Annotated in this window: 44 protein-coding genes and 1 tRNA gene (2 of these 45 running past the window's edge); 12 read left to right on the forward strand and 33 right to left on the reverse strand. The window is 44.2% G+C overall.

Going from position 1 to position 57671, the window contains the following annotated elements; all coding sequences use genetic code 11:
* The 4 genes in view from EJ419_RS04005 to EJ419_RS04020 are tightly spaced (at most 11 nt apart) and all read right to left on the reverse strand, a layout consistent with a single transcriptional unit that may run on beyond the window.
* Nucleotides 1-1084 carry the 5' portion of a lipase family protein gene (locus EJ419_RS04005; protein ID WP_131283843.1) on the reverse strand. 263 nt of this gene lie to the left of the window's left edge, so only the first 1084 of its 1347 coding nucleotides appear in the window; the start codon lies at nt 1082-1084; its stop codon lies off the left edge, out of view.
* Between the two features lie 5 nt (nt 1085-1089).
* The gene (locus tag EJ419_RS04010; RefSeq protein WP_131283845.1) at nt 1090-1530 is read right to left on the reverse strand and encodes a DUF1310 family protein; all 441 of its coding nucleotides are present in this window, start codon (nt 1528-1530) and stop codon (nt 1090-1092) included.
* Between the two features lie 9 nt (nt 1531-1539).
* Nucleotides 1540-1836, reverse strand: coding sequence for a hypothetical protein (locus EJ419_RS04015; RefSeq protein ID WP_165496227.1), 297 nt, complete (start codon nt 1834-1836; stop codon nt 1540-1542).
* A gap of 11 nt (nt 1837-1847) precedes the next feature.
* Nucleotides 1848-2156 (reverse strand): hypothetical protein, encoded by a 309-nt coding sequence (locus EJ419_RS04020; protein WP_131283848.1) that lies wholly within the window; start codon nt 2154-2156, stop codon nt 1848-1850.
* A gap of 373 nt (nt 2157-2529) precedes the next feature.
* Between EJ419_RS04020 and EJ419_RS04025 the strand changes: the two genes are divergently transcribed.
* On the forward strand, nt 2530-2991 hold the full coding sequence (locus EJ419_RS04025) for a hypothetical protein (protein ID WP_131283850.1): 462 nt from the start codon (nt 2530-2532) through the stop codon (nt 2989-2991).
* A 142-nt stretch (nt 2992-3133) separates the two neighbouring features.
* Here the strand turns inward: EJ419_RS04025 and gndA are convergent, their stop codons facing one another.
* The 6 genes from gndA to metG form a co-directional block, all read right to left on the reverse strand.
* Entirely contained in the window at nt 3134-4576 is a 1443-nt protein-coding gene (gene gndA / locus EJ419_RS04030) for an NADP-dependent phosphogluconate dehydrogenase (protein WP_131283852.1), read from the reverse strand.
* Between the two features lie 137 nt (nt 4577-4713).
* Nucleotides 4714-5970, reverse strand: coding sequence for a glutamate-cysteine ligase family protein (locus EJ419_RS04035; RefSeq protein ID WP_131283854.1), 1257 nt, complete (start codon nt 5968-5970; stop codon nt 4714-4716).
* Between the two features lie 134 nt (nt 5971-6104).
* Nucleotides 6105-6959 (reverse strand): class II glutamine amidotransferase, encoded by an 855-nt coding sequence (locus EJ419_RS04040; protein ID WP_131283856.1) that lies wholly within the window; start codon nt 6957-6959, stop codon nt 6105-6107.
* A 113-nt stretch (nt 6960-7072) separates the two neighbouring features.
* Nucleotides 7073-9760: a KUP/HAK/KT family potassium transporter gene (locus EJ419_RS04045; protein ID WP_240680330.1), complete on the reverse strand. Its 2688-nt coding sequence runs from the start codon at nt 9758-9760 to the stop codon at nt 7073-7075.
* A gap of 234 nt (nt 9761-9994) precedes the next feature.
* A complete protein-coding gene (locus tag EJ419_RS04050) occupies nt 9995-10957 on the reverse strand; it encodes a TatD family hydrolase (protein WP_131283858.1) in 963 nt (320 codons plus the stop codon).
* 303 nt (nt 10958-11260) lie between these two features.
* On the reverse strand, nt 11261-13126 hold the full coding sequence (gene metG, locus EJ419_RS04055) for a methionine--tRNA ligase (RefSeq protein ID WP_131283860.1): 1866 nt from the start codon (nt 13124-13126) through the stop codon (nt 11261-11263).
* 219 nt (nt 13127-13345) lie between these two features.
* On the opposite strand from metG, the gene EJ419_RS04060 reads away from it, so the two are divergent.
* Both EJ419_RS04060 and EJ419_RS04065 read left to right on the forward strand, forming a co-directional pair.
* A complete protein-coding gene (locus EJ419_RS04060) occupies nt 13346-14248 on the forward strand; it encodes a hypothetical protein (RefSeq protein ID WP_131283862.1) in 903 nt (300 codons plus the stop codon).
* On the forward strand, nt 14248-14577 hold the full coding sequence (locus EJ419_RS04065; protein ID WP_165496228.1) for a variant leucine-rich repeat-containing protein: 330 nt from the start codon (nt 14248-14250) through the stop codon (nt 14575-14577). The genes EJ419_RS04060 and EJ419_RS04065 overlap by 1 nt, the downstream gene beginning before the upstream one ends.
* Nucleotides 14578-14753: 176 nt before the next feature.
* On the opposite strand, the gene rsmI is transcribed toward EJ419_RS04065, so the two are convergent.
* Nucleotides 14754-15638, reverse strand: coding sequence for a 16S rRNA (cytidine(1402)-2'-O)-methyltransferase (gene rsmI, locus EJ419_RS04070; RefSeq protein ID WP_240680341.1), 885 nt, complete (start codon nt 15636-15638; stop codon nt 14754-14756).
* A 411-nt stretch (nt 15639-16049) separates the two neighbouring features.
* Here rsmI and EJ419_RS04075 point away from each other — a divergent pair, with 411 nt between their 5' ends.
* Together EJ419_RS04075 and EJ419_RS04080 are read left to right on the forward strand one after the other, a co-directional pair.
* Nucleotides 16050-16748, forward strand: coding sequence for a VTT domain-containing protein (locus EJ419_RS04075; protein ID WP_131283864.1), 699 nt, complete (start codon nt 16050-16052; stop codon nt 16746-16748).
* Nucleotides 16749-16914: 166 nt separating this feature from the next.
* Nucleotides 16915-16987, forward strand: a tRNA-Ala gene (locus EJ419_RS04080).
* Between the two features lie 257 nt (nt 16988-17244).
* On the opposite strand, the gene EJ419_RS04085 is transcribed toward EJ419_RS04080, so the two are convergent.
* The 9 genes from EJ419_RS04085 to EJ419_RS04125 all read right to left on the reverse strand — a co-directional run bounded on the left by EJ419_RS04085 (nt 17245) and on the right by EJ419_RS04125 (nt 32030).
* The gene (locus EJ419_RS04085) at nt 17245-18486 is read right to left on the reverse strand and encodes a zinc ribbon domain-containing protein (protein WP_131283866.1); all 1242 of its coding nucleotides are present in this window, start codon (nt 18484-18486) and stop codon (nt 17245-17247) included.
* 512 nt (nt 18487-18998) lie between these two features.
* On the reverse strand, nt 18999-20279 hold the full coding sequence (locus EJ419_RS04090; RefSeq protein ID WP_131283868.1) for an MFS transporter: 1281 nt from the start codon (nt 20277-20279) through the stop codon (nt 18999-19001).
* A gap of 347 nt (nt 20280-20626) precedes the next feature.
* Nucleotides 20627-21076 carry a hypothetical protein gene (locus EJ419_RS04095; RefSeq protein WP_131283870.1) on the reverse strand — a complete coding sequence of 150 codons (450 nt, stop codon included), beginning with the start codon at nt 21074-21076 and terminating at the stop codon, nt 20627-20629.
* Between the two features lies 1 nt (nt 21077).
* On the reverse strand, nt 21078-24302 hold the full coding sequence (locus EJ419_RS04100; protein WP_131283872.1) for a glycoside hydrolase family 3 C-terminal domain-containing protein: 3225 nt from the start codon (nt 24300-24302) through the stop codon (nt 21078-21080).
* 84 nt (nt 24303-24386) lie between these two features.
* A complete protein-coding gene (locus EJ419_RS04105; RefSeq protein WP_131283874.1) occupies nt 24387-26108 on the reverse strand; it encodes an MFS transporter in 1722 nt (573 codons plus the stop codon).
* A 16-nt stretch (nt 26109-26124) separates the two neighbouring features.
* Nucleotides 26125-28758, reverse strand: a complete 2634-nt coding sequence (locus EJ419_RS04110; RefSeq protein ID WP_131283876.1) for an alpha-L-rhamnosidase — start codon at nt 28756-28758, stop codon at nt 26125-26127.
* A gap of 157 nt (nt 28759-28915) precedes the next feature.
* A complete protein-coding gene (locus tag EJ419_RS04115) occupies nt 28916-30232 on the reverse strand; it encodes a sensor histidine kinase (RefSeq protein WP_131283878.1) in 1317 nt (438 codons plus the stop codon).
* Nucleotides 30233-30312: 80 nt separating this feature from the next.
* A complete protein-coding gene (locus EJ419_RS04120; protein ID WP_131283880.1) occupies nt 30313-31026 on the reverse strand; it encodes a LytR/AlgR family response regulator transcription factor in 714 nt (237 codons plus the stop codon).
* Between the two features lie 326 nt (nt 31027-31352).
* Complete coding sequence (locus EJ419_RS04125; protein WP_131283882.1) at nt 31353-32030, reverse strand: HAD family hydrolase; 678 nt, start codon at nt 32028-32030, stop codon at nt 31353-31355.
* A gap of 238 nt (nt 32031-32268) precedes the next feature.
* Here EJ419_RS04125 and EJ419_RS04130 point away from each other — a divergent pair, with 238 nt between their 5' ends.
* Nucleotides 32269-32820: an NADPH-dependent FMN reductase gene (locus EJ419_RS04130; protein ID WP_131283884.1), complete on the forward strand. Its 552-nt coding sequence runs from the start codon at nt 32269-32271 to the stop codon at nt 32818-32820.
* 140 nt (nt 32821-32960) lie between these two features.
* Here EJ419_RS04130 and EJ419_RS04135 read toward each other — a convergent pair whose 3' ends face one another.
* Nucleotides 32961-33989, reverse strand: a complete 1029-nt coding sequence (locus EJ419_RS04135) for a zinc-dependent alcohol dehydrogenase family protein (protein WP_240680331.1) — start codon at nt 33987-33989, stop codon at nt 32961-32963.
* A gap of 757 nt (nt 33990-34746) precedes the next feature.
* On the opposite strand from EJ419_RS04135, the gene EJ419_RS04140 reads away from it, so the two are divergent.
* Together EJ419_RS04140 and EJ419_RS04145 are read left to right on the forward strand one after the other, a co-directional pair.
* Entirely contained in the window at nt 34747-36645 is a 1899-nt protein-coding gene (locus EJ419_RS04140; RefSeq protein ID WP_131283886.1) for an ABC transporter ATP-binding protein, read from the forward strand.
* Nucleotides 36638-38830 carry an ABC transporter ATP-binding protein gene (locus EJ419_RS04145; RefSeq protein ID WP_420836911.1) on the forward strand — a complete coding sequence of 731 codons (2193 nt, stop codon included), beginning with the start codon at nt 36638-36640 and terminating at the stop codon, nt 38828-38830. Before EJ419_RS04140 ends, EJ419_RS04145 begins: the two co-directional genes overlap by 8 nt.
* A 531-nt stretch (nt 38831-39361) precedes the next feature.
* Here the strand turns inward: EJ419_RS04145 and EJ419_RS04150 are convergent.
* From EJ419_RS04150 to dnaB, 6 genes are all read right to left on the reverse strand, one after another.
* Entirely contained in the window at nt 39362-39844 is a 483-nt protein-coding gene (locus tag EJ419_RS04150; RefSeq protein WP_131283888.1) for a mucin-binding protein, read from the reverse strand.
* A gap of 16 nt (nt 39845-39860) precedes the next feature.
* Nucleotides 39861-41564 (reverse strand): mucin-binding protein, encoded by a 1704-nt coding sequence (locus EJ419_RS04155; protein WP_131283890.1) that lies wholly within the window; start codon nt 41562-41564, stop codon nt 39861-39863.
* Nucleotides 41565-41833: 269 nt separating this feature from the next.
* Nucleotides 41834-43078 carry an MFS transporter gene (locus EJ419_RS04160; RefSeq protein ID WP_131283892.1) on the reverse strand — a complete coding sequence of 415 codons (1245 nt, stop codon included), beginning with the start codon at nt 43076-43078 and terminating at the stop codon, nt 41834-41836.
* Nucleotides 43079-43390: 312 nt separating this feature from the next.
* On the reverse strand, nt 43391-44152 hold the full coding sequence (locus EJ419_RS04165; protein WP_131283894.1) for a type 1 glutamine amidotransferase: 762 nt from the start codon (nt 44150-44152) through the stop codon (nt 43391-43393).
* The gene (locus EJ419_RS04170) at nt 44152-45513 is read right to left on the reverse strand and encodes a Mur ligase family protein (RefSeq protein ID WP_131283896.1); all 1362 of its coding nucleotides are present in this window, start codon (nt 45511-45513) and stop codon (nt 44152-44154) included. The genes EJ419_RS04165 and EJ419_RS04170 overlap by 1 nt, the downstream gene beginning before the upstream one ends.
* A 33-nt stretch (nt 45514-45546) precedes the next feature.
* A complete protein-coding gene (gene dnaB / locus EJ419_RS04175) occupies nt 45547-46986 on the reverse strand; it encodes a replicative DNA helicase (protein ID WP_131283898.1) in 1440 nt (479 codons plus the stop codon).
* Between the two features lie 249 nt (nt 46987-47235).
* On the opposite strand from dnaB, the gene EJ419_RS04180 reads away from it, so the two are divergent.
* Nucleotides 47236-48621 (forward strand): MATE family efflux transporter, encoded by a 1386-nt coding sequence (locus EJ419_RS04180; protein ID WP_131283900.1) that lies wholly within the window; start codon nt 47236-47238, stop codon nt 48619-48621.
* Nucleotides 48622-48640: 19 nt separating this feature from the next.
* On the opposite strand, the gene EJ419_RS04185 is transcribed toward EJ419_RS04180, so the two are convergent.
* The 5 genes from EJ419_RS04185 to EJ419_RS04205 all read right to left on the reverse strand — a co-directional run bounded on the left by EJ419_RS04185 (nt 48641) and on the right by EJ419_RS04205 (nt 52793).
* Nucleotides 48641-48979: a P-II family nitrogen regulator gene (locus EJ419_RS04185; RefSeq protein WP_131283902.1), complete on the reverse strand. Its 339-nt coding sequence runs from the start codon at nt 48977-48979 to the stop codon at nt 48641-48643.
* On the reverse strand, nt 48979-50265 hold the full coding sequence (locus EJ419_RS04190; protein ID WP_131284217.1) for an ammonium transporter: 1287 nt from the start codon (nt 50263-50265) through the stop codon (nt 48979-48981). Before EJ419_RS04190 ends, EJ419_RS04185 begins: the two co-directional genes overlap by 1 nt.
* Nucleotides 50266-50404: 139 nt before the next feature.
* A complete protein-coding gene (gene ftsY / locus EJ419_RS04195; RefSeq protein ID WP_131283904.1) occupies nt 50405-51631 on the reverse strand; it encodes a signal recognition particle-docking protein FtsY in 1227 nt (408 codons plus the stop codon).
* Nucleotides 51632-51674: 43 nt separating this feature from the next.
* Nucleotides 51675-51998 carry a hypothetical protein gene (locus tag EJ419_RS04200; protein WP_131283906.1) on the reverse strand — a complete coding sequence of 108 codons (324 nt, stop codon included), beginning with the start codon at nt 51996-51998 and terminating at the stop codon, nt 51675-51677.
* Nucleotides 51999-52007: 9 nt separating this feature from the next.
* Nucleotides 52008-52793 (reverse strand): alpha/beta hydrolase, encoded by a 786-nt coding sequence (locus tag EJ419_RS04205; protein ID WP_131283908.1) that lies wholly within the window; start codon nt 52791-52793, stop codon nt 52008-52010.
* Nucleotides 52794-53066: 273 nt separating this feature from the next.
* Between EJ419_RS04205 and dcd the strand changes: the two genes are divergently transcribed.
* Genes dcd through EJ419_RS04220 form a run of 3 tightly spaced genes read left to right on the forward strand, consistent with a single transcriptional unit; the run spans nt 53067 to nt 55482 of the window.
* Nucleotides 53067-53666, forward strand: coding sequence for a dCTP deaminase (gene dcd / locus EJ419_RS04210; RefSeq protein ID WP_131283910.1), 600 nt, complete (start codon nt 53067-53069; stop codon nt 53664-53666).
* Between the two features lie 4 nt (nt 53667-53670).
* A complete protein-coding gene (locus EJ419_RS04215; RefSeq protein WP_165496229.1) occupies nt 53671-54423 on the forward strand; it encodes a phosphatase PAP2 family protein in 753 nt (250 codons plus the stop codon).
* Between the two features lie 24 nt (nt 54424-54447).
* Complete coding sequence (locus EJ419_RS04220) at nt 54448-55482, forward strand: alpha/beta hydrolase fold domain-containing protein (protein WP_131283914.1); 1035 nt, start codon at nt 54448-54450, stop codon at nt 55480-55482.
* Nucleotides 55483-55892: 410 nt separating this feature from the next.
* Here the strand turns inward: EJ419_RS04220 and EJ419_RS04225 are convergent, their stop codons facing one another.
* Nucleotides 55893-57671, reverse strand: partial view of a cation-translocating P-type ATPase gene (locus EJ419_RS04225; RefSeq protein ID WP_131283916.1) — the 3' portion only. It continues 1218 nt past the right edge of the window; the window shows 1779 of its 2997 coding nt (coding positions 1219-2997); its start codon lies beyond the right edge, outside the window; it ends in the stop codon at nt 55893-55895.

Raw genomic sequence — 57671 nt, forward strand, 5'->3', positions numbered from 1 at the left:
CTGTTGTAGCCGATTTAAATACCTCGTATGCGTGATCTAACCGAGCTAAAGCTTGCTTATTGGTAAGTCCACGTTGATAAAGCTCATGGTTAATACTATCGGGATTCAGTACATTCAGGTTTGTTGTCATCGTTGTAATGGCTAACGCAAGTTTACTTTGAAGAAGCTGAACAGCGTCATCATGAATCGTATTAATATCATTTTCTAGCGTGCTAGTATCAGAAACGAAAGCGTCCATGCAATACTGCGATTGAATATAATCTAAGACGAATCGACCTGCCCGAGTATTAGCCATTGAAGGATATGTCTTACGATAATACGCTAATACGTTTTTCATCTCATTCATATCAGGTGGGGCGAGAGGAAGACTTCCGTCCTTTTGCCATTGATATCCTCCCCACAAATGCTGCGACACTTTATCGAGACCCAAGTCTTTAGAATACACATCACGAACGTGACCGACAGCAGCCATACGGTTGGCATATCCCAAAGATACGATATCTTTGCGATCAATATAGTTATGAATCTTATTCTTCATCTTTAACGCTTGAGATCGCTCACTCTGGCTAAGCAACGAGTAGATATTTGGACCCTCATATGCGTACACACTTTTAATCTGATTCGAATGAGTCGAGGTAACAGCGGCATACTGGGCACACATCGATCCTAACGAATGCCCATACACATCAAAACTCGCATTCGGGTATTTCGCCATGGTAGTGTTCAAAGCTTTTGATGCAGCCTCCAACTGAGGAGTAGGGCCAGTACCACCAAAAATAATCTTGCTGGCTAACGATGCATCATTGCCACCCCAATCCTTCCACGCATCTGGGAGATGATTCACACTATCAGGAGCTTGAGAACCCTGAAACAGTACCGAATAATGATTCTCATCCGTCTTGACCACATACATCTTCAAGCCAGTAGACTTATCATCCACCACATCAACAAGAGTGCCTAAAACCTTATTTCTATGCGGTCCATACTTAACTACATGATTGCGTTTAGCATCGTAGACTGTATAGTCGTCATATTCAACATTTGCTATATTCATTCGATCATACTCGGTTATATTAGTACTCATATTTACTAATCTCCTAAGGCACCCAGCTCACGATACATTTCAGCGGCTTTCCCAGATATCCCTTGCTCGAAAGCGATAAGATTATCGTTACCTGGTTCTTGCTCGATAATGACATGTAATTCCATTTCTGGATCATTATTAAGCACAATTCGCACCATGATTCCGCCCATGGGATTATGCTCAATCGTATCCGACTTAATACGATATGATTTGATTCTTCCTTTATCCGTTAAAGCATTAGGATCCGCACGATGTAGCATATCCTCGATGAGTTTTCTGCCCTCGCTACCCATAACAACCGAATACATGTACTGCTTCTCAACCATCTGAGGAACCATAACAACCCCTACAACCGACACCACAACCGCAATAATAATAAAAACTATTCGATACTTTCGTATAAAAGCACCAACACGCATAAACGGCTCAAGATTAATCGTTCGCATATTCAACCCCTAACCATTGATAACCGAATCCAACTGTTTAACCCACGCATCCACATCATCGCGAATAACCTCAGAAGCCTCACCTTCTATAGCGGCATCAATACTACGTTCATGTGAACGAAGACTAGTAACTGCATCTTGCATGCGCTTTGACAAATCTTTATTCAACTGATTCACTACGCTATCAATCATTTGTTCAATATCAGTTAAATAAACCTGTTCAAGGAGCTGATGCTGCTGCTCAAAGAATTCAGCAGACTCGCCTTTATCATCCATTAAACTCGCATCAAGCACTGACCTGTTCATACGGATCATCATCAATCCTCCTGAGTATTCAAAAATTTACGATACTCGTACGAAAGCCGATCTCCTTCATCATCAAGAGATTTCAATAACTCCCGCGCATGAGCATGAACCCGATAATTAGCCTCATCAGTAATCAACGATATGGTACGTAACCCGTCACTATCCGCAGATCCAAACTGTTGGTGAAAACTCACAGCCGCCTGACCTGCCTCTAACAACAAAACCTCCACGCGCTTTTGTTCCACCATCACCCTGTCACGGGCATCATCTAACGCAGCGCACTGCCTATGAAACTCATCCGTCACCTCATCAGAAAGCATACTTATCACCCTACTCCTGTTCCGTGCAAGCATCAAATTACCATATAAGCAATAAGCCTATTAGGACATATTCTGAGCATTTCTCTCTATTTGCCACTAGGACTTATCTTTCACAAATCATGCGAATGGCCATATCAGAATTATTATTAAACTCAATTTCAAACAGCATCTCGAAACTCTTCATCTGATTCGCCCCATCTCGCATATTTATATCAGCACTATATGTGTGATTTTATTGAAAAGAAATCTCCCCCCCTATCTTTCATTGCTTTTAGGGCTAAAATTTTTAATAATCTGATTTTCCTTATTCTGATTACTTCGATGACGAAACTTATTTTTACTGATTAAGGACAATGAACAGGAGGTTTCACCCGTGTCCCGTAAAACAACATACCAGCGTGCGCTCATCGTCTTCTGCGCACTTTTCGTTCTACTTGCCATATTAGGGCTAATGCTCGCGGGCTTGGCAACAATTGAAGACGAATTTGCAAAGGAACCACGATACATGTGGATTCATACTCCTATCATGTGTCTTCTCGCCCTTTTCCCTATACCAGTCACAGTATGGACGGTTCTGACAACATACCATTTTTCATTTGGATATACCAAGCTCAGCACAGAAAGGCTACTTACGTATCTGCGAGTGAGTTTCTGGCTTGCTATAGCTCAAGCGATTATTGGTTTCTCGATTCCGTTCACCGTATCCACATTCCTTGGGGAAGGCAATCCTCCTATGCTTATCGCATGGGTTACAGTAACTATGGTTCCGTTCTTTATCGCATGCTTCATTGCATTGCTTAAACAGAAAATTATTGATGTAATGAAAGAAAGCTGACCGATATAAGAAGATTCCTACATTCCTACTGCAATGACTCTGTTAGTCATATAAACCATGATGGCTTGTAACGTATATATCGTTACAAGCCATCATCTATATTCATGCGCTTAAACTACGCAAACGAAATTTTTCGTTTTATTTACTCTTCGATCTCGCTGCGGTCACCACTCCACAAAGTGTGGAAAGTGCCTGGCATATCAACGCGACCGTAGGTATGCGCACCGAAGAAGTCACGCTGTCCTTGGATGAGAGCAGCTGGCAAGCGGTCAGAGCGCAAACCATCATAGTATGACAATGAGCTAGAGAATGCAGGAACTGGAATACCTACACGAGCAGCAGTAGATACAACTTCACGCCATGCATCCTGAGCATTTTCTACAGCAGCCTTGAAGTAAGCATCTTGGAGCAATGATTCAAACTTTTCACCGGAATCGAATGCATCAGAAATACGGTTCAAGAACTTTGCACGAATAATGCAGCCACCACGCCAAATGCGAGCCACAGCGCCGAGATCAATATTCCAATCGTACTTCGCTGCACCTGCACGAATCTCATCGAAGCCTTGTGCATAAGCGACAATCTTAGAAGCGTACAATGCTTGGCGTACAGCTTCTACAAAAGCTGCCTTATCTTCGACATTAATCTTTCCATCAGGACCTGCAAGAGGCTTAGACTTTACTTCTTCACGCTGAGCTTCCATGGAAGAAAGTCCACGAGCAAATACTGCTTCTGCGATGCCTGTTACTGGTACAGCAAGGTCAAGAGCAGTCTGAACTGTCCATGTGCCTGTGCCCTTCATGCCCGCATGATCGACGACTACGTCCACGAATGGCTTTCCTGTCTTTGCATCAACGTGGTGAAGAACTTCGGCAGTAATTTCCACGAGATAAGAGTCAAGATCGCCCTTATTCCACTCATCAAAGGTATTAGCGATTTCTTCAGCGCTCATACCAAGACCGCGACGGAGCAAATCATAAGATTCGCCAATAAGTTGCATATCTGCGTACTCGATACCATTGTGAACCATCTTCACAAAGTGACCTGCGCCATCATGACCGATATGGGTTACGCATGGTTCGCCTTCTGCTACTGCAGCAATAGATTCAAGGATAGGCCCAAGAGTCTTCCATGATTCATCAGTACCACCAGGCATCATAGAAGGACCATTCAAAGCGCCTTCTTCGCCACCGGAGATACCGCAGCCTACATAGTGCAGACCGCGAGCACGAATTTCCTTTTCACGACGAATAGTGTCTGGGAAGTAGGAGTTTCCACCGTCAACGATGATATCTCCTGGTTCCATTGCATCTGCAAGAGCTTCAATCATCGCATCTGTTGGAGCGCCAGCCTTCACCATAATAATTGCGGTACGAGGCTTTGCGAGACTGGATACAAATTCTTCAATAGTCTTAGCTGGAATGAATTTGCCTTCATCACCGTGCTCGTTCATCAAAGTTTCTGTACGACCGTAAGAGCGGTTATATACTGCTACAGTATTTCCATGGTGTGCAAGATTACGAGCCAAATTTGAGCCCATAACTGCAAGACCTACTACGCCAATATTTGCTTGTGCTTCTGCCATTTTTCTACGCTTTCTGTTTCTAAATGGGACTAATACCAAGTCTATCTATGCCACTAGATTGTTCGCTTCACGAAAAGCGCAATAATTTACGAGGAACAAAACTACTCAAAGAAATAGCAGTTCCTTTTCTCATGTCATTAGTCTTGGAAAATACTAGAATTCTCACTATCTCCTGGAATATCCTCGCCAGTATAGTCAGCATGTAGAAATTCTCGCCAAAACTCAAGCGATTTTCCATAAGGGAGAGCTTGAGCGCCACGTGATTGAATCTGCACTTTCGTTTCTTGAACGTCCAGTGCCCTTATTCCGCTGAGCTCATTAGTTAACCGACTCAGTTCATCAGGATTAGTAAAGAGATTAACTACGATATCGGTTAATAATCGCGCTCGGTCAATTGGCAAAGAATCCCAATGCCGCATTTCAATAAAGTTTTTTAAACGTACATCAGTGAAATGAGTAGAAATAATATGGTTAATTTCATACTCATTCAATTCACGATCAGGATACACATCTGCGGCATTTTCAAAGCTTGCTGTCCATACTCCTTGGCGCTGTGCATCTGGTGTATGGGTTGTATCAGCAGCCATCAGGGGAGTTGCGAGAGCATCTATAGCCGCTCTTTCAAAGCTATAATCCTCATCGTATAGTCCTGTATTAATTCCCGTACGCCCTGTGCCAATGGATTCCCACATATGCTGACGAAGAAGAGGCAATTCGTTTAGTTTTCCCTCAAAGAATGGCGTATTTCTAAAGAAATAACCTAATATCGGACCAACTGCTACTGCTAAACGCATTTTGTTAATGGCATCAGCTTCACTTGAGAAGTCGAAACTCACCTGCGTGGATGCTGATCCGCGCATCATATTCCATCCATACCCAGACAGTCGTCCAAAGAATTCATTCATTGCAGCGTATCGATGCTTTGGAATAATACGAATATCGCGCGCCGAGCTGACAGGCGTATAGCCATAATTAATTAAACGAATTGAATGCTTTGCAAGTATTGGATCTATATCAGCGCGAAATTGGGCATATAAATCATTAAGTTCTTCTGGACTTTTCATAATTCCCAAAGAACATTCCACTTGCCCACCCGGCTCAAGCGAAATCGCAATTTTTCCTCGTCCAAGGCCAAGAAGTGCGGTACCATCACGATATTCCATTGAAGAATCATATAAAGGCGCTAAATCGTTAAGAACATCGCGGATTCCATGCGGCTCATCATATGTCACAGATGCATTCGTTCCATAACGAACAGGGATGTGCTCAATTTCTACGCCTATTCCATACTTCTCACGTGGCACACAGCCGGATTCATAAAAACGAACAAGTGACTGCACATGCTTATCGTTCACGTGCTGATCTTGATGAAAGTATGAGAAATCATTATGCATGTGACTGCACCAATCTGTATAGCAACGCGCGTTTACACAATACAGTAGGTTACACGCGTTTTCCTATATATCTTTATGTATTTTATAACTAGCTAGGGAATCTCACAGCACATTATTCTCACAAACTACACGTGCTATGCAAGTGGGCGGATTTCATACTCGCCAGTCGCGCTATCTGCGATGAGTATATGATTCTTAGGAAGTTCCTTCCAGCCATCTTCAATTTTTTGATCAAACCCAGAAGAAGCTACTACAACACCACCAGAAATTTTCTTATACCGAATAACACGATAATCTTTCGCCTTATCTGCCTGACCATACTTGTCATATACAGCAGTCACACGATCAGATAAATAATCATGCCCAGTAGCATTAACGCACACGAGCTTTTCTTGAGTTTGAACGAGGCAATTATAGGATGAATCCTTATATTGTTCACGCAAAGTTGCAATAGCATTTTCAGCAGCTTGTGCGATATCCAAACCTTTATCTACGAAATGCAAGATATGCGCGAAGAAAATTGCAGAATCGGATTTTCCGCCAGTTTTAGCGACTTCATAATCTGATACAAGCACGTCGTCATCGTGAACGAGATTGACGCCATCTTGAGAAGAAATATCACCATTATGAGCAAAGCTGATGCCATCTGCGGTAAATGGCTGCTGATTTTCTGGAATTAATGGCAGATTTGATGATGCAAGACGTAAATGGAAAATCGCACTTCGTGCAGGAGTTGAAGCCAGAGATTCAAAATTGTGATCAAGAAAAGCGGGCTCAGTTGTGCGATAAATATTTTCGAATACTTCAGGGCTAGGTGCGCCACCATCATCCACATGTGCTTCACGATGGGTCGTGTTAATTCCATCAACTCCCCACCCATCGTTATGTATACGTGAGATTTCTTTAAACTCATCAAGCTGCTGTGAGCCAATTGCATCACGAAGAGTGATGTCGTTATTTGTTGAAAGGTATCCCAGTAATCTGCACATACGTATAAGTTAACCGCATAAGCATTTTTACACGCCTATGCGGTTATTACGATTACTTATAGCTCCTTATAGTGCCATAACTGAGTAGGAAATTTTGCTATAAAGTCAAATGCTTATTCGGCTTTAGCTTCAGATTCCTTTTCAGTTTTTGAATTTTCGCTGTCCGAATTTTCACTGCCCGAATTCTCATGGTCAGAATTATCATGGTCAGAATTGTCATGGTCAGAATTGTCATCTGACGTCGAACTCTTATGCACCTTTTCTAGTTTTTCGCGGTTCTCAGCATCTACAGACTGTGCTGCACTTATATCTACAGGAATGCCCGCTTGAGCTGCCTTCTTTGCGAGAACTGCTTCCAAAGTAATTGGCTTTTTCGTCTTACGCAGATTGACGCGACGAAGAGGAGCAATTGGCGATGTCGTTACGAACAATGGCTGAACTTCAATGAGCGGATTATACGTCGATAATCCAAACCATTTAATTGGTGACCCCGCAGCCTTACGAATCGCATATTTCATACGCAACGCTAAAGCACCTGAGGTCGTAATCTTCGACTCTGGCATGAGCTCCTTATGGATAAGCACATAACGAATCGAGCCGATTTCTGGATCTTCATCCACCTTAGGATAAATGCTTGTCTGAGGCTGAAGAGTGCCATCATCAATTAATTCATGCATAATTTGATGAAGATACGTAGCCACATTCTGGCTGACTTTGAATCCTAAACGAATTCGTACACGGAAGAGGAACTGTGTACCAAAATTCTCAACCGAGTATTCACGCGTATACGGATCATCTGTAACGAATACAGATACAGCCCACCATGCACGAGCACGTTTTTGATGATCGCCGAAAATTGAGTAAAAGATATCTGTATCGAGTCGGCGAAGCTCTGTATCCGATGTCAAATACACTACGTTATCGGCATATAGAGGGATATTTTTATCGTTGTGCAAAACGTTTAATGCTGGCAAGAAGTCTTCAGGAGCCATGTGGCGGCGCTGGCTACGCTCCACTTTAGTACCTGTATCCCATGTGTACATAATTGCAAAAATAGCAATCGTAATCAGCGTAGTAAACCAACCACCAGTCATAAACTTTGACATCGATGAGATGAAGAACATGATTTGGATGGCTAAGAAGATAATTGTGAAGATGACGGCAAGGAAACGCCTCTTTTTGCCCCACCAGATATAGGCAGCAAGCAGTATCGTCGTCGTAATCATCGTTACGGTAAGAGCGAGACCATAGGCTGCAGTGATGCGTTCCGAATCTTGGAAGATAAACAGTACGGCAAGTGTAGCGACCATCAATACCCAGTTCACAACTGGAATATAAAGCTGACCTCGAGTACGACTTGGATAGCGTACTTGCAGATGAGGCATCCAATTTAGACCAGTTGCTTCCGAAACCATGGTATAAGCACCAGTAATCAGAGCTTGCGATGCGATCACACCTGCAACTACGGATAGGAGAACAGCTACATAACGTACGGTTTCCGGCATCATTTGGAAGAATGGATTAAGATTTTCCACTTTTTCCATCACCGGATTGAGCTGATTTTGGATAATCCATTGTCCCTGGCCAAAATAATTCAGCATCAAGCACACTTTAATATATGGCCAAGTAGCGTAAATATTTCCACGTCCCACATGACCCATATCCGAGTACAACGCTTCCGCACCGGTAGTTGCCAAGAATACTGTACCCATGATGGCGATGCTGGCACGATTATGAGGTGAGAAAAGAAACTCAATTCCATACACTGGATTAAGTGCTTCAAAAATTGTCCAATCAGTTCCGATAGCCATCACACCTGTAACTGCAAGGAATGTAAACCAGATAAAGACTACAAGACCAAAGACTTTACCGATGCTTTCTGTACCGCGCGATTGGATAAGGAATAAAATGACAATAATAATTGTCGTAATGACAAGTGTTAATGATTGATTTTCGGTAAACAGACCTTTCAAAGGAGCGAGGGTACGCAAACCTTCTACTGCAGAAGAAATGGAGACAGCAGGAGTAAGAACAGAATCGGCCAGGAATGCAGCCCCGCCGACCATAGCTGGAATCCACAACCATTTTGCATAGCGCTTAACCAAGGAATAAAGCGCGAAGATACCACCTTCACCTTTATTATCAATGCGCATAGCAATAAATACGTATTTGACAGTTGTGATGAGCGTAACTGACCAGAACAACAAACTGAGCATACCTAGTACTGCATTGCGATCTGCATACTGGATGCCTCCTTGACCAGCCACAAATGACTGTGCCAAGTACAGTGGGGACGTACCGATATCACCGTAAACCACGCCGAGCGCGACGACCATCATCGCGATAGAAATTTTATCTTGCGATGTCTGTAGTTTTCTCCACCAGCGTCCAAGAGGCGTATGACTCTTCTTGTTCTGAAGCTCAGCGGTACGCTTAGCCTCCTCTTGGGCAAGTCGCTTCGCCTCTATTTCTTCTTCTGATACTGCTCTCTTATCAATCTTCGGAGCTTTCGTGATACCTTCAGGAGGAAGAATCGCACCTGTCTGCGCAAGGTCAAGAGCAAGCAGGTCAGTAGCTGTTGTAACCCGCTTATCGGTCTTTTGACCATCATCAGCAGTATCTTCATGCAAAGATTCAGTACTACGTCCTGCCTCGTGTTCTTGAGAATCAGCAGCATTCTCCTCGGCGCGAGCATTGTCCTCGTGCTCTTTATGCTGAGGCTCGGTTTGTGCAGCAGTATCTTGTGCGAGTGAAGCAAGACCTGAGTCTTGACCGTTTTCGCCGTTAATTTCAGACACCATATAAATCTCCACCTGTTTCCAGGATTTCTTTCTTCTCAATCTCATGTGCCATTTTAGTGGCATACCCTAACTAGTCTTAATAGCTAAGCGCATTGGCTGATCGTTTAAATCTAGATATTCATATAAAGCCCAGTAGATTATTCGGTAATCGATTATTCTACTCTTTGACCTGCTCTTTGCATACTTTCGAACGCTTAATACACATTACGAGTGCCAATAGGTTTACTCTTATCGTTAGCGTTTATACGGCAAATCATATGCAGTAACGGTGTTATCGTATGTGATTTCAGTCATCTGCTCTGTCGGCATCTCAAGAACCTCAGCCATGACTTGAAGCGTGTATGGAGTTAAGTACGATGCATTTGTTCGCCCTCGATATGGTTCAGGGGTCAAGTATGGAGCATCAGTTTCGATAAGAATATGTTGCGGGTCTATAACGCGTAAAGCTTGGCGCAGACGTTCATTTGATTTATACGTCACAGTCCCCGAAAAGCTCAAATACCAGCCCCGCTCACGTGCAATATGTGCAATATGCTCATCCGCAGAGTAGGAATGGAAAATTGTCCGCTCAGGAGCACCGTCTCGAAGTAATATCTCAATAACGTCCTCATGCGCATCACGGTCATGGATTTGCATCGCAAGACCTAGATCCTTTGCTAACTCGATATGTTTCCGGAAGGCTTCTCGCTGTGATTGTCGGGCACCTTCACCTGTACGGAAATAATCCAAACCCGTCTCACCAATTGCAACTACATCATCTGGGTTCTCATGGGCTGCTGTATACACAGCATTCAAAGCCTCATCAAGAGGTATATCATGCCATGGTTTGTACTGTATTTCTAAGCCATCTGGGCCTTGCGCGCCCCCATGTCCGTGGAGAACTGTTTCGTTAGGATGTATCGCAATAGCCGCTTTGACGGATTGCGGATATTGCTTAGCCATGTTAATTGCTTGATGCAGAGTAGGAAGTTCACACGCTACGTCTATCATATGATTCACACCAACGCTATGCGCTTTGCGAATCAACTCTTCTACAGAATACACTGGTACTTCTGGCAAATTGCGTTCAGCTGCCTGCGCGGCCATATCCATTGAATACGACACCACCGAAGCCATGTGCGTGTGGTTATCGATAATTGGACTGTTTAAAACCTGCGGTGCTTCAGCCCATGCTCTACTTCGATGCTTTTTTGCCATTGGCACACTGCTCCATACCTAAAAACTAAATTTCTGCATAAAAGTAAAAGCCCGAGGTTTGCTCGGGCTTTAAAAGAGAGAAAGAGAAGAGGGGTTCAGTTATCAGTGTTACCTGCCAGCTCTTAAGCTGATACTTATATATAACTGCACCTGCCTGAACCCGACATCCGAAAACCCTGAAGATAAGCTTGGAATCTTGTAAAGGTTTTGTAAAGCACGCTGAGACCAGCATAGCTTGGCATCAGTATTGCTCGTAAAACTTCCGCTTACTCAGATCTCCTCTTTTAACCTCTTCGAGAATTCTTACTCTTGCCCCAGCTTTGCCTTCTCAGCTTCAAGGCGAGCCTTTTCCTTAGCCTTTCGAGCATCAAGTTCAGATTGGAAACGTTCCAACTCTTCTTGAACGGCTTCTACAGGAATCTTTTGGAAAATAGGCGTTGGCTTATCGATCTTCGTACCCGAAACGATATTCTCACGCTTCCAAGGATGTACGTTCTCGCCCAACTTATACTCACCAGTAATAATCGGATACGTAAATTGTGGATTATCGAGATCGGTTACTTCCTCAATATGTGGCAATGGGGAGAAGATCCCAGTGCCACCCATAGTCTCCCACACCTTTTGAGCAGAGTGTGGCAAATATGGCGCGAGAAGAGTATTAACGTCGAGTACAGCTTGCGCTGCTGTATACAGGACAGCAGCAAGACGCTCAGGATTATCCTTAATCTTCCATGGCTCAGTAGCAGAGATGTATTTGTTTACTTCACCTGCCACGCGCATTGCCTCGTTAAGTCCGGCTTTCTGGCGATGTGTATGAATGAAATTACCCACTGTGCCGAAAGCCTTAAGCGTGGTTTCAAGTAATGCGTGATCTTCATCAGTAAATTGGGACTCGTCCACCTGTGGAATTTCACCGAAATTCTTATGGAGCAAAGTTGCTACGCGATTAACGAGATTGCCCCAACCAGATACAAGTTCATCATTATTATGGCGAACGAATTGTTCCCACGTAAAGTCTGAGTCAGAAGTTTCTGGACCAGCGACGGAAATGTAATAACGTACAGCATCCACTTGGTAACGAGCAAGAATATCTTTTACATAAATAACAATTCCACGCGAGGAGCTGAACTTACGCCCCTCCATAGAAAGAAATTCTGAAGATACTACTTCGGTCGGTAAATTAAGCTTACCCATGTCACCCGGCTCACCGCCACGAGAACCTTCTCCGTTATACCCCAGCAATTCAGAAGGCCAGATTTGTGAGTGGAAAGTAATGTTATCTTTACCCATGAAGTAGTAGCTCAATGCTTCCGGATCATTCCACCACTTACGCCATGCATCATCATCGCCTTGACGTCGAGCCCACTCAATGGACGCGCTCAAATAACCGATAACAGCATCAAACCATACATATAGCTTCTTATTTGGGTTATCAATCCAGCCATCAACAGGAACTGGGATGCCCCAATCAATATCACGGGTAATAGCGCGTGGCTTAACTTCTTTGAATAATCCGATGGAGAAGTTAATAACGTTGGTACGCCATCCCTCTCGAGTCTTAAGCCATGCAAGGTTAGCTTCTGCAAGTGCAGGCAAATCAAGGAAGAAGTGCTCAGTTTCTTCGAAGCGAGGAGTTTCACCATTAATCTTAGAAACAGGATTCTTCAAGTCAATTGGGTCAAGTTCATTACCACAGTTGTCACACTGATCGCCACGTGCTCCATCGTAACCACAAATTGGGCACGTGCCCTCGATATAACGATCAGGCAAGGTACGTCCAGTTGATGGGGAGATAGCCACCATCTGTGTACCCTTGTAAATATAGCCATTCTTCAGACACTGAGTAAACATGTCTTGAACAACGTGCTCATGATTCTTTGTCGTTGTACGAGTAAAAAGATCGTAGCTTAATCCAAGATTGCACAAATCTTGAGAAATAACACGATTATAACGATTTGACAGCTCTTGAGCCGTCACGCCTTCTGCATCCGCTTGAACCAAAATAGGGGTGCCGTGTTCGTCAGTTCCTGACACCATCAAGACATCATTGCCAATCATACGCTCATAACGCGCATACACATCTGATGGAACTCCAAAGCCTGCCACATGACCGATGTGACGAGGTCCGTTGGCATAAGGCCAAGCTACTGATACTAATACATGACTCATGCAGTTGATTATCCTCAATCGAGCCGACATTAAGACAACCAAGACAATACTCGCATTTTTTCACACTCATTCACATTGCTAGTGTGTGAATAATTGTGAATACACTCTGGGTTTATTCACAAAAAACAGTTGTCCACACGAATTATGCAAACGATTTGGTAATTAGTTCGTACTGATATACGGTGTCACGCATAACTCATATTGGCAATGGAGGCACATATGGAAACTACACCTACAACACAAGCTCTTAGTAATACCTTTGATATCAATGCAGTTTCGTGCGAATTACCGGAGCAAAACGATAGTAGCGATAGCATTGTGGGATTAAAATCCCGCATGACAGTAAGCGTATACCATAAGCAACAAGAGCTAGCAGGCGCACATAATAAAAATCTCGATAAGCCTAGTTTGAGTGAGAATACACAACTGCTCAAACGGGTAGAAGATTTTCCAGGCCCGATGTGTCTTAGACATTTATCGAAAGCACAAGTGCTCACACAGCTGGACTCACATACGTATTTCTCATCACGATATAACGCATCATGCGAGAAACGCGCCCTCATTGTAAAAAGTATTATACCTTTCGGCTCAATTGCTTCTGGACAGCTTGCAGCTTGGATTTGGCTTGGAAATGAATTCCCCCGGCGAATTGATATCACTCGTGAGAATCATTACCACTCGATACTTTTCGGACGTAACGTGAAATCAACATCTCGCCAAATTCATCGAAATGATTTGCGAGAATTTCCTCAACTCCTTGTCACCACACCCGCCCGAACAGTCTGCGATTTAGCGTGCGATGACGATTTACGATGCCATCCGTATTCTGTCACCGAAACTATCTATCGTTTAGTTCTTCAATACTGCATTTCCGAGCGAATGTGCATGGAAATAATGCGTCAAAATACTCGCAAGCCGCACTATACAGCTGGACTTAATCTGCTCTTACGTATTTTCGCCAAAATTCGTCTCACTCAAGAGAGTAAGACAGCACGGATACCTTCAATAGATTCACATTCAGGAATTACCCCTGATGTGAGCACTCATAATACGAAGGGGAATACAGCACAAGAGAGCGTTTTACAAGGAACACTAAACTCAGATCACAGACTGGTCGCGTAATGTCAGAACTTTCTCACTCATCGCGTTATCAGACCTCTTCGCGTTTCTACCCCGGCTGCACGCCACCTAAACCACCACTTACGCTTACACCACGTATCGCAACTGACCCAGATACAGATACGCGCATCTTGTGGTACATCGCCCGTCATGTACCCGCGTTGCGTTTTTGGCTCATAGCCAATCCATCCGCTACCCCTGAACTTCTAGAATACGTTTCTCAAGTAGGAGGACCACATGTAAAAGAAAGCTTTGATGTGCTATTTAGTGCTCTTGATACGGATGAATCGGACAGTTTGAAGAACTACTCAGATACCGTCGAAGAATCATAAGGAAGGAAAATCTTGACAACATATGACAATTCTTTCGCGTGGCAAATCATTACAGAAATCGCGGATTACCGCGAACGCCATGATTAGTTATGAATAAACTGCAACCACTGCTCATTGCACGCTACAAGACCACAAATAGCCGAGCTAAGTATTCGCACGTATACCGCACAGCTCGCTTAATTTGCCTTCTCTTCCCGCATTTCAAGCACGCGCGCATAAACCTCTTTACGAGACATAAACGAACCATCAGGCAAAGGGTTGTCTTCTACCACACGAGTGATTGCTTCCTTAATGCGCAAATCATCATCACGCGCAGTTGTAATAGCCATTTCAGCCATATCATCCACAGTCAAAACTCGCGATCCCATTGCTTGAATAGCCTCATCATCCGAAGCGCCCGCGATAACAAGAACTATTTCACCTCGTGGTGGATCATTGAGGACAGTCTGTCGGATTTCATGAATCGTCCCACGCCTAACTTCCTCAAAGTCTTTCGTCAATTCACGAGCAAGAGCCATCAGTCTTTCTCCACCAAAGACTTCTTCCATATCATTCATCGTCTCTTCAATACGATGAGGAGCTTCATAGAAGACTATTGTGCGCATTTCCATAGCAAGCATACGCAATTTCTTCATGCGTTCAGAATGTTTGCGTGGAACGAATCCCTCATAACAAAATCGATCCGTTGGCAATCCTGACAAGGCTAATGCATCAAGCACTGCAGAAGGTCCCGGGGCACACGTTACGGGAATGGAGCGTTCAATTGCGCGACGAACAATCGCTAAACCCGGATCATTAATAGTTGGCATACCTGCATCCGAAACGACGAGGACGGTAGAGCCACTCTCGGCCTCATCCAAAAGTGAATCTGCTTTATTGCGTTCATTATGGTCATGATATGCCACAACTCGCCCGGTGACATGAACTCCCAATCGTCGAGCCAAATCAAACAGTCGTCGCGTATCTTCCGCGGCAACGATGTCGCTCGATTCCAGCAATCCCATAAGTCGGACTGAAGCATCAGAAGTATTGCCGATAGGAGTAGCTGCAAGAACAACCATCCCCTTGCCAGAATAATCAGACTTCTGAAAGCCGTTCAAGCTCTGCCCCTGATGAGCAGCATTGCCAGAATCTGTTCCTCTATCATCAGAATTCATATGAGATAAGAAATCACGCTCATCATTAGTGCTGTTTGTCATAGTTCTAGAATAACGCACCCGAACTATACTGCTCCGTTTATTTGCACATGTGTTTATCTGCCCTGCTTTTACCGTCCATGCACCTGTTCATGTGTCCGCCCAGTGTCTATCCATATCAAAGTGCTCTCTCACCATGTTTCTACCCAACTCATTCGTACTACTTATGGGGAAAGTGTTGATATTGATCTTGCGAGCTACCACAGGCGACTATCGTCACGTACACTGTCAGTTAGAGAATATTTACTGTTAGTTTTCATAAACCCCAGGAGAATCATGGGCATTCTTAATTTCTTTATTGAACTTCTACGAAATCCACGTGCTGCAATCGCAGGCTGGATCGCAATGGGTCTAGCACCTACATATGCGTTCATTTTCCTCATTATTTTTGTGGAAACTGGCGTTGTATTTATGCCATTCTTACCGGGCGATTCTTTGCTTTTCGCCGCAGGATATTTTGCTGCTGAACCAAGCTCCGGCATGAAGCTAGCTATTTTATTGCCAATTGTATGGGCAGCTCCAATTATTGGCGATCAGTGCAATTACTTCATCGGACACTTCTTTGGACGCAAAATCGTCGAATCTGGAAAAGTTAAGGCGATGACTCCAGAACGTATCGCTAAAACTGAGCATATGATTGAAAAGTGGGGCCCTCTCGCTGTATTCCTCGGTCGTTTCTTCCCATTCATTCGTACATTCATGCCATTTATCTCAGGACTTTCAGGCATGAGCTGGAAGCGTTTTACCCCATATAGCGTTTTCGGCGGCCTCGTATGGAGTTCGTTGTTTACCTTGCTCGGATACTTCTTCGGTGGAATTCCATTCGTACAGAAGAACTTCGAACTCGTGATTGTTGCTATTTTGCTCGTATCCCTAGCACCTACGATTATCGCGGGTATTCGTGGTCTTATGAATCGTAAGAAGAATAAGGCGAGCGAACCAAATGAATCGAATACAGAAAACACAGCTGAATAGACCACGATTAATAGTGCACAGCTGAATAATTTGATGCTCATTAAAAATGATGTGATTAAAATGCCCAACGTATTCTTACAAGAAACGCTGGGCATTTTGTCGGCTTACGTGTATATATAATAGACAAGCATGCTTAAATATGAAGTTGAGCATGAATAAATTAAAAGGGGCTATAGCGCAGTTGGTAGCGCGTTTCGTTCGCATCGAAAAGGTCGGGGGTTCGACTCCCCCTAGCTCCACGTGAGGTTCGTCCATTCATTCCACCGGGCGAACCTCTTTTTTGTTGGACATATTTGGCTTAACCGCATATAAGCCTATAAGCCGCCTTTCACCCCTAATCTAACTAATCTAACCTGCACATTCCTCACAACAAACAACCTACTTGTCAGGAAAATCAGTTGCCACATACACGTGTGCCCCTGCTACGAAATTCCTTTTGTTGCAGGGGCACACATTTTTAACAGAGCTTCACTCTAGATTTTCAGTATTACAAACATCACGATACAGTTTGCAGTTTCGCATTGATACGAGTCTGAACCTGAAGATAATACTGCGTTTCCGCATCATTCATGTTCCCTTCCCATGCATCAAACGATTTTTGAGTTTCCGCATACTGCTGCATTAATTCCGAGTACTTCGCAACCATATTCATGTCCGATCCGTTATACGTTTTCATGAAGTCAACGTACTTATTCATGAAGTCTTCGTAGTTATCCATCGCCGTCTTAAATTCTGGTCGTATGCCATTCGTATCAGGGGTACTTGAACTTGATGAACTATCGCTAGAGTCGGAACTTGATGAACTATCACTGGACTCGGAACTATCACTTGATTCAGAACTCGATGAGCTATCACTAGACTTGCTGATACGAATACTCATGATGCTGTTACCTTCATAATCGATAGATGCTTCCCATCCAGCAGCATTTTTCGCTCTATAACTCTTAACATCCTTCGAATAATCTACATTCATTCCGCCATTCATCACTGCCTGAACGTACTCGTTGTAATCAGCTTTAGGCGTCTTACCTATATAGACTGATATGCTGTCATCATTATCGTATTCGATTCTCCCATAAAGTGACTTAGGAGCAGGAACCTGATTTCCAGCCTGGCCCGTTGGCCACGTGATGTCAGACATATCCATTGGCTTTTCAAGAACAATGTTGAGTTCCTTGGCAGATTCCATATAATACATATCAACCTTGTAACCCTCTTTATCGTAACCACTATAGCTAGAATCGCTGGATTCTACATCGACGGTATATCCTCTGCCGCTTACATCCTCAGCGTATTGCGCATACTGTTTCTTAGAAATGTCTTTAACATCTACGCTTAGACGTTCAGGTCCATCATCGTGAATCTCTCCGTATTTGCTCGGAGGCTCTGGAAGCCTTTTACCGAGGACCGTATCAGCCCATACAAACTGCCCTTTGCCTGCTTGAGAAATCGCATTCACAACACCAAAGACGATTGCTATAGCAGCCACAGCTGCAATCACAATGAACCATAGTTGTCGGTAAAATGGCTTCTTTTCCTTCATCACAGGCGTTTTGAATGGTTCCTCTGCCGAAGAAACTGACACAGGAGGTTGCATAAGTACTGTAGTTTTAGTTGTTGCCTCATCAGCTTGTGCTGGCGTTGCTAGCAGCGTTGGAGTTTCTGGAGCTTTCGTGCCGCAATTTGGGCAGAATTTGCCTTCGAATTGGGTTCCGCACTGATTACATATTACTGTCATATCTCTTTCTCGCATTCTTGCTAGATATCAAAACCAACCATCATAGCTTCTTCCACGTCACTAGAATCTTCGAATCCTGCGGGTTCACTCATACGTTGAGTCCTTTTGAAAAAGAAACTATAACATTCGAAACCACATTGATTTCTTAACTCCTTGATACCCCCCCCTGAGACTTTTTAATCCCTCAAAAGGAAATCACAGAAAAATATTCCTCGCAATTTTGTTTATCTCACGCATATATAAAATCTACGCGCGCATTACATACAAAATTACGAGGAAATCTTCGAGAAAAAGATATTTGCTTGAACTTACTCTTGCTTATCTTTCTTCATAATTATCGCGGTCAACGTCAGACTAACGACAGCCCACAATGCTGTAATCAGTTGGAATGCAAACATAATTTAAGTAATTACTTAGTCGTCATGATCCAACCATAACCTTTCTAAGCATACGTCATTAAATAGGTAATTTCATTGCATCATACTTTTACGAACAGTCAACCCGGAAGGCACTTACAACTTACGCAAATTACTCAATCGCTGCGCCATCATAAACACGCAACCAGCAATTACAAAGACAGCTACGACACCTACGAATGCCCACAGCGTGCTGCCAATTCGTTCAGGCATCACAAGTGCAGGAGTTATAAAAGCGAAAAGTCCGCACAAGAATCGCGAGAATCCTAAGATAAATCCCTGAACCGTTGCGCGGATACCCGCAGGAAAACTTTCTTGAATCCATACTTTGCATATAGCCTCACCAGCAAGAGGTAAACCAACATACATGCATGATGTAGTTAAAACAATTCCCCATAACGATCCGCCAAGAACAGCCATCGTCACCATAGACGCAAAAGCGATAAGTCCTCCCACTACGAAGAGAATGTTGCGCCATCTCGTATTAATTGTCACAGAAACCAGTGCATTAGCTCCAAACATAATAATGTACAATACGATTCCTAATTGCGTTGCTAACGTCTGAGAAGCTTGCGCATGCACAAGCATGAAAGTTTGGAACTGTCCCCATGTGTTAGCGACGAGATTCCAGAAAATATAAAAGATGAGAAGTGATGTAAACATGATAGCAAGTTGGGACTTGTTTCTCACACTAGCGGAGCGCGAAGTATCGCCCTTACTTCCCATGGTTGTATCTTCTGTATCCACCTGTATGATATTCGTCCCAGCTTTTTTATGAAGCATGGCAAATTCTTTCGATTTCCACCGCCATAGCCACGTAATTACCGCGATAACAGCCATCACCGCGAATACTATTCGAGCACCATCTGCTCCTCGGATACCCGAAATCATGGAAGCAACCACAGCAGTAAGGATCATACCCAGCTGCCAGCCTAGTTGAGTGATTGTAACAAGGCGAGATGATGCCGCGGTATCTGTTGATTCGAGCGACAAGATGGAGATAGAAATTGGTACATCAATACCAGTACCCAGCCCAATTATAATAACACCGCACAAAAGTACAGCAAAGTTAGACGCGACAGCACATACAAGGAATCCCAATGCAGTAAAAGCATTAATCCATGTAAATACTCGTGACATCCCTAAACGCGCACTAAGCTGTCCTGAACACATTGATGCAATGGCAATAGCAAAGTTCAAAGCTGCCGAGAGTATTCCGACATGCGTATTGGATAACGACAGACCATCTTGCCACATTGTAATTGTCATAGATAAACCGACAATTGCTGCCGACCCTAGTAAAGACCCTAATGCCGAACTATACCCCAAATGAGTAAATGCTTTCGCATATGAGTAGTCCTCGTGATGCGTCGTCATGTATATCTCCTGTATATTGTGTAACTCAGCTAATCTGCCGATACATTAAACGTTACGCCTTACGCTTTCTTGCGCCGAAGCTGTTTCCGCCAGAAAGATGTTCTGCAAAGATGTTCTGCAAAAGTGTTCTGCTTAATCCTCGTATCTGACATGCGAACGGGCAGAGAGTATTGGCTCTGCCCGCTTTTTGTATCATGCACGCAAGAACGGTTGTGATAATTCTATTGTGCGTATACTGCCCGTAAGAGATGCGTGCCACAGCACCTTAATTGATTTGAAGTTCACGTATTAGTGAGTTCGCCTCCACTTCGACTCCATAACGCATAGGCACGCCATCCCTTGATTTTCTACCTTGTCGTTTTACTCACTCGGAAGAATGATGCCACAATTGCGAGTGCACCAGATCCGAATAGAGCAGCAATTCCGATAAGCGCGCTCGACATGTCAGCGAGAGTTTGCGCATTACGGTTGAAGGTCATTACTCCTGCGAAGAGATTAATACGATCTGCAAAAAACACAGTCGCACCCCACACGAGTAGCACAGCTATAGCTACACAGCTGATATCGGTAAGCACTCCTAACCATCCATTATTTGCCTTAAATTGTCCCGCAATAAGGACGAATAATTCAAGCACAATGGCTAGCACGCCTCCGTATACTGTAACAGCATTAAGCGGAATATTTCCGAATGTAGCTGTTGCACTGTTAACGAAATAGAAGTACATCCCCACTATCGCAGCGATAATCGTAAGGATTCCCAAGTAGAATCCGAAAGATTGATTCTTGACGAACTTCATCTTAGTTCTCCTTTTCTGTCTCTACTGCGTTCTCAGACGCAACTTCAGAAGCAGTCTGAGACTGTGCTTCATCAGCATTCATATTCTCTGAATTGCTCGCCGAACCAGCTGCGACTGATTCGTCAAGACTACGGCCTTCAATGGCATACTTGCGACGATTGAGTATATACATTACTGCACCTGCAAGAGTCAGTACTGATGCTGCTACAGTCATAGCAGTGAGCACATTGTCATACCATGTGCGCACATTATGCAATCGGGATGTATCATTCAATCCATCCATAGCGTTGGAATTAGCGAATGCGTAGTACTGCCATGTCATATTACGCTTCAATGCGGCACTCAAGCGGGAATCTTGGGAGACATCGCGCTCATTCCAATATGGCCACTGCTTCTCGACAGCTTGCATAGAATCTTCACCTGTAGAAGTAGTCATCGTAATACCGTTGAATGCGGCTGCACGAAGATTCTTGTATTCGTTATCCATGATGAAGTCTTCCGAGAGCAATCCTTGGAATCCCCATTCCTTACGCAGGATATTAAGCATCAAGCCAGTATTAGCATTTGCAGCAGTGACACCGATGCGGTTGTATCCAGTCATCATACCAAGGATATGACCATCTTCTACCTCGCTTTGGTGTGCGCGAAGCTCACCTTCACGAGCTTTCTGCTCATTCATAAATACTGCGATACCGATACGATTAATTTCCGTATCATTGAATGCATAATGCTTTGCAGCCAAGATAATACCGTATTCTTGTCCGCCTTGTACTGCAGCTGTTGCTTGGAGAGCTGTGAGCATCGGGTCTTCAGAGAAGTATTCGTGATTGCGGGCATTGTATGCATTGCGATGGAGGTTAGTACCCAATCCCCATAAGATAGTGGTATTTGCCCAAATAGAGTAATTGCCTAAGAGCTTACCCCATTCTTGAGCGAGTTCCTTGCTAAATGTCTGTCCAAGGATAGATTCATTCGCAAGAATTCCCATGGAATAGTTCGCATTCTTATCGTTCGCATCAATGGCATATGGGTCTCCACTTGACTTATCCTTGTTAGCATATTGTCCCAAAGGATATGATGCAAATCCGTTAGGTCCATCATTTTGGATAACTTCAGGAGAGCTGATCGAAACCAATGGTTTCGTCGAAGTGCCACCAAAAGCTGTACGGATCATTGCCTCTGATAGCTTCATCTGATTCATGAGCTCAGTCATTTTCTTATCGTCTGGACTCTTAACACCCTTAAGGTCAGCTAATGTCAGATCACCTGAAGCACCCCATGTAGTCGCTTTCTCTTCAGAATTTGCGCTAATCTGATATGTATCGTTGGTAAGACCTGCTTTAAGCATGTCATCCGTTGCAGTTAGACCTTCATATACCTTTGGCCATGTCTTATCCCAATCGGAACGAGACAAGTATGTGACGGTACCAGGCATCCACTTATTTAAATCAGCATCAGCAAGTTGATTTTCAACCTTTGTACCATTCTTAGTGGAAGCGAAAGTCGTAGTATCCAATGCATCCAAAGACCACTGTGCAGTCTCGGATGTATTTCCACGAACACCATCAGAGGCTCCTTCACCACGTGCAGTGAGCACATTATTTGCCGCAGCATGAGCTCCATTACCGAGCGCAAAAGTATACTGTCCTGCATCAAGGATGTAGTTACCCTTAGTACCTGCCGCGTTCTTGGCGGAAGAATCCCAGCTTGCCATATATTGCGCATCTGCAGTAATAGTTAGTGTTTGCGATTCGCCTGGCTGCAACTCCTTGGTCTTTGCATAATCAAGAAGCTGGACGCCAGCCTTTTCTACGTTATTTCGCTTATCGTAATCGGTATATGGCGTGCTGACATAGAGCTGTGCTACATCTTTACCAGCATACGCGCCGGTATTAGTAACAGTTACATGTGCAGTAACTGTCTTCTCGTTGAGATTAACGGAGACATCATCCAATGTCTGGCTAAACGTTGTATAGCTCATTCCATATCCGAACGGATACGTGACTTCCTTGTAATAATCCCAACCACTACCATCAGTGCTGCCTTTGGTACTCGATGCATTCCCTGCGCCGTTTATCACATCCATATAACGAGTCTCATAGTACTTATATCCGGTATAAATACCTTCTGCTTGTACCAATTCCGAGTTGATATTATGCCGAGGATCAGCGTTCTTCCATTGATAATCGCCATAATTGACAGCTGCTGGCGTACTCTGGTTATTAGATACCCAAGTATCAGACAAATGACCTGATGGAGTAGCAGCGCCAGACAGTAAATCAGCGATGCCGTAGAAACCATATGCCCCAGGAAGTCCGATTTGCATGATTGCATCGACACCAGCATTATCCTGTACTTCTTGAAGTTGCATTGCATTTGCAGCGTTAACAAGAACGATAACCTTGCCGCCGTTTTCTTGCTTAGCCGTTACTGCAGCATTAATCAAATTGCGCTCATCATCAGACAATCCCAATGGATCGCTCTGATTAAGCTTCTGCTGAGGATCAACTCCTGCGGTTCCAGGAGTATAGTTACGGTTTTCACCAGAAGAGCGAGCAATGGTAACAATCATGACATTGTTATCCGCTAGGCTTGCTTTCCACTGTGGATCTTGCTTATCTAGTGCTTCCTGAGATGGCTCTTTGCTCGTGAAAGGAGCCCCAATCATTGGAGCCGTAATACGAGTTACCGTAGAAATATTTCCCCAATTATTAATTTCAGTAGTGAACTGATCCTTCATTGAATCATACATCTTCTCCAATGTAGGATTAATGGTAAAGCCTTTTTCTTTAAAGGCTTGAACCATATCGACAGTGTCTGCATCCGTGCCCTTGTTTATGGAAACAGATGAGCCCATATCGCCACCCTGTACTGGGTTATAGCTTGAGAAACCGAGCAAACTAATTTTGCCTGTTTCTGCCGGGGTCAAAGGAAGAGCCCCATTATTTTTAAGAAGTACTGATCCTTCTTCACTCACGCGCTCACCTAAATCGCGTGCTGCAAGAACAAGATCTTTGGTGTTCGTATAATCCGACTTATAGGTATATGTTTTTGAAGGATCGGCATTTGGATCGGAAGTCCATTCCGTACTATGTGTTCCCAAAAACCTATTAATATCTGTGCGGAAACCAGCAACTGCACTTGTCGCCGTCACTGACAATGCAAGCACTGCCGCACATGCTGTCGTAACGCCTCTAAACGCACGAACTTTTGTTCCCCTTTTCATGAGGTTTTCTCCTTTATCTTTCGTATGGGTAGCAGCCGTTGCTACCCATAACATCTTTCTTTTATTTCTTCTCGCTGAAGCTTCTCACTTAAACCAGCGAGATTTCTTTTCTTGTCGGGCTTGTAACTTTGCCTGGTACCGGGCTTCTTCCTCTTCGTAATTCAGCCCTTTCTTGACACAGCGTGCACGCAGTTCGTCTTGCCGAGCAATTTCTGCAAGACGATCTGCTTCTTCCTGCTCCAAACGTAAACGCTCTGCAGGTTCTATCCATTCACCACCCGCTGCCAAAACCGCAGCCTTCTGGTGCTCGATAATTGTTGCATGATCGTCATCAACATGCTTTTCAACGTTGAGAAAGAGCATTAAAACAGCAATAATTGCATAAGCAATAAGCTCTGAACCGAGATAACAAACAGTGAGCACAGTCTGAACTGCTCCATTTTGAGTAGCAGCAAAAGGATCATAGCCGGCTACGGTCAGGAATGCATTAATCAAGCCGTTACCAAGACCGGTCATACCAACCATAATTGCGCTGTACACAGACATGGTGAAACCATCAGATCTAAAGCCGTTGCGTGCTTCCAAATGGTCAAGAACATCTGACAATAATGCCAAAGTGACATACATTGCTGGAATAGACCCGATACCTTTGAGTACGACACCTAAGCACACCATGACAAGACTATGAACGTCTAATAAACTGACGCATCCGCCCAATACGGCGATAATCATACCGATAACGATGGCATTACGTTTTCCAAGCTTATTTGCGATTGGCCATGCTACAAGCATACCGATAGCAGTTGGGATACCTCCGATAAGGCCCAAAGTGGACATGGCTGCCCCTGCTGACGCCTCTGTAGTAACTCCGTCCAGCATCCAACGAGTGTAGTAACTCATCGAACCGTTCTTAATCATTCCTGACAATTGGAAAAGCAAGAAGTAGAGGATAATAATCCACCAATACATATTGCCCATGCACACTTTTGCTTGCTGCTTCATCGAGAGTTTTTCCTCGACAATATTCAGCTTCATATTTTCTTCAGTAATTCGTTCACGTGTGAAGTAATACTCGCACAAGATGCCAATTGCTGTCAGGATGCACAAAGCAATCATCATCACGCGCCAGTGAGCATAGCTCGCCGTAGCATCGATACGCCCCGCACCACCGTCAACAAAGAGGTAGCTTTGTAGAAGAATTGGGATTACAATACTTGCACCGATACCCACCGAAGCTACTGCTGAAGCATTAGAAAATGTTGCTAACAGCCCACGCTGATTGCTATTGCGCGTTGATAGAGCAACCATCGAACTATGCGCAGTGTAGAACATTGGATATGCAACGGCATAGTACAAGTTATATGACAATGCAATCCATATCATCTGTACCGCAGCAGGAGTTCCTTGAGGCGTAAGGAAGAGTAGCGCGATAGCTACGACAACGAATGGTGCAGAGATAAGTAAATAAGGACGTGCTTTCCCCTGTGAGGTACGCGTATTGTCAATAAGTCGTCCTACAAAAAGATTGCCAATAATCACAAAAACCACAGAAACAATAGGCAATAACGTTGAAAAAGCGCCAAATCGAGCTGCATTCGTCCAGCCAAGTACGTCTGAGTAATAACGGTTTAAGTAAGCCGCAAAAACTGCATTAGAAATCAGCGCCATAAATGGACCAACCAAGTATCCTAATGCCATTTCTGGCAAGCGGACATTTGCCGATGTAATTCGCGTCCGCGCGATACTCGACTCGAAGAAACCGCGCCGAGCTGTACTCTTTGCAACCGTGTTCGACGACACTGCCATAAATATCTCCTATTCCCTATTCTTTTTTATCCGTTATCACTAATGCATTGTGAACGGTAAAAGTATGCGTTCCGCTCGTCACCACATGTACATTTGACTCATGTGTATCGCAGTCACTAACTACAGGGATCTCTACGGTACACGTAGTTCCCATTGGTACAGTGACAGTAACAGTCACATCATTGCCATTAAGCTGCCACGCCGACTCAATAAGACCATATGCAGTATCGACACGAGCATGAGCGCTCGTCACATCTCCACCGATAAGCGGATGTACACGGAAAGTCTTATACGCAGGTGAAGTGGCTTCAATTCCGGCAACTCGTTGATAGAGGAAAGCTCCTACAGCGCCAGAAGCATAATGATTATAGGAGATCATTGTGTCTGTACCGTCGTCTCCAATTGGACATTCACCGTTAGCATCCAATCCGTCCCAGCGTTCCCATATCGTGGTTGCTCCCATAGCGACCTCATAGAGCCAGCCAGGGCACAAGCGGTTGAGCAGCATCTTATAAGCTACGTCTGCGCGACCATTATCAGCGAGCGCGAAAAGAATATATGGCGTTCCGGGGAAACCTGTGCCGATAGTATACTGCCCTTTTTCCACGAGCGACGCTAAATTCGCAACTGCTTGGGAACGAGCTTCTTCAGGAAACATATTCAGATATAACGGCAGAACGTAAGCAGTTTGGAACTCATTCGTAAGCTTTCCGTGGCCATCTGTAAATTCACGGCAGTACGCATCTGCGACGTTGTCAGCAAGATTATTGTAATACTGTTCGTCAATAGTTTCGCCAAGAATTCCAGCGATACGAGCAAGAGTACGACTTGTATTGTTAAGGCTAGCGGTTGCAGTCCATGGACTACGTGCCTGCCATTGGCTCATCTGAGGCACGTCAGGCGCTACCCAATCACCAAAGTGCAGTACTGACGGAGTATTCCAAATGTAGCGTTTATATCCTGCGCTGAAAAGCTTTGCCCAGAATTGGCATGCTTTAACGTACTTTTTCATAGTCGGATACATACGGCGCAAAATGCTCTCGTCGCCTTGTGACTGGTATAAAGCCCATGGGACAAGCACACATGCATCACCCCACCAGTCGATTGCCATTTTCGGCATCGTTGCAGGGAATCCATACCCTTGCACTGGGACGGTATTTGGTATACCACCTCCACGTGTTTGCTCGGCTTGCACATCCTTAAGCCACTTCTCTAAGAAACGACTCATATCGAAGTTGAAGCATGCAGTTGGTCCGAAAACAGCGATATCGCCTGTCCAACCCATACGTTCATCGCGTTGAGGACAGTCCGTTGGTATGTCAACGAGATTAGACTTAGCACCCCATGTAATGTTACTTTGTAACTGGTTGAGATCACTATTCGAGCATTCAAATTCCCCAATATGATTCATATCTGAGTACAGCGCTATGCCTTCCACATCAACACTGTCGCCATTAATGCCCTCCACACTGATATATCGGAAGCCCATATACGTAAAGCGCGGGGTGTACTCCTGCTCACCCTCAGTACACGTATATGTAATAGTCGCCTTCGCTGTGCGCAGGAAGTCAGTATTCAAACTTCCATCACGATTCAAAATTTCCGCATGCTTAATAGTTATAGTCTGCCCCTCATAGGCATTGTTAATTTTGAGGCGCACAACGCCAGCGAAATTTTGTCCCATATCATAGATGATGCTGCCATCGTCCCGTTGTGCACATTCAACGGGAGTAAAAACTTCATGCGCGCGCACAGGAGCGCCATACTCTGCAGTGATTTGAGGATTGATTGCGAGCTTCTCTAACGCAGCATTGTGCCAATGATAGTCCCCTGTAGAGTCCTGCCTCCAATAATTCGCACGCCGTGCATCATATGTTTCCCCGTCGTAGATGTCTGCCATACGGACAGGGCCATCTTGGCTTACTTGCCAATCATCTGCAGTGCCGATAACATCCTGTGAACCATCTGTATAAGTAATTCTTATTTCTGCAAGTAACGCCTGTCTTTTCGCGCTTACTCGGTTAACGCGGGTAAATACAAAGGAGCCGACTGCCCATCCACCAGCTACAAGTGCCGTAAGCACATGTTTACCAGAAATTACATTCGTAATATCGTACGTCTGGTATTGCAAATTCGTCTTATACGAGGTAAATCCTGGGGCGAAATAACGTTCATCCAACAATTTGCCATCTAAGGCCAAATCATAAATGCCCATAGCAGTCGCATAAATACGAGCACTTGCAATTTCTTTTCCAGGAGCTGTTTCAATAATTCGTCGAAATGCTAATGGCTGAGGGGATACTTTCTTCTCTGTAAATTTATACGTCCCATCTGTGATCCACTTTCCGGACCATGGACTGCTCATACGTCCCGTTTCAAACCTTGCATTCCTGTGTGCAGTTTCCCCTGCAGTGTCTGTAACACTAATCTCAACTGTATAGGTTGTATATGGTTGAAGAGGTTCTCCCTGATAGCGAATAGCGATTTGATCTCGTGTGTGGATGCTCCACGAGCCTACTGTTATCACAGCATCCGCAATTTCTGCGCCCTTCACATCGCTTACAGCGCTAAAAGAGATACGTGGATGTGCTTCGTCGGTTACGCATCCCGATTCCGTATTCTCAACAGTGATACGCGTAATTGATAACACAGAAAACCCCTTTAGTTTCTTCCCGCACTCTGTACTTTCGCCGTACTGAGTTCTTTATCTAAAATTAGATTCGCTCAGAAAATGGAGTATCTCAATCGCAGTATCATGAAAGGGTATTGAAACGTCACGAACTGCACAGTTCACAGAAAATTAGCATTTATTTTCTGTCTCTTTTTCTGTCTCTCAGGGGCAACACGATATTAACTATAAAAATCTGCCCACGAGTTGTAACCGACATGGTTCCGTTATACCGGTGAGTCAGCATTCGCATAGATTGCATACCAAAACCATGGTAGTTCCTATCATCTTTAGTTGTTTTCGCTATGCCATCAACAAATTCACGCTCTCCCTTAAAAGGATTTTCTACGTGGATAACGAGCATCCCCTTATTCGCCCTCACTGTGAGGCGAATATAACGCTGTTGAGGATCGTCAAGAGATGTTACTGCTTCCATCGCATTATCTAAGGCATTGCCGAACAATGAGTACACATCTGAGGCAGCCATAAAATCAAGATGAGTGCCATCCACCATACGATCAAGTTGAATACCGCGTTGTTCACAAATAAGCGCTTTATTTGTCAAAACTACGTCCAACGATTCATTCCCCGTGCGTATGGATGAATCATATATCCTTACTAAATCTTGCATTTCATCAATTTCCGATTGAGAAATTCGACCGTTAAGCAGTGATAATTGTTTTTTCAAATCGTGCGTTTTGATATTAATCAATGCAATTGTTTCTTTATCACTCTCGAGCTGGCCTTTTTGCTGTTCCAGCAATTGATGCAAAATCGCATTATCTCGCTGAGCACTCTCTCGCTCGGCAACTTCACGCAGCATAAGCAACAGAAAGACACACGTAATAATGCGCGTAAGCACGAACATTAAATACGCATTCGGATTAATATACAAACCATTTATATAAGAATCAAATAAACTCGAGAATACCCCTACACATAGTGCCACTCCCACAGTCATTACAAGGAATCTTCCGCCAATGCGCTCAGGAAGATTATCCTTAAGCGGCCTAGCAAAAAGAATATACGCAAGAATCATAAGAGGGATTATGAGCGCAGGGTACAGTAAATTTTCACCATTGATGTGGTGGAAAGTATCTTCTATAGAAGGACTAAGGATGCGAATAATCTGAGCGGTACTGTAGACAATGTGCTGTAGTGCTAATGAACTAGTGGTATAAAACCCTGCTTGGCGAATATTGAGATTAAAAGTTGTGCGTAAAAATACATAGCACAGTAAGTAGCATACGATAAGTCGAGCGATAACAAAGAGCGCAGTTTGTGGTACGGGAGCTACTTGCCATCCCCACAAAGCTACGAGAGATAGTCCGGCACAACTTACACCGCGAATAATTGAATACTTTCGTCGTGGAGCCCACCATGTGAACATCATGGCTACACATAGCAGCTCAATCATGAAACCAGTTGCAGTAAAGAACTGCACCATCGCACTCATTTTTACTCTTTTACCTTCATGTTCTTACTTCTGTTTCGTTTACTCAAGCAGCTTTATTTTCCACTATACTTATGCGCTCATCACAGAATGTAATCATTACCGATAACTTCTGCTAACTGTTGCATAAAATCATGACGATATGCACGCCCGATAGGAAGTTCCTCTCCGCCTATGAGAGTGATTGAATTGCCGTCAATCATATCTATATGGCGAGCGTTAACAAGAAATGGTTTACTACAACGCAAAAATCCAGCGCCACTTAAGCTCTCTGCCACTTTCTGCAGACTGCCCGTTCCCGTGATGATACCGGATTCGGTGTGATACGTCACATTATGTCCGCGTACTTCAACATATGAAATTTCGCGCATGAGAATCTTACGTCCACCACCTCTAAACGAGACGACGATTGATTCCATTGCATTGCGAGCAACAGCGACTGCGCGTTCAATCTTTCTCTCAAAATCGCTGTATGTAAAAGGTTTGATAATATAATCGAGGGCTTCCACTTCATAGCCCTGTGCCGCCAGTTTCGCTAAATTGGTCACAAATATAAGCACTGTCTGATGGTCCATCTCACGTAATTTATGAGCAGCTTCCATGCCGTCCATATTCGGCATCTCCACATCCATAAACACGATATCCCACACCGGGTTATACCCTTCCAAAAAAGATGTGGGTTCGCGAAAACGTACTATATGGAACTGCACGTGATTCTTGTTAGAATACGAGCTTATGGCATCGTGAAGTGCACGCGCATCCTCATCGTTGTCTTCAACTAGAGCAACTGTCAGCATGAGGATAGATTATCACATCTGACATCATATAACGCGCTTAGTCGTTCCACGCAAAGTCTCGTATACCATGAGTAGATTACCGGGAGTTTTTTGCAAATCCTCCCGTCTGCTCGACTGTCAGTGTATTTACTTAGTTTTTCTTATCTTTCTTCATAATTATCGCGGTCAACGTCAGACACGTAATTGCTCAGAATGCAGTAATTGCTTGGAAAGTGAGCAGTAATTTAAGCAGTTGCTTTGTCCTCATAATCCTCGTGTCTCCTCTAAATTTTCTTGCTGAGAACCTTTGAATATCTGAAGTGTCTTAATGTATTCCACATTCCGCACTACGCACGCTCAGAAAAGAAACGCGCGATATCGCCCATCTCCAGCCCGTCAAAATTCTCAATAAAATTATGAGCAAGACCCAGCTCACGCGCATTAATACTTGAATACCCCGTAACAGACACCCAAGCGGCTCCACTCTTCCCAGCAGCTGTAAGTCCAGGAACGGAATCCTCAAAAATTAAGCAATCTTTAATATCAACACCAAGCTTTTGAGCTGCAAGAAGATACGGCTCCGGGCTTGGCTTATGCGGTACAGGGGTTTCATTGCAAATGTATCCATGTAGAGAACCTTCCGGCGCCTGCTCAACTAAATTACGCGCCATAGGCTCCGGCGAGCTTGTTACTAGGTACTGTGGAATATCTGCATCCCGGACCATCGTCAGCACGTCTGTGACTCCTGCAGTCCATGGCAAACGTTCCACTTCTTTGCGATATACATAATCCACCATGAACTCAATAATTTCTTCCGCTGATAAATCAGGTACTCCAGCTTTCTGCATGTATTCTGCAACGAATGCGAGTGATGCGCCCTGCAAGGTCTTAGCGATATTTGGATCCCACTCTTTTCCTGCACGAGCGAGCAAAGCCTCTTCACTCTCACCCCAGTATGGTTCTGAGTTAATGAGAGTTCCGTCCATATCCCACATTACAGCTGCTGGAAGTTTCGTTGTAGCCATATATATTCCTTATTCCTATGCGACTTGCTCATCTTTTTGGTACGTACTTGCGAGTACCCGTATCATTCATTTCACGCATGTACATGTAACTTTCGTCACGTTATGCCTTGAACGATATTAGCGAATAACTACTATATTTTCTCATATTTTTGTGAAAAACTTACCTTTAGACGTACATAATACGTGTAGCGCACATATAGGTATGCAATCGTATTACCGCTTTTGGAAAGGGATAAACATGACAAAAATTCTTATGGTTGTAGGCTCACAACGTCGTAACGGTTTTAATGACCAGCTTGCTCATACTATTGCTCAGCGTATCGGCGACCGTGCCGAAGTATCCTTCTTGGATTATTCCGAGCTCCCATTGATTAATCAGGATATTGAATTCCCTACTCCAGACAGTGTTTCTGCTCTTCGTAAGGCTTTCTCTGATGCTGATGGCGTATGGTTCGTCACTCCTGTATATAACGGTTCATTCTCTCCTCAGGCAAAGAATATTATTGACTGGGTTTCTCGCGCACCTGAACTTGGCGGCGATCGAACTTCTGCACTCTCTTTTGGAACGAAGGCGACTTTCTCTAGCGCATCAGGACATCACGAAAGCGGCCAGGCAATGCTCTCAAATCTTGCAGGTGTAGCAGAGTTCACAGGAATGGATGTTCTTAAGGATAATATGTTCCACCACGAACTCACTTCCGAATGGGCAACCAATGAAGTTGTACTCTCTGAAGAAGAACTCACAGCTCTTGATGAGCAGATTGTAGCATTCTTAAACAAAATTGCTTAATATCTAAAAGTTTTTTGCAAAACAAAAGACGATACGATAATGGCTGAGCTTCACCTATATTTGGTGAAACCCAGCCATTTTATTGGTTAATCAACCAACACTTGACATAGCTATGAATGTAGTCATGTCAAATACCATAACTATGGGCGTACACGTACCTTGATAGCTTCACGCTGATCCATAGCACGGTAACCTTCAGCGATATCATCGAGATCAACTGTCTTCGTAAAGACCTTACCCGGATGAATTTCACCCTTATAAATCAAATCAATAAACTCAGGCAAATACTTGCGAACTGGAGCAGGTCCACCCATCAAATGAACTTCACTGAAGAAGAGCTGACCGCCATCAAGCTGAACGCCGTGGGAAACGCCTACATACCCAACGTATCCACCAGGGCGGCATGCAGAAATTGCCTGCATCATGGATTCCTGAGTACCCACAGCTTCGACAACTCCATCAGCGCCAACACCGTTGGTCATTTCCATAATCTTTGCTACGCCAGCTTCACCGCGCTCTTCAACGATATCAGTTGCACCAAATTCGCGTGCCAAAGCTTGACGATCTGCATGACGACTCATAGCAATAATGCGAGAAGCACCAAGTTGCTTAGCAGCAAGAACCGCACTCAAACCTACAGCGCCATCACCTACAACAACGATGGTCTTTCCTGGTCCTGCTTGTGCCTCATCAGCTGCAAACCAGCCAGTACCCAATACATCTGATGCTGCTGTCAAATCTGCAAGTTGCTCTTCTGTTGGCTCTCCTGGAGTTGCTACCAATGTGCCATCAGCAAGAGGAACTCGTAAATACTGTGCCTGTGCTTCACCAACGAATCCACCATGCATGCATCGGCTAGGATATCCGCCTTCGCACACAGCACAGGTACCATCAGAAAGGCAGAAGCTACCAACTACCACGTCGCCAGGCTTAACAGTCTTAACATCAGAGCCAATTTCTTCCACGACGCCTACATATTCATGACCCATACGTCGAGGCTCTGTCTGCTCGCCTTCCAGGCCACGATATGGCCACAAATCGGAACCACACACGCATGTGGATAACATTTTGATAACGGCATCTGTTGGTTCGACGATAGTTGGACGCTCAACTTCTTCTACGCGTACATCGCCAGGACCGTACATGAATGTTGCCTTCATTTTTGGCATTATTCCTTCTCCTTCGATACCCCTTATAGGATATTCATCAGATTTAATCTCACTACTAATTATATATTTCTCTATATGCCCTTTCGTCGTAAAATGAACCCGGTACCCACATTTTGCCTATAAGCGTAGAAATGATACTCCCGTTTTAGAGGCCTGAACTACACCTTGTGCTTGCGTAATTTCACCATCAATGAACGTTCATAAATAGCATATAAATTAGGGCATTTCTCGCCAAATTTAGACGGTATCCAGTGATACACTTGTGGTTAGTTTCATTCCCCTATTCGTACTTAAATATTGAGTTATTCATGTGTATTTCCTGTATCTATGCACATGCGAAATGTAAATATTTCTGTGCGTATAGGAAATGAGGAACACGAGATAGCCAAGAAAATAACAATTTTCTTCAGTGAATTTGTGGAAATTGCACCACTAGCTGATGTAAACCGCATCTACTGGAGCGCTACCTGAAAAGATACCTTTCGCAATGCGTTATACAGGTTATATGCACTATCCCTGTGCTATCCCTGTGCACATTGTCACTGATTTCTTTTCAATTCGAGATTTGTTATATCTTGACGAATACAGAAGAGATAGAGCTGACTGAACAACTGAGTTACTCACAAAATGCTTCTTACCATGAATGGCACCACTATGTTTGTATAAGGCATCTCATGCACATTATACGAAGCATTATTGGAAGAGTTTACAAAGATAACCAATTGTTCTCAGCAACATACTATGGGGAAGGAGCATAATGGCGGATTCATCATCAACCACTACTACTGCAACTGACCAGACCAAGCTTTCCATTCGCGAGCGCGCCGCATTGAACCAAGCAGAGCTAACAATGCGTCATCTCGATGAGAATAATGGATATGGAGATGGCGACGGATCAGTACGCGACTTTTTTACACTTTTTAAGAGTTTACGCCAATACAAAGCAGTGACCATTGCTACACCAATCTTTGTAGCTTTTGAGGCAATTTTTGAAGTCCTGATTCCTACGTTAATGGCATTCCTTATTGATGATGGGTTGTCGAAGCACAATATCACCAATGTATGGATGTGGGGCGGTATCCTCTTAGCGGTATCCATTGCTTCATTGCTTTTCGGCATCTTCGCAGGTCGTTTTGCTGCACGCGCTGCTACAGGCCTTTCAAGGAATTTACGCCACGATTTATTCGAAAAGGTACAAGGTTTTTCTTTTACGAACATTGATCGTTTCTCATCCGGTTCTCTTGTTACTCGCTTGACTACCGATGTGACTAACGTCCAAAATTCCTTCCAGATGCTCATCCGTGTGGCATTCCGCGCACCACTGATGGTTATCTTCGCATGGTTCTTCACCTATAGAACCAGCCCAAGCATCTCAATGGTTTACCTTATCTTGATTCCAATCGTTGGCGCTGCCCTTATTTGGCTTTCCATGAGCGTTCATCCTATCTTCATTCGCGTTTTCCGTATCTACGATCGCCTTAATTCCAACGTGGAAGAAGACTTAGCAGGAGTTCGCGTAGTTAAGTCCTTCACTCGTGAGGATTATGAGGACACCAAGTTTAAGTATGTCTCACAAGCTATCTATCACTTCTTCGTAAAGGCTGAGATGCGTTTGACATTCTTCAACCCGATTTTGACGGGGTCAATTTACGTTGCAATGCTTACCCTAAGCTGGATGGCAGCACACCAGATTGTTGCTTCAGGGAACCGCTCCGAATACGGCTTAACGACCGGTGATTTAACTTCTCTTATTACATATACTATGCAGATTTTGATGGCTATGATGATGATCTCATTCGTATTCATCATGATTATCATTTCTCGTGCATCCGCAAGCCGAATTGCCGCTGTATTAAACGAAGAATCCACAGTAACCACTCCGGATAATCCGCTGACTGAAGTAGCAGACGGATCTATTAAGTTTAAGGACGTCTCATTCCGTTATTCTGAAAGCTCCGAAAAGGAAGTCCTATCTCACATTGATATCGACATTCCTTCTGGTTCTACCGTAGGAATTGTAGGCGGTACAGGTTCAGCAAAATCATCGCTTGTGCAGTTAATTCCACGTTTATATGATGCGACAGATGGTTCAGTACGTGTCGGCGGACGAGATGTTCGCAATTACGATCTTGACGTTCTTCGCAATGAAGTGGGCATGGTTTTGCAGAAGAATATTCTCTTTACCGGAACAATTGCAGAAAACTTGCGTTGGGGAAACCCAAATGCTACAGACGAAGAAATACGCCACGCAGCACATTTAGCGTGTGCTGATGAATTCATTGAGCAATTCCCTGACGGCTATGATTCTCACGTAGAGCAAGGCGGTGCTAATTTCTCTGGCGGTCAGCGTCAGCGTCTATGCATTGCACGCGCACTACTAAAGAAGCCAAAGGTATTGATCCTTGATGATTCCACTTCTGCAGTGGATACCAAAACTGATGCAAGTATTCGCAACGCATTTGCTAAGGAAATACCTGATACTACTAAGATCATCATCGCTCAGCGAATCAGCTCAGTCGAGCACGCTGATCAAATTATCGTTATGAATGAGGGCAAGATTCTCGATCATGGAACGCATGAACAGCTTATGCAAACATGTGAGGAATATCGTTCAATTGCTCAGTCACAAAGCAAGGGAGGTGCTATCGATGAATAATACGACTCACCTTGATGAGAAGCTCGATGACAAGCTTGATGAGACGCGCAATGCTAATCAAGCCGATCAGAAATCATTATCCCAACCTAAGGAAGAGAAAAAGAACGTGAAAGAACGCGAGGGAGCAGCTCCTGGTACGTTTATGCGTTTAATGCGCGTACTTGTTAAGGGCAATGTTGGATTGCTATCTGTCGTTGTAGTGTGCATTATCATTGGCGCAATTGCTAATGCAAGTATGGCACTTTTCGTGCAGACACTGATTGACAACTATATCCTGCCATTAGTTGGCACATCAGATCCTGATTTTGCTCCGCTTGCCCGTATGCTCGGTGTTATGGCAGCCGTGTATGCAGCCGGCGTTCTCACTAATCTTCTCTATGCTCGTATTCTTGTTCGTATCGAGCAAGGCACACTGAAGAAGATTCGTGACGATATGTTCGAACATATGCAAAAGCTTCCAGTACGTTTCTTTGATACGCACCAAAATGGCGATATCATGAGTTTCTACACAAACGATACTGATGTGCTGCGCCAAGCAATTTCTCAATCCATTCCAGCTGTATTTTCTTCAGCAATTTCCATGCTCACAGCATTGATTTCTATGTTCTATCTGAGCGTGCCATTTGCTTTGGGAACATTAGCTTATACAGCTATCGTTGTTATCGTCATCCGCTACATCACGACTACATCAGGGCGTTTTTTCGTAAAGCAGCAGCAAGCATTGGGCGATGTGAATGGTTTTATCGAAGAAGCAATCAATGGGCAGAAGGTAATCAAGGTCTTTACCCATGAAGAAGCTTCTCAAAAGCAATTCGATGAGCAGAACGATAAGCTTTTCAACGCCGCATGGACAGCAAATGCATACGGTAATATCACTATGCCAGTTGTGGGCAACCTTGGATATTTGCTCTACGTTCTCATTGCATTGGTCGGTGCGTATGCAAGTTTGAGCGGTTTCGCAAACTTCGGATTCGCTGGAGCTTCGGCATTGACAATTGGTACACTTGTATCCTTCTTGACCTTGTCGCGTAGCTGGATCAACCCAATTGCCCAGATTTCTAACGAATTTACGATGATTATGCTCGCTCTTGCAGGCGCATCTCGTATCTTCACACTGCTTGATGAGCCAGTTGAGGAAGATCATGGTACGGTAACACTTGTTAACGCTATGGTGAAGTCTGATGGAACTATAACTGAAACGTCTAAGCACACCAATGCATGGGCGTGGAAGGTTCCTGCTGATGTACAAATTCGCGAAGACGTAGCTGAAGTATACAAGCCATCTCACGGTCTGCGTACCCGTTCTACTCAAAATATTGATATAGAGCACGCTTCAGCGCTTAAGGGTCTTATCGGTAGCATTTCTGCTGAAAGTACACCATCTCGAAATTCCCTTCAAATGGCTAATACGGATAGTTCAGGACAGACTAGCTCTGAAGTGTACTCGCTCCTTCGTGGTGATATTCGCTTCATGAATGTTGATTTCAGCTACAACCCTGAACGCGAAATCCTACACGATATCACTCTATACGCTGAGCCAGGTCAGAAGGTAGCTCTCGTTGGCGCTACTGGTGCAGGAAAGACAACTATTACAAATCTTGTCAACCGTTTCTACGACATCCGCTCTGGTCAAATTCTTTATGATGGAATTGACATTTCTGATATCAACAAAACGGATTTGCGTCGAAGCCTTGGCGTAGTACTTCAGGATGTTAATTTGTTCACCGGAACGGTCATGGATAATATCCGCTACGGCAAACTTGATGCCACCGACGATGAATGTATCGATGCTGCTAAATTAGCGAATGCTGACGGCTTCATCCGTATGCTTCCACAAGGCTACGATACCGTAATATCCGGCGATGGTAGTGGTCTATCCCAAGGACAGCGCCAGCTCATCTCCATTGCTCGCGCGGCAGTAGCTGACCCACCAGTCATGATTCTTGACGAGGCAACATCATCCATTGATACTCGTACTGAAGAAATCGTTCAGGCGGGAATGGACGCGCTCATGGAGGGACGAACAGTTTTCGTCATCGCTCACCGATTGTCTACTGTTCGCAATTCTGACGTGATTATGGTACTTGATCATGGTCGAATCATCGAACGAGGCAACCACGAACAGCTAATAGCTCAAAAGGGCCAATATTACCAGCTCTATACCGGAGCATTCGAGCTTGAGTAAGGGTTTGAGTAGTAGCTTTTGGTTAGTGCTTGACATAGGGCAATAGCCAGAGTCTTCAGTAGATTATCTGGCTTCTACCCGGCAAGTGCATAAACCATACGTGCGAGTAATTACAGGTTACTCGCACGTTTTTTATACGCCATATCAGCTCAACTTCCCTCGCAATAGCTAGCTTCTAGGTCTTCGGATCCGTTTAGCTTATCTCTCAGTAATTAGCTTCACCTTCAGAAGTTGTGAATGCCTGGCTTCATCCATCTTTTGTGCATAATGGGTCGTACTTCTTACCAGTTTTAGCATCTGTAAGCATGAAAGTGTCCCGTTTTACCCAAAAGTACAGAAAATTATCCCTGCCAAACTGGGATGAGATTTATGAAAGTAATTTGTACAAGCTCTTCCCGTTTTACATAAATTAAGGCGTGCGCCTCTACTTGCCTAAAGAGACGCACGCCTTAATATTCTTATCTGTGCTTTTATCTGTTTTTTATCGACACCTCATCAGCGCTTCGCTAACAGTGTAGCTACTTATCGCGCTTATTTACGACGATTCCAGCGCATACGAGCTGCGACCATAGCTCCCATACCCGTTGCAAGGATTATCGCTACGACTACAGCAATCACATCTACACTTGCACCGGTATGTGCCAAAGCAGGACGCTGAGTAGATTGTGTATCACTCGTATCGTTTGATGGAGTCTGTGGTTTGTTAGCCTCATAAAGCACAATAATTGTTTCATCAACGGAATCAGCAGTTACTTCAGCCTCATCAATCGTTGCCTTATCCGGATCTCCGTAGCCATTAATAGCTGGTGAATCTACAGCATCGAAGGTGCCAGTCGTCCACGTACCATATGTGATTGCTCCTGTGACTTTGTTGCGCACATTGGTACGAGTTAATGTCACAGTCTGCTTCATCTCACGCGAAACAACCCTGCCATTATCCTTGTCCTGATACTGAATAGTACGCGTGATTATCTTAGACTCTGGTACATCTTCTACAGCTTGGTCATAAGGCAAAGTGATTTCCTGATTTTCAGTATCTACTGTTACAGTTACTACCCCCAGAACCCTCAGGAGCCTCTGTTGGACTTACATAATTCGTAATATTCGGTATAGTAACTGCATCCCAAGAACCAGTAGACCATGTTCCTTCAGTTTCTACATCGCCTGTAACAGTATCAACCGTATTAGTACGCGAAATAGTTACCGGAATAGTCACATCGGACTTAATCGTTGCACCTGTCACTTTATCGACATAGTGAATAGTACGCGTAATCGTCTTGGTCTCAGTTACCGTTCCCAACTTGTGATACACATGGACAGTATCCCCATTCGTAGTATCTTCATGAGTTGAGATGTATTTGTAACCAGCAATATCCTTTTGATCAACTGTTCCTTCAACAGACGCCGCAAGAGAATTTCCTGCTTCATCTTCAAAACGAGTCATAATCTTGTGATAATTATTTCGAATATCGCCGTTTGGCAAAGTGTCATATCCCATGAACTTATAGCCTGGAATTTCGAATCCTGGCTGCTTGCCAATTGTACGCGGACGAATCACCGTATTAGGCTCATCAAAATCGTAATACGTTGTATTTGATACTGCACCAGCTATCACGACAGAACCCTGAACGGTGTACAAATTATTTGCTGGAACTGACTGTCCTGCAATGGTTTGCGTTGTCTGTGGAACAGTAAAATTCCGATTATTGTTCGTAAAATTATTTTGAGTTAGTTGAATAACATTACTTCCAAGAGTTAATACTGCTGTACGTAACTGCGGTACTGTTCCCGACACAACTGTTACAGTAATAGAATTTTCCGTAACGTTCGAAACTCGCAGAGTGACGGTTGGCGAAGTCATAATATACGCGCCATTGCCATTAACAGGGGTAGCTGGAGTAACCTGTCGACTGATAGTTTGAGTCACCGGTTCGGTGCTCACTCTATTCGTGATAAATTCAATTCCCGAAGCGTCAGAAAGATTAATCGTAACCTGGTCGCCAGCAGTCAAATCTTTCTGCGGCACAATCGTCAACGATGTGTTGGTACTCATATTTTGACCAGAATCAAACGAAATAGTACCAATGATTCCCACGCCTGCGCTCACCGTTGCAGGGATAGTGCGCGTAATGTTGACTGTATTTTCGATACTTCCTGTACCATTTACCGCAGTAATGGACTGCTGAAGCACGTAATCATGATTCGACCACACAACTGGCATACTGACACCACGAGAGGCGAATGTATATGTCGTTCCTGGACCGTGACGATCAATTTCGCTGTTAAATACAGCTCGAACAACGCCCTGCCATGATTCAAGAGTTGTATTCTGCTGGCGATTAGGATCACCGCTGCTCTGCTTATTCACTTCAGGAACGACAGCGCTGACAACCTGTAGTTTGCCGATAACGGATCCATCCTCAGCTTTAATGTCTGAATTATCAAGAGTTGTAGTTGCTACATTCTTAAAAACGTATTCAACATAATCTCCTGCAACAGGCTGCTCCGTGAGGACTGTCTTCACTTCCAACGATTGGCCGGTAACAGAAGCAGAACTTCCAGTAGCGGAAACTGTTCCACTAATAGTACTAGCAATTGCAGTACCTGCAGCATATGCATGAAGTGGGTTAAGCAAAACAACAACTGTTAACGTCATGGAAAGCGCAGCTATAGCGCTTATAATCTTCTTTAAACTTTTATGATTCGTGCTATTCATAGCATGACGAGCGTGCATGAGTAGTACCCTTTCAATCTTTTACATCCGCGCTGTATCAATTTCATTATCTTGTCATCCTCATGTCGTTCACCTACGCATGATAATTCATCACTGATACAGTTCCATCTTTTTTTCAGACTTCACATTTTACAGATAGGACATCTAATTTCTGTATATTTCTTTAAAATTTCACTGAAAATATACTGTGATTTTGACCACATATTAAAAAATTGCTTCTCAGCAAACACTACCGAGAAGCAATATCAGTCTATTGCGACAACCCCCGCTTATCGCTCTGCAATCAGTTTATATTTCATTGCAAGCACGATAACGTACGCTATGCAGATACTTATAATAAGAATTCCACCAATCTGCCCCATGACGTCGGCCGCCAACCCCATCAATGGAGGGATGACAGCACCACCAACTAAGCCCATTATCATCAAACCGGAAATCTCATTTTGGTAGTCTGGTAGATGATTAAGAGCTTGAGCAAGCGAAATACTAAATACATTAACATTTCCAACACCTGCAAGGAATGTAGCTACCCAGAATGCCCATTCAGGTGCATTTCCCGGAGCAAGTAAGAAATAGAAATACAAGATAGCAGATAAGCCTAGGACGGTTGCACACCAGCGTAACCCCGCCTTACTACTAATCTTTTGCAATACGAATCCACCCGCAAAACTACCAATCATACGGCCGACAAAATAAACCATCGTTGCAGTAGTTGCCATGCTTAGGCTAATATCAGTTCGCTCCATAATAATGCGTGGCGCCTGAGCATTAATACCTACATCAATTCCTACATGAGCAACAATTGCTAAGAAACATAAGAGCACAGTTCTGTCGCCGAGCAATTTCACTGTATCCGTAAATGAAATAGACTTTGCTGACACCTTAGGCTCATCTATCTTATCGAATTGCAGTGCGATAACTCCCACAACCGCGATAGCTAGATAAATAATATAAATTCCCCACCACGCATTAAACTGCACCAACAACCATGCAGCGATATATGGCGCGATAAGCGAAGCTAGAGCCTTAACAAACTGTCCTAAAGTAAGCATCGAAGCCAAGCGATCAGACTTAACGAATAAAGACATAAGCGGGTTCAACGACACCTGCATTAACGCATTACCAATTCCCAACAAGCAGAATGATATGACGATAAGAGAGAATCGGGCCGTTCCAGAAGTCGCAATGTATGCTACAACAGGAATGAACATCGCAGCAACAGTAACCCAGATAGCTACAACTACCGTATTTCTACGGCCGATCTTGTTCATTAACATCCCTGTCGGGATAGAAAGAACTAAGAACCAGAAGAAGACCATTGTGGTAAATAAGTTTGCCGTCGAATTCGACAAATTAAATTCTGGCTTAACGTAATTCGTGGCCGTTCCGACGAGATCAACGAATCCCATCGTGAAAAACGCGATAAATACTGGAATTATTTGAATAATTCCTAAACGCCCTGAAGTGGACTCGTTATGCGCAAGCGTATTATTTTTTGTATCTGAGGAGACCATTATCTACCCCTTCTCTTTATTCTTATTGCGATACAAGTCACGTGTAGTAAAGCTCGCGAAGTGCTAATTATATATTTATTTAGAATGCATCTACAAGGCGCTAAGAGCGCCCTACGAGTGTATGAGCAACTTATATTCTGTTACCTCCACACTACACCATTTCTGAGACTGAAAGCGATTTCATATCAGGCAATAATAGATATCACAAATAATAACGCTTATTTAAGAGGATTTATTGTTATTATTGCACAACATTTATGCAAACGATTGCTATTTGTCGTTTGCATTGCATAAGTTAGCAAGCTCAATGGCTTATCGAGGTCGAGATGCTGCTACTTGAGCAGCTGCTTTCGCCATCGCATTTAGCCTGTTAAGTTCTTCTGCCTGTTCCACTGTGCTTATAGGTTCGAAATTCCCATAACGATGTTCAGCTGCTTTACGGATGAGTAAATCAGCGAGTTGCGGATTTTTAGGAAGAACAGAGCCATGCATATATGTGCCAATGACGTTATATTTCCGGGCTCCTTCAGTGTGGTCTACGCCATTATTGCCTGTACCATCAGCTTTGACTTCCGCCCACGGCTCGGTTCCATCATCATGAACAAATGTTTGTCCCGAGTGATTTTCATAACCGACAATCGTACCACATTGCGCATTATGCTCTACAAGGTTTCCAATCATACGCGTATCTTGTCCCACCGTATGCACTCCTAGAACATTGATCCCCGGAAGGCGCACACCTTCATTCGTTTCAAAATACTCGCCAAAAAGCTGATACAAACCACAAATAAGAAGCATTGGGACGCCAGCTTGCGCTAACTCATGAATTTTTTGCGATCTCGCAAATAAATCATCACTTATCGCAGCTTGTCCTTTATCTTGACCTCCACCACCGAGGACTAAGTCAACGTGTTCAGGCCATGCATCACCGACATTATATTTGTAGATTCGTGGCTCATATCCATACAAGCGAGCGCGTAAAGCAATCGTCTTAACATTTCCTGTGTCACCGTAGATATTCATATCTTTCGGATACAGCGATACAATGGCAAGTTCTCGTGTATTTTCAGTCATTACAACCCCGCATCCTCTACATGCGTTATCTGGCTTAAGCTCTTACGAACGGCAAGCATTGCGGTATATGTGCAGTATATGTGTTTATCCACACCCCGTGTGCTCGCAATGAATTCTTCAAGGCAAGAATTGATGTCATCATTTACATTTCGAACAGGAACTTCATCATACGCTAGTCGAAGAGCCATATCTGTGGCTCGAACGCCAGACACAGCTTCTACACCCGAGTCCGTAAGCGTCGTAAAGTCCACATCCCACAACCAACTCATATCGCGGCCATCAGCATACTCATCGTTAATAACAATCATCGTTTTATGGTTAAGAGCGTCAAACGATTTAAGAGCCAGTCTAAATCCCATAGGGTTCTTAACCAAGATAAGCTCTACCTTGTCACCATTAACGATAATGGATTCCCCTCGTCCAAATGCAGGAGTTACCGTCGATACTGCACGAATAATATCACCGTGCATATTCGCCCGCGACTTATCACCGTTTTTCTCGTGCGATTGCGCTGATGCCACGTCATTCATAATCGCTTCGACAATTGCGAGGGCACCTGCAGCATTAAAAGCGTTATACACACCCTCAAGCTTAAGATTAGTATCATAGCGTGAGGCATTATCAGCAAATTCAAATTGTGCTTGCTGGTTATGTACTTTCGTCAGCGTGACAGCAGCAGGGCGATAGTGCGACAGCGTGAAATTGCGCGAATCTTCCGTATCATCAGAATTGTACATAGTATCGTCAGATGGGAAGAAACTTACTAACTCATCTGAAAGACCGTAGTACGCAATGTTCGCCCCTTGCGAGACCACATCGGTCAAGGCAGCTATTCGTGGATCTTCACGGTTGAGGACAACGGTTCCAGTCGTTTTTTTAGCTACTGTCGCCAGCATCTTCGCCGTAGTATCGATTTCTCCAAAACGGTCTAATTGGTCACGTAACACATTCAGCAATAGGGCATATCGCGGCTGAACTTTATCAACAAAGTGCACAGCGTATGCTTCATCAAGTTCAAGAACTGCTATATCCGCATGAAGTTTTCCGCTCATATCAACCGCGTCAAGAAGTGCCGAAACAACACCTCGAGTGAAGTTCGATCCTGTAGGGTTAGTAAAAACTTTTAACCCTAATTGCTCAAGCATAGACGAGACGATGCGAGTCGTGGTCGTTTTACCGTTTGTCCCCGAGACGAGCACAACTCCATATGGAAGCTGCGCTAAGGTTCGAGCCATAAAATTAGAATCAATCGACTCAATAACACGTCCAGGCAATGCAGTTCCGCCGCCTCGCAATCGTGCTACAGCGCGTACAGTTTTACCAATTGCTGGTGTTAATGCTGATAGAAATGAGTGAGTCATAGACCTTATACCTTTGTTTTCACGCTTTTGCGCTTATACGCCTTGACTATAATCCATAGCCATATCGGTAAAGCGCGATAAATGCCCTTGGAAAGCAAGAGTGAATGTCGCTGTAGGACCATTACGATGCTTCGCCATAATAATATCTGCCTCACCGGGGCGATCTTCAGGATCGTACGCATCAGGGCGATGAACCAGCATAACCACATCAGCATCCTGCTCAATCGAACCTGATTCTCGCAAATCAGAAATCATTGGCGTGCGGTCTGCGCGAGCTTCAGCGCCACGATTAAGCTGAGACAAAGCTACGACTGGAACTTCCAGCTCTTTAGCTAACAGTTTTAAGGAGCGTGAGAATTCGGAAACTTCTTGCTGACGCGATTCCACTCGTTTACCAGAACTCATCAGCTGCAAGTAATCAATGACCACAAGTCTCAACCCTTGTCGTGACAGACGTCGACATTTTGATCGAATCTCCATCATGCTCATATTTGGCGAATCATCCAGATAAAGAGGCGCTTCAGCAATACTATCTTGGAATGCGTTGAGCTTTCGCCACTCATCTTCGTTAATGTTTTCAGCATCGCGCAATGCCTTGAGCGTGATACCCGTTTCCGCAGCGATGATACGTTGAGATAATTCCAGTTTGCTCATTTCAAGAGAGAACACTGCAGTTGGAAGTCCATGATGCAGCGCTGCAGAACGCGCAAAATCGATACCAAGAGTCGATTTACCCATACCAGGGCGACCTGCCACGACAACCATTTGTCCTGGCTGCAAGCCATTTGTCACATTATCAATATCTCTAAAGCCCGTAGGAACACCCGGAGTTAATGTTCCTGCTTGGATTTCTTCGATGTGATCAAGTGTATTCTTTACACTTTCACCAATGGATTGATAATCTTGACGTACATGACCATCTGAAAGCTGATACACGGAGTTCTGAGCTAAATTCACTACGTCTTCAGCATCTGAACTTTCCGCACTAAAGCCCATTTGAGCAATACGAATACCCGTTTGAATAACGTCACGCAGCATTGCATCACGATGTACAATTTCCGCATAATGAATCGCATTAATCGCAGCTGGAACTGAATGCACCAAGCTCGCCAGATAGTCTACGCCATCAACTTTTTCTAGTTCCTGCTTAACGCGCAATGTGTCCGCAACGAGAACAGGATCGACCTGCTCGCCACCAGCAAATCGCTCTACTATCGCGCTATAAATCGTTTGATGCTTTGGAATGTAAAAATCGTGAGCATCAATAATTTCGCTCACTTCTGCGATGACATCATTGCTCATGAGCATACCGCCTAGAACGGCCATCTCTGCAGTTTCATCATATGGTGGCATTCCACCAAAAACATCATCCGCGTTACCAGCACGATTTTCACGATTATTTATCCGATTGTAAGAATCGCGATACGAATCACGTGAACTTGAGAAATTACGTCCAGCATTGTTTTCAGGCATAAGCCTATTCTATTCGGACAACTGTAGGAATAACGTAAAAAATAGCAATAAACTGAATGCCATCTGTGGATAACACATGAGGAAAACCTGAGTTATCCACATTTTTATGCGTGTCGCGCGTGGATAACTGGCATATTTATCCACATTATGCGCATAACTCAGTGGATAACTTGAGGATAAACGTGTCGTTAATCTCAATTAGTGATTTCAATTTTCCCTTCGAGTGCAATTGTTCCTACTATGGAGCGTATGCCTGAAGAAATACAGCAGCAACAACTATCCGATACCCTCACTCGTCGTGAAACAAGACGCCAACTAGCCGCCATAGCTATCCCTACATTAGGGCAACTCATTGCCGAGCCAATTTATGTCATGGTTGACACTGCGCTTGTAGGACGAATTTCTGACGTGGCGTTGGCTGGTCTCTCGATTGGCTCGACGATTATTTTGACGTCTGTCGGACTCTGTCTCTTTTTAGCGTATTCGACGACTTCACGCGTTTCCATGCTTATGGGTTCGGGAAGAACACGAGAAGGTTTGACTGCGGGCGTTTCTGGGATGTGGCTGGCGACAATTATCGGAGTAATCCTTACAGCCCTGCTCATCATTACCGCACAGCCCTTAAGCTACGCACTGGGAGCTCGCTCAGACGTACTTTCCTATGCAATCTCGTACATTTCAACGGCAGGCCTAGGAATTACAGGCACGCTCATTGCATACGCAGCAAATGGAATGTTTCGCGGACTACAAAAGGCAGGAATTACACTATGGTCAGCAATTGCGAGCGCTGTTCTTAATGTCGTTCTTGACGCCCTTTTCATTTTCGGTTTTGGCTGGTCAGTTGCTGGATCCGGTATCGCTACCGGTATCGCTCAGTGGTTTATGTGCGCAATTTTGCTCGTATATTTATGGCCAATTGTGCGCAAAAATTCGATAAGTCTTCGCCCTGACTTTGCCAAAGTTCGCGAAAGCGCAGGTGATGGAGCAATGCTTTTCCTACGCACTGCAGCTATCCGCATCGCTATGGTTGCCACTGTCATCGCTGCTACGTCAATGGGAACAGCTGTTTTGGCAAGCTATCAAGTTTTGAATTCTTCGTGGAATCTTGCGCTTAATATCTTAGATGCTATCGGAGTAGGCGGGCAAGCTCTCGTCGGAGCCGCTTTAGGAGCAGGCAATATCACTCGCGTACGCTCTCTTGTCAAAGAAATTGAGCATGCAGGAATTATCTGGGGCATAGGAGTAGGTGCTGTATTCGCGCTAGGAGGCTGGTTTGGCGCAGGTCTTTTTACCACTCAAGCGCAGACAGCACAAATTATTTCAGTATGCGCAGTAATTATCGGCGCATTCTTTCCATACCATGGATGGTTATGGGCTCTGGACGGAGTACTTATCGGAGCTGGCGATTTCTCATATCTTGCTAAACTCTGCACCCTCTCAGCGCTCGTGCATATCTTCACACTTACAGCGGTATTCTTTAGCTTACAAGCATTCCACGCTTCAACATTGATTCAAGCTGTTTGTCTATGGCTCGTTTTCAACATCGCGTTTATGGGAGTGCGTGGGCTTGGCAATATTTTCCGCGCCCACGGCACTCAATGGATTTCTATTGCTCTCATGCGCGCACAAAAGTAAGAGCAATATCAGCGATATATTACAAAGCTTGAGCTCCCGTTTCCCCTGTTCTTACACGAGTAATCGATTCAACTGGGATAACCCATACTTTTCCATCGCCAATTGTGCCAGTTTTAGCTGCATCACAAATTTTTTGCACAATAGTCTCTACTAGCCCATCTTCACAGACAATTTCGAAGCGAACCTTAGGCAGTATATCGATGTCATATTTAGTACCGCGGAAAACCTCAGTATGTCCACGTTGTCGCCCGTATCCGTTTGCTTCAGAAATAGTCAGACCGTGCACTCCCACCTGAGCTAACGCATCTGCTACATCGTCAAGTTTATCTGGCTGAATAATTGCTGTAATAAGTTTCATTATGATCTCCTCACAATTGTGCGTGATGTTCCAGCTAAATCATATGATTGCTCGCCATGACGAGTGATATCCACTCCGGTTATCTCTTCATACGTACTGACTCGCCAACCCATTGTTTTTTCTAAAATATACGCGATGATAAAAGTAATCACCGCTGAGAAGATAATTGCAATGACCGCAATAACTATTTGTGCAAGAGTAAGTCGGATATTACCAGAGGTAAATAATCCATCGTTCACACTAAATAATCCCACAAATATCGTTCCAAGCACACCGCCTACGCCATGTACTCCCACTACATCGAGAGAATCATCAATACCCAGTGCGAATTTTGCACTAATCGCCAAGCAGCATACTGCGCCGACGATAAGACCGATAAGTATAGCCGATAGCGGACTGACCACATCCGCAGATGGAGTGATACCGACAAGACCTGCGACCATGCCTGAAGCTGCACCGACAGGAGTCGCATGACCTGTGCGTATTTTCTCGACAATCAGCCAGCCAAGAGTTGCCGCAGCAGCACATAAACTTGTCGAAATAATTGCATATGCTGCAACACCATTTGCCGCAAAAGCCGACCCTCCATTAAAACCAAACCATCCAAACCATAAGAGAAAAGCGCCAAGAAGGACGAATGGAACGTTATGAGGTTTGAAAGCGACTGTTCCAAATCCACGCCGTTTACCAACAATAATTGCGATAACGAGAGCTGCTACTGCTGCATTAATATGAACAACTGTTCCACCAGCGAAATCATGAGCAGACACCCCAAATAAACGCGATATAGCGCCATCAGGCGAGAGCAAACCCTTATTCCATACCATATGCGCCATCGGTGCATAATCAAAAATGGTCCACAAGGCAGCAAACACTAGCCACGTACTGAATTTAATACGTTCTGCGAGAGCACCGCTAATAAGAGCAACCGTGATGACTGCAAAAGTCATTTGGAAAAGGACATCTACACCAATCGGATAATTCCCCGAAGCTGATTGGGTAGTAGTAGTAAATACTCCATTTTTAATATCAACAACACCATTAAGGAATCCCTGTGACCAAGGAATGCCAAAAATTCCGCCAATTGACTTACCACCGTAAGCAATAGACCATCCGCATCCAATCCATGCAATTGACACAACCGCAATTGCTCCCACCGAAAGCATCAGCATATGCAAAGCTGCTTTCGCTCTGACCATACCGCCATAGAAGAAAGCAACTGCAGGCGTCATTAAAAATACCAACCCACTGGATATAAGCATCCACGTGACATCTCCCGTATTCATCATTTCTCCTCTCATATGATGTTTAGACATTATGTAAGCGGAAAAAGATTAAGAAAAAGTGCGTGAATGATAACGATAAAGTTACGATTCACGCACTATATGACGATAATGTTACGAGTTATGGTTTGAGCTGCTTGCCCTATTCTCCGAGAATTCCGTCTACAAATCCTTCTGCATCGAATCTGGCGAGATCGTCAGCACCCTCACCAAGACCAACAAATTTAACTGGAACTCCCAGCTCTCGCTGTACTGAAATGACGATTCCTCCCTTTGCCGAACCGTCTAATTTTGTGAGTACAATTCCGGTGATTCCAATAGCCTGTGCAAACACTTTCGCCTGAGCCATACCATTTTGACCAGTTGTAGCATCCAGCACGAGGAGCACCTCTTCTACTGGAAGTTTCTTTTCGACGACGCGGCGGATTTTGCCAAGCTCATCCATCAGATTGGTTTTATTTTGCAATCGTCCAGCTGTATCAATGATAAGAACTTGGGAATTATCCTTTTCCGCTTCTTGAGCAGCATCAAAGGCAACAGAAGCAGGATCAGCTCCTTCTTTGTCGCTGCGTACGACTGGTACACCGACTCGCTGTCCCCATGTCTGAAGCTGGTCAGCTGCAGCAGCACGGAAGGTATCAGCAGCGCCGAGAACGATTTTGTCAGTTCCCTCGCCTATGAGTAGTCGCGAAAGCTTACCGGTCGTCGTTGTTTTTCCTGAACCGTTAACGCCTACCATCATGATGACATGAGTAGCTTCTGTTTTCTGCTCAGTCTTTTCAAGCTCCATACGGCGGTCATACTCACTACCATCTTTATCCGTCTGTACAGCGTGAAGCAACTGCTCACGTAACATAGCGCGAATTGCAGTAGAATCCTGAGCATCGTGAACGCGTGCATCACGTCGAAGCTGCTCAACAATCTGCATGGAGGTTTCCGTACCAACATCGGCAAGAAGCAGGACGTCTTCCACCTCTTCCCAATCAGCTTCTGACAAATTATCACGTGTCAGAATTCCAAATAAAGCTTTTCCAAATGGGTTTGAAGACTGAGAAAGACGAGAACGCAAACGTTCCATACGAGTTCCTCGACTCTCAGGAACATCACGCGTAACTGAAGTTTCTGCTTGTGTCTCAGCATGCTCAAAACCAACTGTCTGATTGTCTGGGACATTGGCCGACTGCTCATCCTCTGGATGTGCTGTATCACGAGCGCTATCTGCATTATCTCTAGCTGCACTTGATGAAACTGCATCCGATGATGCGACACTTTGTTTTTTCTTATTACGTAGAACTGCCCAAACTACCAGCCCTACACCTACAATGAGCAAAACTGCAGCAATAATTGCCCACACTACATGAATATCCATAAATACTTCAATCTATCGTTGTTAATTATTATTACTTCTATTATTACTTCAAATGAACGGATACAACGGAAGAATTATCTCCCAAATAAACAGGCGTATCTTGCGTAGAATCTTCCTGAACTTGCTCACGCATATGCGCAGCTACTTCATGAATATCTTCCTGTGGTTCATACGCGCGAGGAATACCGGCCATGCGAGGAATTTTTCTATTTGTTGCTTCCTCTGTATCATCATCTCGCTCTATTGAGCTGATACCGCTTGCTTGATTATTTATAACTGCCTCGCCTTGAGCCCATCGAATGATGAAATACACAAGCAAGCCGATAATAATCAGCCAGAAAAGAATTACCAATATGCCCAGTCTCATATTCTCAGTTTACATGACACCACTAGAGGCGCCAATATCCATGAGCCACTGACGTAAATCATTGCACTCATCAAGACTCACAGCATGATCCAAAGTCTTATATTCGCACATTTTGAGGAAAGAATTTTCTTCCAAAAATGCAGCTAAAGAATTCGACTCAAACCTAGGAATAACATCATCACGTAGCCCATATCCGTAGAAAACAGATGGCGATTTCATTTGAAGTGCTTTGTCTTCATTATGAGTACCGTCAACGCTTCCCGGAGCGAGGAAACCAGATAAGCACACAGCTGCTTTATAGCGTGCAGGATTAATACGCAAGAGATGCACTGCGAGCGCGCCACCTTGCGAGAAACCAAATGGAATAACTTCGCGCTCATCAGGGATAAAATCATTAATCCAATTATCAATCGCAACAGCTGCTGCGTACATATCTAAATCAAGATCTTCACCATGAGGAACTGCTTCATGAAACCACGTAAAGGCGCCTTGAGTTTGCGAAGCCAGACCAGCTGCATCCTCATCCATAAAAATACCCATATCATCCGGATCGATGAGAGTTAATGGCGCTCGAAGAGATACATAATCACTATGTGGAGAGACATACCCACCAAAAAATTGTGCTATATCTTCCTCATTCGACCCCCATCCATGAAGCAGAACGAAAAGTGGCCTGCGAGGATTATTCATTCCTCGCCCACGAGAGAAAAGAGCTTGCGTTACTTGGAGCTCGTCACCGTAATGTCCAGAAACAGCTGTCGCTGCTCTACCAGGTTCAAGCGGAGTATGATTCATAGTTCTAGTGTAACCACTGAGTTCTATGTTCGCGTTCTTTGCTCGAATTCTATGTTTGTATTCTACTTTCCGACAATTACGCGGGAGGCTTTCCTTTTCATAATTAAGCGTTCTTTTGCTCTCGCTGTTATAAACCCGTTATAACTTTATAAACTGTGCGTATAAGCTTCGCACTGACATCGTTGCTTCTTCACGAGCTTAAGTCTCACGAACTTAAGGCACGCTTTTGCGACTTACCCCATGATTAACCACTGAGCACGATACACTAGAATTATGCTTTTAAGTGATCACGATATAGTTCGCGCCCAAGAGCAGGGCGATATTTCGTTAACACCGTGGACGCCTGAGATGGTTCAACCGGCTTCGATTGATGTACGCCTCGACCGTTTCTTCCGCGTATTTAACAATCACAAATATACGTACGTCGATCCTGCAGAAGATCAGGGCGATTTAACTGAACTTCACGAGGTAGATGCTGATCAACCGTGGATTCTTCACCCAGGTGAGTTTATTTTGGGATCTACTTATGAATATGTAAAGCTTGGCGATACCATCGCTGCACGTCTTGAAGGGAAAAGCTCGCTGGGACGTTTAGGCATCTTAACTCATTCAACTGCTGGATTTATTGACCCAGGATTTGAAGGACATATTACTCTTGAATTGTCGAATGTCAGCACACTTCCAGTGAAACTATGGCCTGGTATGAAGATTGGCCAAATGTGCTTCTTCCAGCTATCAAGCCCTGCTGAGCATCCATACGGTACTGCTCATAACGGTTCCCACTACCAGGGTCAGCGCGGGCCTACCGCTTCACGTTCGTTCGTCAATTTCTATAAAGCAGATGTGTCAGGAGATTTGACTTTCAATGAGTAATGATATGAGCAGAAATCACAGCACACATAGCACTTCACGCGCTCGCACTATCGAAACTGGACGAAAATTCTTCGCATACAACGGAGCAATTTTCGGCGTTATCTTTGTCCTACTCACTGCAATTGTATGGCCGGGTCTTACCGCTGGCTTTGATTTAGGAATTACACGTTCAGTTGTCAATGCTCGTAATGGATTCTTCAATGTACTAGCACCACTGTTATCAACCATTGGAGGCACTGCTGTCGTATTAGTGCTTGCGATAGTTTCGCTAGGAATATTGGTATGGCGCAAACAATGGCTCCAAGTCAAAATTCTCTTTGCTGCACTAGCAGGTGATGTCATTATTGTGACTGCTTTTAAGCGATTAGTTAGCCGTATGCGTCCAGATCAATCTTTCTGGCTGGGAAGCGTTGAGGATCAGCAATCTTTCCCTTCGGGACATAGCGCAAATAATACTGTTCTATGGCTGACGCTGGCAATTATCGTAAGCACACTAGCAAAAAACGAAATAGAGCGTTCCTGGGCTCGTGTATTTAACGTTGTTGCTGTGCTTATGCCATTCTTTATCGGATTAAGCCGAATTTACGTAGCGCATCATTGGACTACAGATGTCCTTGCGGGTTGGTCATTAGGAATTGCATGGACTTCTCTTGTAGCATGGGTTTATTTTGGTGAATTAGCCAAGATAAATGCTCATTCACAACGCCCAGCACGTACAATTTCATCCGATTCCGCTGAGCAAACTTCACAAGCATAATACCGCGTAACGAAAGGAAAAATCATGTCACGTTCCGGTTTAGCAAAAATTATCGCAGGTGCTGCAGCACTCGCTGGAGCTGCATGGGCATTCGATAAATATGCACAGCATAAATTCCAGCGTTCGGGAGTATCCCTTGCGCTCAATAAGTCTCTCGAATTGTATCCACACCGAAGTGTGCAGCAGGAAATGGCTTGGCTTGATGAACGCAAAGGAACTGAACGCACTAATGTTGGTGTACACGGAGTGGTTCTTAAGTCAGGCGTAGCGTCTCTTTATGACGATGGAAATGATGCAGAATCTGAAACATTTGGTATGAGCACATATCGCTTTGCACCAAAAGATTTCAACGATACTATCGCACCTCATACGACAATTCTTTACATTCATGGTGGCGCATACGTATCAGGAATTTCTCCTATGTACGTTGCATTCGCAACTCGTTTAGCAAATCGCCTTGGAGTCAACGTTCTTGTACCTGATTACAATCCAGCACCTTATGGAACAGCTGAGGACGCATACCGTCAAATCACTGCTCTCTATACACAATATCGTGAGCTTAATCCTCATCAAAAGATTATCCTTCTGGGAGATAGCGCAGGAGCTGGCTTAGCTCTAGGTCTTGCACAAGAATGGTCCCACAAGGGAATTCAAGCACCTGAAGGAATTATTGCTATCAGCCCTTGGGTTGATGCTAATCTCACAAATCCAGAAATTGAAGCATATGCAGATCGCGACCCTATGCTTGTAGCCGATACCTTACGCGTTGATGCACGCGAATGGGCAGGAAACTGGAGTATGAGTGATCCTCGGATTTCTCCAGCATTGGGCGATCTCAAGGCACTTAAGAATTCTCAGGTTACTATTTTCGTCGGTACCGATGAAATCTTCTTCCCAGACGTGACTAACTTTGCTACAGCGTTGACAACAGCCGGGGTTCATACAAAGTTGCATATCGGGGAAAAGATGGTTCATGCCTATCCGCTGATTCCAATTCCTGAAGCAAAGGAATCTATTGATCACATTGAAATGGCAGTTATCGAAGCAATTGTTGACTAATTTGGCTTCATACATGTTGCGATAGCTCATACGACAATAGAGATATCGCAGCTCTGCCATAAAGTCATTGTCCTCATCACAAATACGAGAATTCTTGTAGCGTGATGGGGACAACGCATATCTAAGATCATCGCATATTGGTTCGCCACATGCGTGATATAACGAATTGATTATTCTTCTGCATCTTTTGAGCAAAGCGAACCATTCTTTACGATAAAAAACGATTCATTCACAATGAAAAGTGACCATTGTACACAAAAGGCGTACGAAATACAGTTCTTACGAATTTAACAATGCACGTAATCTTACAAAATAAAAAACTAATGCCGGTAACTCTGTTATGAGCTCCCGGCATTAGTTTTCAACAACTAGCATCTATTAATTAATAATCTATTTAGATGCTTTTCTTTCTACTTCTCGCGGTTCGTGAATACTCGAACAATCAATTTGTAAATTTCAGATAGAACGAGTACCGCTGCTGCAAGTCCCATCGCCTCAAGCCACTGGTGAGGATCCAAAGGAGTTGTTCCAAATGCTGTATTGAGCACTGGGATATAGATAACAGCGAGTTGCAGCACAATTGACAGAGCAATTGCACCCCACAACCACATATTGCTAAATAGTCCCTTGAATGCTGACTGCGTTGCTGAGCGAGATGCCAAAGCATTAAATAGCTGAGCGAATACCAAGATGGTAAAGCCCATAGTTCGAGCTTCGGTTAATGCCTGCGCATGAGTTAATCCATGGATAGCATCATCAGTGACAAGACCGCCCGGTAGATACAAATCAATACCGATCAGGGTAACTGCTGCCATAACGATACCGATGAATGCGATATCCATCCACATCGCGCGATCAATAACACGATCGCTCATCTTACGAGGAGCTCGGCCCATAACATCATCAGTTTGCCCATCTACACCCATGGCGAGCGCTGGTGCTGCATCAGTCAGTAAATTAATCCACAGCAACTGTGTCGCCAAAAGTGGAACCGTAACACCTGTAGATGATGGATCGCTAATGCCCAGAGCTCCCGCAAGAACAACACCGAAGAATACCGTGAAGACTTCACCCACATTTGAGCTCAGAAGATAACGCAAGAACTTTCGAATATTATCGAAAATTACACGTCCTTCTTGAACAGCAGCCACAATTGTAGAGAAGTTATCATCAGCAAGAATCATCTTTGCAGATTCTTTTGTAACTTCCGTACCAGTAATACCCATAGCTACGCCAATATCTGCAGACTTCACAGCTGGAGCATCATTGACACCGTCACCTGTCATAGCAACGATATTTCCCTGAGATTGTAATGCGTTAACAATACGTAATTTATGTTCAGGAGCTACACGAGCATATACCGATACCTCTGTTACGGCTTGATTAAATTCGTCGTCAGACATCGCATCAAGCTGATCACCTGTCAAAGCTCGACGACCCGTACGCTGTGCAAGTTCTTCGTCAATAATTCCTAAGTCAGAAGCGATGCGAGCAGCAGTAAGCGGATGGTCACCGGTAATCATAATCGTACGAATACCTGCTCGGTGTGCTTCAGCAATAGAATCGCGAACCTCTGTGCGTGGAGGATCGATAATTCCTACCATGCCAAGCCAAATGAATTGACGTTCAATAACATCATCTTGTTCAGAGATATCATGCACCTGACCTTGCGAGTCATGCTCAATTCCCTCGATATCAGCCAAGCGTATGACATTCAATGGTCGATACGCCTGTCCAAGAGTACGATATGCCTGAGAAGACAATCTCTCTACCTGACTCAAGATGTTAGAACGATCTTCATCTGTAAGTTCACGAATCTGCCCGTTTACCTCAATATACGAGCAGTGTGACAGAAGAACGTCTGGAGCACCCTTCGCAAACGCCGTCATGGCATCAGCATCGGAAGTATCACGAGCGATAACCGTCTGCATTTTTCGTTCGGATGTGAACGGAATTTCAGCTACACGTTCAATGCCCTGATAATTTTCCATGGCATGAATCTTGCGTGCTGCCACAAGAACAGACGCTTCAGTCGGATCTCCTACAATTTCCCACTGGCCCTTATCATCTCCCGATTGCGATTGACGAAGTTCCGCATTATTAGCAAGAGAACCTGCTGCAAGTGCCTTAACAACTTCACCACGTAATGAGGATGCAGCTGATACTTCACTACCATCGATATTAACGAG

Origin of the sequence: Alloscardovia theropitheci, from assembly GCF_004332295.1 — a bacterium.
In the GTDB taxonomy this organism is placed as follows: Bacteria; Actinomycetota; Actinomycetes; order Actinomycetales; family Bifidobacteriaceae; genus Alloscardovia; species Alloscardovia theropitheci.

Coding starts and splice junctions, on each gene's coding strand:
- EJ419_RS04010 (WP_131283845.1), bottom strand. CDS start 1,530: ATGCGAACGATTAATCTTGAGCCGTTTATGCGTGTTGGTGCTTTTATA.
- EJ419_RS04015 (WP_165496227.1), bottom strand. CDS start 1,836: ATGAACAGGTCAGTGCTTGATGCGAGTTTAATGGATGATAAAGGCGAG.
- EJ419_RS04020 (WP_131283848.1), bottom strand. CDS start 2,156: ATGCTTTCTGATGAGGTGACGGATGAGTTTCATAGGCAGTGCGCTGCG.
- gndA (WP_131283852.1), bottom strand. CDS start 4,576: ATGGCAGAAGCACAAGCAAATATTGGCGTAGTAGGTCTTGCAGTTATG.
- EJ419_RS04035 (WP_131283854.1), bottom strand. CDS start 5,970: ATGCATAATGATTTCTCATACTTTCATCAAGATCAGCACGTGAACGAT.
- EJ419_RS04040 (WP_131283856.1), bottom strand. CDS start 6,959: ATGTGCAGATTACTGGGATACCTTTCAACAAATAACGACATCACTCTT.
- EJ419_RS04045 (WP_240680330.1), bottom strand. CDS start 9,760: ATGGTGTCTGAAATTAACGGCGAAAACGGTCAAGACTCAGGTCTTGCT.
- EJ419_RS04050 (WP_131283858.1), bottom strand. CDS start 10,957: ATGGCAAAAAAGCATCGAAGTAGAGCATGGGCTGAAGCACCGCAGGTT.
- metG (WP_131283860.1), bottom strand. CDS start 13,126: ATGAGTCATGTATTAGTATCAGTAGCTTGGCCTTATGCCAACGGACCT.
- EJ419_RS04060 (WP_131283862.1), top strand. CDS start 13,346: ATGGAAACTACACCTACAACACAAGCTCTTAGTAATACCTTTGATATC.
- EJ419_RS04065 (WP_165496228.1), top strand. CDS start 14,248: ATGTCAGAACTTTCTCACTCATCGCGTTATCAGACCTCTTCGCGTTTC.
- rsmI (WP_240680341.1), bottom strand. CDS start 15,638: ATGGTTGTTCTTGCAGCTACTCCTATCGGCAATACTTCTGATGCTTCA.
- EJ419_RS04075 (WP_131283864.1), top strand. CDS start 16,050: ATGGGCATTCTTAATTTCTTTATTGAACTTCTACGAAATCCACGTGCT.
- EJ419_RS04085 (WP_131283866.1), bottom strand. CDS start 18,486: ATGACAGTAATATGTAATCAGTGCGGAACCCAATTCGAAGGCAAATTC.
- EJ419_RS04090 (WP_131283868.1), bottom strand. CDS start 20,279: ATGACGACGCATCACGAGGACTACTCATATGCGAAAGCATTTACTCAT.
- EJ419_RS04095 (WP_131283870.1), bottom strand. CDS start 21,076: ATGAAGTTCGTCAAGAATCAATCTTTCGGATTCTACTTGGGAATCCTT.
- EJ419_RS04100 (WP_131283872.1), bottom strand. CDS start 24,302: ATGAAAAGGGGAACAAAAGTTCGTGCGTTTAGAGGCGTTACGACAGCA.
- EJ419_RS04105 (WP_131283874.1), bottom strand. CDS start 26,108: ATGGCAGTGTCGTCGAACACGGTTGCAAAGAGTACAGCTCGGCGCGGT.
- EJ419_RS04115 (WP_131283878.1), bottom strand. CDS start 30,232: ATGAGTGCGATGGTGCAGTTCTTTACTGCAACTGGTTTCATGATTGAG.
- EJ419_RS04120 (WP_131283880.1), bottom strand. CDS start 31,026: ATGCTGACAGTTGCTCTAGTTGAAGACAACGATGAGGATGCGCGTGCA.
- EJ419_RS04125 (WP_131283882.1), bottom strand. CDS start 32,030: ATGGCTACAACGAAACTTCCAGCAGCTGTAATGTGGGATATGGACGGA.
- EJ419_RS04130 (WP_131283884.1), top strand. CDS start 32,269: ATGACAAAAATTCTTATGGTTGTAGGCTCACAACGTCGTAACGGTTTT.
- EJ419_RS04135 (WP_240680331.1), bottom strand. CDS start 33,989: ATGCCAAAAATGAAGGCAACATTCATGTACGGTCCTGGCGATGTACGC.
- EJ419_RS04140 (WP_131283886.1), top strand. CDS start 34,747: ATGGCGGATTCATCATCAACCACTACTACTGCAACTGACCAGACCAAG.
- EJ419_RS04145 (WP_420836911.1), top strand. CDS start 36,638: ATGAATAATACGACTCACCTTGATGAGAAGCTCGATGACAAGCTTGAT.
- EJ419_RS04155 (WP_131283890.1), bottom strand. CDS start 41,564: ATGCACGCTCGTCATGCTATGAATAGCACGAATCATAAAAGTTTAAAG.
- EJ419_RS04160 (WP_131283892.1), bottom strand. CDS start 43,078: ATGGTCTCCTCAGATACAAAAAATAATACGCTTGCGCATAACGAGTCC.
- EJ419_RS04165 (WP_131283894.1), bottom strand. CDS start 44,152: ATGACTGAAAATACACGAGAACTTGCCATTGTATCGCTGTATCCGAAA.
- EJ419_RS04170 (WP_131283896.1), bottom strand. CDS start 45,513: ATGACTCACTCATTTCTATCAGCATTAACACCAGCAATTGGTAAAACT.
- dnaB (WP_131283898.1), bottom strand. CDS start 46,986: ATGCCTGAAAACAATGCTGGACGTAATTTCTCAAGTTCACGTGATTCG.
- EJ419_RS04180 (WP_131283900.1), top strand. CDS start 47,236: ATGCCTGAAGAAATACAGCAGCAACAACTATCCGATACCCTCACTCGT.
- EJ419_RS04185 (WP_131283902.1), bottom strand. CDS start 48,979: ATGAAACTTATTACAGCAATTATTCAGCCAGATAAACTTGACGATGTA.
- EJ419_RS04190 (WP_131284217.1), bottom strand. CDS start 50,265: ATGAATACGGGAGATGTCACGTGGATGCTTATATCCAGTGGGTTGGTA.
- ftsY (WP_131283904.1), bottom strand. CDS start 51,631: ATGGATATTCATGTAGTGTGGGCAATTATTGCTGCAGTTTTGCTCATT.
- EJ419_RS04200 (WP_131283906.1), bottom strand. CDS start 51,998: ATGAGACTGGGCATATTGGTAATTCTTTTCTGGCTGATTATTATCGGC.
- EJ419_RS04205 (WP_131283908.1), bottom strand. CDS start 52,793: ATGAATCATACTCCGCTTGAACCTGGTAGAGCAGCGACAGCTGTTTCT.
- dcd (WP_131283910.1), top strand. CDS start 53,067: ATGCTTTTAAGTGATCACGATATAGTTCGCGCCCAAGAGCAGGGCGAT.
- EJ419_RS04215 (WP_165496229.1), top strand. CDS start 53,671: ATGAGCAGAAATCACAGCACACATAGCACTTCACGCGCTCGCACTATC.
- EJ419_RS04220 (WP_131283914.1), top strand. CDS start 54,448: ATGTCACGTTCCGGTTTAGCAAAAATTATCGCAGGTGCTGCAGCACTC.